This window comes from Pedobacter sp. NO84, from assembly GCF_059703915.1.
Genome location: NZ_AP046575.1, coordinates 4,036,789 through 4,094,459, shown reverse-complemented (window position 1 = coordinate 4,094,459; position 57,671 = coordinate 4,036,789). Strand labels below are relative to the sequence as shown.

The window sequence follows — 57,671 nt, the reverse complement described above, 5'->3', positions numbered from 1 at the left end:
GTAGAGACCAACAGTCTATTACGCAAAAGTTACAAGCTGAAAAAGAGCAGTTCCTTAAAAAAGAAGCTGAGGCCACTGAAAAGCAAATCATTAAAATCCAAACCGAAAAGCTTCAGGCTGAGCTTGCAGGCAAAAACAGGGAATTGGCTAATTCGGCGATGAGTTTGGTCTATAAAAATGAGCTTCTCCAAAAACTAAGTGAAGAGATGACCAAATTGAAGGATGAAAATGGTAAAAAGCTTTCTGAAGACCAACTTAGAAAAATCCAAAAAGTTATTGATGACGGGATGAATGATGAGCGGGACTGGAATTTATTTGAAAGCAGTTTCAATGAAGCGCATGAGAGTTTCTTTAAAAAGTTGAAATCCAACCATCCAGATCTTGTACCGAACGACCTTAAGTTATGTGCTTATCTACACATGAACATGAGCAGTAAAGAAATGGCATCACTGCTGAATATATCACTTAGGGGCGTAGAAATACGACGCTATCGTTTGCGTAAAAAGTTAGATGTTCCTCATGATAAAAACCTCGTAGAGTTTTTAATGGAACTTTAGCACTACATCATTACCACTCATAACCCTTTTTCTGAACTATTAAAACAACTCCAGCCCGGAAGGCTTGTAGTACTTGTAATTTTTATGTTATCCTATCATAAACCTCATTTTTGGGCCATATAACCATCTTCTTGATCATAATGAGAAAGTACATACATAGCCAATGATGTATTAATGTATAGGTAAATTAACTTGCAGATTCCGATATAAAACAGAAAATTAGAGTAATCAATTAAACAAATATGTGTAACAGTATGAAAAAAATCTTTACAAAATTTTCTGTTTTAACCTTCCTTTGTTTGCTTTTATTAAACGTTGCTTCGGCCCAAAATGTTACAGTTAAGGGTGTAGTTAAAGATGAAACCGGTTTGCCCGTACCATCCGTAAACGTAGTGATCAAGGGCACTCAGAATATGACTCAAACAGACGTAAGTGGAAATTATTCCATAAGTGTGCCAAGCTCTGGTACGTTAGTATTTACCTATGTTGGGTATTTAACTAAAGAAGTTGTTGTTAATGGGCAACAAACAATAAATGTTACATTAGTTCCGTCTTCTAGCGATTTACAACAGGTAGTTGTTGTTGGTTACGGAACTCAGAAAAAAAGAGATCTAACGGGATCAATCACAAGTGTTAGTGGTACTGATATTGAAAAAATCTCAGTTACCAATCCGATTGCAGCCTTACAAGGAAAGGTGCCGGGATTAACGGTTTCCAATACTGGGCAGCCGGGATCTAGTCCTACGGTACGTATCCGCGGTATCGCGAGTACAAAGGATGCCAATCCACTTTATGTGGTTGACGGCTTGTTGCAAGACAATATCGACTACCTAAATCCTTCCGATATCGAAACCATTGATTTACTACGGGATGCGTCGTCAACTGCGATTTATGGTTTAAGAGGCGCCAATGGTGTAATTGCAATTACTACAAAAGTTGCTGCAAGAGGTAAAACCCGAGTTAATTTTCAAACAACAACAGGTTTTCAGCGTGTAAATGATCTAATTGATGTTACCGATGCTGCTGGCTTCAAGAAACTTTACTCTGCTGCCCTGGCAAATGCTGGTGCTGCACCATTTGATTATACCAATTATACAGGTGATACCAATTGGCAAAAAGAGCTTCTTCGTGATGCCATCATCAATACCAACTCGCTCAATATTTCAAACAATAATGAAAAAAGCACAACATTGGTTAACATTGGTTACAATAATCAGGACGGGGTAATTAAATATAACAATTATAAAAAATTCATTGCTCGTCTAAACGAAGAAATCAATATTACAGACAAAATTAAAGTTGGGGCAAATTTAACCGGTTTCCATTGGAGACAGGAGCCTAGCGGCGCCTCCAATTCAGGTATTTATGCGGCTCCAATTGTTCCAATCAGGAGTCCTTCAGGTTTGTATTATACCATGCCTTCATTTCAACGTGCGCAGGTGGCTAATCCTGTGCTAATCGTTGATCAGGCTAATAATACCTCCCTTAACAGAGGTTATAGAATTAGTGGGTCTTTATTTGCTGAGATTAAATTCTTAAAAGACTTTACATTAAGGTCTACTGTGTACACAGATTTAGGTTTTAACAACGCGAGGAGCTATCAACCACTTCCTTATGCAGTAATAAATCTGGGCGAAGGAACAACCGCAACAAATACTTTTTTTGATAACACAGCAAGAACTACAGTAAGTCAAAATACCTTTGAAGGCCGTAAATATCAGCAAGACCATACGTTAAGCTACAACAAGGTAATAAAGGATCATAGCCTTACCGCACTCGTTGGTTTCACATCTGTATACCAATCGAGCACAAGCTTGAGTGGATCGAGAAGAGATACTACCTTGAACGTGCCGTTTGACCAAAACCTTTGGTATCTCAACGTAATCAACGCAAACAATCCAACCTTTAACGGTGGCGGTGGTAGCGAAGAGTCAAACGCAGGTGTGTTTGGACGGATCAGTTATAGCTTCAAAAATAAATACCTATTAAATGCCACTATCCGTAGAGATGGAAGCTCTAGGTTTGCTCCAGAAAACAGATGGGGTACATTCGGAAGTGTTGGTTTAGGATGGGTAGCGAGTGATGAAGATTTCTTTAGAGATAACATCAAGGGCATTGATTTCTTAAAGTTTCGTGCAGCTTGGGGAAGATTAGGGAACTCAAATGGAGTTGATCCAAATTTATATCAACAAACCCTATCGAGTGCTGCCACAGCAATTTTTGGAGATAACATCTACACTGCCGTTCAAAACTCGTATATTCCTGATCCCAACCTACACTTTGAAATTGTTCAAGGCTTTGATCTAGGTATGGACGTAAAAGCTTTAAGAAACCGCCTGAGCGTTGAACTTGGGTATTATAACAAAAGCACAGATGGTATTTTAACCAGTTTCACTTTACCAAATACCACACTTGCCTACTTTACCAATTTGGGTAAAATCACCAATAAAGGAGTTGAAACTTCAATTGGTTGGAATGATAAAATTGGAGATAACTTAACCTATAACGTAAATGCAAACTTCAGTTACAATAAAAATATTGTTAACTCATTAGGTAATGCAACCAATTTCCAAATTTTAGGAAATGGCGGAGTAAACGTTACGGAAACAGGTAGCTCTATTGGTTATTTCTATGGATATAAGCAAACTGGTATTTATCAATCAACAGCAGACCTGGATAGAATCCCTCACCTTTCTACTTCGTTACCAGGTGATATCTCGTATGCAGATATAAATGGTGATGGGATCATTAGTCCGCTCGACAGAACTTACTTGGGAACCCCTTTCCCTCCTTATGCTTACGGACTAAGTGTATCATTGGGATATAAAGGTTTTGATGCTACTATAGAAGGTCAGGGTTCTGCTGGAAACAAAATCTATGTTCAACGTCGTACAGCAAATTTTGCGGTATTAAATTACGAAAGCAATAGATTAAATGCATGGACTGGCCCCGGTACATCGAATGTTGAACCAATTATTGATTCTCGTGGAAACAACTTATTGTTTAGCACGTATTATTTAGAAGATGGCGACTACTTCCGTTTGCGTAATGTACAGTTAGGTTACACCTTTGGCGCTAATACATTAGGCAAAGTGGGCATTCAGAAACTAAGAGTGTTTGTAAGTGGGCAAAATGTTAAAACCTGGAGCAAAGTTAGTGGTTATACTCCTGAGCCTCAAATCGGAAATATTACGGGCAGTGGTGCCGATAACGGGCTTTATCCTGTTCCGTCAGTCTATTCTTTCGGTTTAAACGTAACTTTCTAAGCGAAATCATTTAATCAAATTAAAATGAAAATATTTAATAAAACACATAAGAATACCGGAATAGCGCTAATTGTACTAGCTATGGTATTCTCAACAGCTGGTTGCCATAAATTTTTGGACACAGAAAGACAGGGTCAGTACACGGCCGATGATTATCCGTATCCTACTGGATCTGGCCCTTATGATCAATTTTTATTCGGAGCTTACAATGATTTAAGAAACTATGATGTGCATTGCACAGGCTTCTTTTTATCTACCAGTGTGAGAAGCGACGATGCCGACAAAGGAAGTACAGCTACAGATGGTGGTGCTGATGCGATTAGCATGGATAACTTTCCAGTATTACCCAATAATGGGATAGTAAACGGAATGTGGAATGGTTACTTTGGTTTTATTACCAAATGTAATATCGCGTTAGACCAGATTGAGAACAATAAAGATATCGTGGCTACGGATGCGATAAAAATTCAATCGCAAGCAGAGGCAAGATTTTTGCGTGCTTATGCCTATTTTAATCTCGTACGTTTATTTGGCAGGGTTCCGTTAATTGATAAAATTCTTACGGTTGCCCAAGTTAATGTTCCTCAAAGTTCGCCAGCACAGATTTATGCGTTGATAGAAAGCGACCTTACCTTCGCAGCAGCAAATTTACCTTTAAGTTGGGACAAAAAATTTGTTGGTCGTGCTACAAAAGGTGCGGCAAATGGAATTCTTGCAAAAGTATACCTTACCCAACAAAAATGGGGACAAGCAATGACTGCGGCAAATGCAGTTATGACTTCTGGACAATACGACTTATCAACTACGTATGCTAATATCTTCGGAGAGTCTGGAGAAAACAGTAAAGAATCGGTTTTTGAAGCGCAAGCTACTGCAAGTGCTGCTGTACCTACTGCAAATGGCATCCAACTTTCTCAATTTACTGGTGTCAGGGATTCTGGCGATTGGAACTTAGGATTTGGCTGGAATGTTCCTAATAGCAATTTAGAAAACGCATACGAAGCAAACGATCCACGTAAGGCAAGAACTTTTTTATATAGAAGTACATCTACAACACAATATAAAACCGTGTATGGAGAAATTACAGCAACAACTTGGATAAATCCAATCTACAATCATAAAGCGTATAGCAATCCTGCTTTTAGATCATTATATAACAATAAGTCTAGCTATTGGATGAATGTCCGCTTATTGCGTTATGCTGATGTAGTGTTAATGTATGCTGAAGCTGCAAATGAAGTTGGAGGTAATACTACCGCTGCACTAGCTGCCTTAAATAGCGTTCGTGCCAGGGCTAGAGCAGGTGCGCCGGGAGGAACCTTGCCAGACATAACTACAACAGACCAAACCTTATTGCGCAATGCGATCAGACAGGAAAGAAGAATCGAATTAGCGATGGAATATGATCGTTTCTTTGACTTGGTAAGATGGGGCATTTCTCAGACAGCTTTATCTGCTGCTGGAAAACCTAATTTTAATGCTTCGAGAGATAATTTATTACCTATTCCTCAAACCCAAATAGATTTAAGTAAAGGTGTTTTAACACAAAATCCAGGCTATTAATCTTTAAAATAATAGAAAATGAAATTTTCAACTAAAAATACGATAGCATATATGTTGGGCCTGTGCCTAGCTGCAGTTGCTTTTTCATCTTGTGATAAGGATGATAATCCAAACGATTTACCTGAAGTAGATCCATCTTCATACCAGGGCAAGGTTGATGGTTTTAGCTCTTCTGATGAAGTTTACTCAAAAAATTTAGTTGCCTATTGGTCCTTTGATGGAACGAAAAATGAAACTAAAACCAATACAGCACCTACATCAGCTGTAAATGATTCGTTTATTAGTGGGGGGGTTAGAGGACAGGCATTAGGCCTAAATGCCGGTTATTTGTATTACGCTAAACAATTTGACGCATTTAAAACTAGTTCCTTTAAAAGTTTTACAGTAAGCGAATGGGTACAAATTTTGAACAATGGTTCAAAAAAAACAATGTTATTTCAAATAACTAGACCTGGGATCTTCGATGGCAGTTTTGATTTTATACTAGAAACAAATGCCAACCCGGCCACCAATACAGATTATATACAAATTCACCCGTATTTCACAGCTATTAGTGGCGGCCGTCAAGACAACATCAATAATTACGGCACTACTAATCTTTCCCCTAAAATTGGTGCAAATAAATGGGTTCATTTATTGATTACTTATGATGGTAGTTCTGGGATTTTTGATATTTGGGCAAATGCCATTAAAGTTGGTAATTATCCAAGTAGAGGAACTGGTACTAACCTGTTTAATTCATACGAACCTAGTGAGATAATAATTGGTGCTAACTACAACTTAATTCCTGGTAAAACAGTAAATACCGATACAAGCTTCGGTGCGATGACTGGCTCTATTGATGAAATAAGAATATTCAATACGGTACTTCCGCAAGCTTACATAAAGGCTTTATACAATTTAGGTTTAGCAGGCAAGTAAATATCCTTTTAGTAAAACACAGCATTGTTAACAGTGCTGTGTTTTTTCATAGTTAACCAATAGTTAATGAGATTTCAAGTGCCGATCAACCCGTTAAAAAATGTAATTTCTATTGCAGTTTGCGCTATTTTTCTGTTTTCAAATTGCAGCAAAAGTAAAACAGAAGAAATTCCTAATACCGATACTTCATTATATTTTACTGTAAACGGTGTTAACAATGGTACACTCAAGTATACTGGGTTAACCTTGAAACCTGTAATCAAGTTTACGTTTACTGAAGCTATAAATACGAGCACCGCAGCAAGTTCTTTATCGTTAACAGATGCCGGTGGTACCACGATTGCGATTACTACTACGTTTCAAGATGGCGATAAAACCATGCTGGTATCTCCACAAAGTGATTTTAAATCTTTTACCATTTATACGCTTTCGATTAATGGCAATCTAAAATCAGCTGGTGGAGGAAAATTGATTAATCCTGCAAGCCTTACTTTGGTTTCTGGATTAGATAACAGCGATAAGTTTACTCGGATTACAGACGATGAGCTATTAACCTTAGTGCAAAGGCAAACTTTTAAGTATTTTTGGGATTTTGGACATCCTACAAGTGGCTTGGCCAGAGAGCGTAATACATCAGGCGATGTTGTAACTACCGGGGGTTCTGGTTTCGGAGTAATGGCCATCGTTACTGGCATTAGCCGTAACTTTATTACCAGGGCCGAAGGTTTGGCCCGCATGCAAAAGATTGTTGATTTTCTTAAAACGAAAGTAACCAGATATCATGGTGCCTACCCTCATTGGCTTAATGGGGTAACTGGTGCAACCATACCTTTTAGCGCAAAAGACGATGGTGCAGATTTAGTTGAAACCTCCTATCTGATGCAGGGCCTCATCACCGCTAGGCAATATTTCACGGGATCAGACGCTGCCGAAACTGCATTAAGAAATGATATCAATGCTATTTACAACGGTGTAGAGTGGGCATGGTTCAGAAAAGATAATGGAAATGTTTTGTACTGGCATTGGAGTCCTAATTTTAATTGGGATATGAATTTACCATTGCAGGGCTGGAACGAAGCGTTAAATACCTATATCATGGCGGCAGCATCACCAACATCAAGTATTCCTAAAACTGTATACGATCAGGGTTGGGCAAGAAATGGTGCGATCAAAAACGGGAATACCTATTACGGTATAGTTTTGCCTTTGGGTAATCCTTATGGCGGACCATTATTTTTGGCCCATTATACGTTTTTAGGTGTAAACCCAATAGGGCTTGTAGATACCTATGCAAATTATGAAACACAAAATAAAGCACATACACTTATTAACTATAATTATTGTGTGGCTAATCCTTTAAAAAATGTAGGGTATAGCGCCGACTGTTGGGGTTTAACTGCGAGTGATTTACCTGTAGGTTACGGAGCAAGCTCACCATCAAATGATAAAGGGGTAATCGCTCCTACCGCAGCAATTTCATCATTCCCGTACACACCAACAGAATCTATGCAAGCGCTAAAATTCTTTTATTATAAATTAGGGGATAAAATTTTTAAGGAATACGGTTTTGTGGATGCTTTTAATCTAAATGATCCTTGGTTTGCAACCTCAACCTTAGCTATAGATCAAGGGCCAATTATCATCATGATTGAAAACCATCGCAGCAAGTTGCTGTGGAATTTATTTATGAGTGCTCCAGAAATTAAAACAGGCATGAGAAACTTAGGATTTTCAGGCCCTAATCTCTAAACTAATCTTCGCCCTGCGAAAAAAGAAAATTATTAATGAATTTACTATATACATTATCGCTATTATTAATGTTAAGCTGTAGCCAAGCTCAGCAAAAATCACCTGAGATTAAAAAAAATCTAAGTGATGAGCAATTGCTTACCCTCGTTCAAAAACAAACTTTTAATTATTTCTGGGACGGGGCAGAGCCGATTTCGGGCATGGCTAGGGAACGCTTTCATAGCGATAATGAGTATAAGCAGAACGATAAAGATGTGGTTGCCACGGGCGCTACAGGTTTCGGGGTAATGTCTATCCTTGTAGGCATAGAACGTAAATTTATTACCAGAAAACAGGGCTATGAACGCCTAAAAAAAGGCGTTGACTTCCTACAGCGTGCTGATCGTTTTCACGGAGCTTGGTCGCACTGGATCTATCCAACCGGAAAAGTTAAACCTTTTGGTAAGAATGATGATGGTGGAGATTTAGTAGAAACCTCCTATTTAATGCAAGGTCTCCTTTGCGTGCGTCAATATTTTAAAGATGGAAATCAGAAAGAAAAGGCATTGGCGGCTCAAATTGATCAACTTTGGAAAGAGGTAGATTTTGATTGGTACCGCAATGGCGGAAAAAATGTGCTGTACTGGCATTGGTCGCCAAATATTGCATGGAAGATGAATTTCCCTGTAACGGGTTACAATGAGTGTTTGATCATGTATATAATGGGAGCCTCATCTCCAACACATGGCATTCCGGCAGAGGTATACGATCAAGGATGGGCAAAAAGTGGAGGTATTAATACCGATATTACTGTTTATGGACATCAGATCAAATTAAAGCATAATGGTCAGAAAAATAATGTTGGACCATTATTTTGGGCACAATATTCGTATTTAGGTCTAGATCCAAGAGGTTTAAGGGATAAGTACGCGGATTATTGGCAAGAAAATACAAATCATACCTTAATTCATTATGACTATGCAATAGATAACCCTAAAAAATATAAAGGGTATGGGGCTAATTCGTGGGGCTTTACTTCAAGTTATTCAATTAAAGGATACGCAGGACACAGTCCTTCAGAAGATTTGGGTGTAATTTCTCCAACTGCGGCTTTGTCATCCTATCCCTACACCCCAAAATATTCGATGCAAATGATCAGACACTTGTATGAGGATCTAGGTGATAAGGTTTGGGGCGAGTATGGATTTTATGATGCCTACAGTGAAACCGAAAATTGGTTTCCAAAAAGATACCTGGGGATTGATCAAGGGCCAATCGTAGTGATGATAGAAAATGGCAGATCTGGTCTTTTATGGAACTTATTTATGAGTTGTCCAGAAGTTAAACAAGGCTTAAAAAAATTGGGATTTCAAAGCCCAAAAATATAATATAAATCACTATACTTCACTTACATAGAATGAAACGAATCTCTGTCCTATTTTTATTAGCCGCTCTCTTTAGTTCAACATTTGCACAGCAAAAGAAAATCGTAAATCCTGCGCAGCAGAAAATGAACACCTTCATTACCAATCTGATGTCGAAAATGACATTGGATGAAAAAATTGGCCAACTAAATTTACCTAGTTCAGGAGATATCACTACGGGCCAGGCCAACAGTTCTGATATCAGCAAAAAAATCAGGGCCGGTCAGGTTGGCGGCTTATTTAACATCAAGGGTGTAGAACAGATCAGAGCAGTTCAAGAGATTGCTGTTGAAAATAGTCGTTTGAAAATTCCATTGCTCTTTGGCATGGATGTAATACATGGCTATAATACCGTATTTCCAATTCCGTTGGGATTGAGCTGTAGCTGGGATATGGAAGCCATTAAAAAATCAGCCAGAATTGCAGCAATAGAGGCCAGTGCGAGCGGTATTAATTGGACATTTTCGCCTATGGTTGATATATCTAGGGATCCCCGATGGGGCCGTATTTCTGAAGGAAGCGGAGAAGACCCATACCTGGGTTCACAGATAGCCAAGGCTATGGTTACTGGCTATCAGGGTAAACTTCAAGCTAACAATGAAATATTAGCCTGTGTTAAACATTATGCCCTATATGGTGCCGCAGAAGCGGGAAGAGACTATAATCCAGCAGATATGAGCAGGATAAAAATGTATAATGAGTACCTTCCTCCATATAAAGCAGCTGTTGATGCAGGTGCTGCCAGCATAATGGCGTCATTTAACGAAGTTGAAGGGATACCTGCAACCGGAAGTAAATGGCTAATGACAGATGTATTGCGCAATCAATGGGGATTTAAGGGATTTGTAGTAACCGATTATACCGGAATTCCTGAGATGATAGAACATGGGATGGGCGATTTACAGGCCGTAACTGCTCTAGCCTTAAATGCAGGTATCGACATGGATATGGTGGGTGAAGGCTTTTTACTCACACTTAAAAAATCATTGACCGAAAAGAAAGTAACGGTAGCCCAAATTGATAATGCATGCCGCTTAATATTGGAGGCAAAATATAAACTTGGACTGTTTACAGATCCCTATAAATTTTGTGATCTATCAAGAGCAAAGAAGGAGGTGTTCACACCCGAAAATCGTGAGGTTGCCAGAGAAATCGCCGCCAAAAGCTTTGTGTTATTAAAAAACACTGGAAGTGTGCTTCCCCTAAAAAGAACAGGCACAATTGGATTAATTGGCCCGCTTGCAGATAATACGGCAAATATGTACGGCACCTGGAGCGTTGCTGCTCTATTTGATCAATCTGTAACCGTATTGCAAGGTTTAAAAAATGCTTTAGGTACTAATGCTAAAATATTAACAGCTCGCGGTTCTAATTTCTTGGCTGATTCTGTGATGGAACAGCGTTTTGTTAATGTTCATAACCCCACGTATAAAAGGGATTCGAGATCTGAAGCGGCGTTGGTTAAAGAAGCTTTAGAAGTTGCAAGAAAATCTGATGTAGTGGTTGTAGCAATGGGCGAAGGCTCTGAATTTTCTGGAGAAAGCAGTAGTGTTACCAACATTGAAATTCCTGAAACACAGAAAAATCTTCTAAAAGAGTTAGCCAAAACCGGTAAGCCTATTGTATTGGTATTGTTTACGGGTAGACCTTTGGCACTAAAGTGGGAGGAAGAAAACATCCCTGCAATCTTAAACGTATGGTTTCCAGGAAGCGAAGCGGGAAATGCCATAGCCGACGTACTTTTCGGAGCAGTAAACCCATCAGGAAAATTAAGCGTTACCTTTCCTCAAAATATAGGTCAAGTGCCGCTGTATTATGCACACAAAAATACTGGCCGTCCGTTACCAGAAGGAGCATGGTTTAAAAAATTTCGTTCTAATTATTTAGATGTGAGCAATGATCCCCTGTACCCCTTTGGTTATGGTTTAAGTTACACCACTTTTAATTATGGGGAAATCAAATTAAGCAGCAACCAATTAAAAACTGGGCAGCAGCTTACAGCTACAATAAGCATTACCAATACAGGCAAGGTTGTAGGTGAAGAAGTAGTACAGTTATATACCCGCGACTTAGTTGGCAGTATTACTAGGCCAGTTAAAGAACTCAAAGGATTTCAGAAAATCAGCCTTCAACCAGGCGAAACGAAATTAGTGAGCTTTACCATAAATGAAGAGATGCTAAAATTTTACAACAGCGAACTTAAGTTTATTGCCGAGCCCGGTGATTTTAGACTGTTTATTGGCGGTAATGTAAGAGATGTAAAAGAAACCAGTTTTAGACTTGTAAAATAAGCCATGAGAAAATTAACCGCGTTTTTGCTTTTTGCGTTAATTGCTTTTGAAGCAACTGCGCAGGACTTGTCATTATACAAGAAAGAATTTCTACTTGAAGGTGCTGATACGTTAAAGTATAGAATATTGTATCCCGAAAATTTTGATGCTACAAAAAAGTATCCAGTGGTTTTCTTTTTGCATGGCAGTGGAGAAAAGGGAAACGACAATGAGAAACAGTTAACTCATGGTGCAAAAATGTTCCTGGAAGATAGTTTTAGGAGCAATCATGCTGCAATTGTTATTTTTCCGCAGTGTTCTGAAAATGATTACTGGTCTAATGTTGAGATAGAAACTATAAACACAAAACGGTTTTTAAGCTTCATTAAGGGGGGAGCGCCTACTAAAGGTATGTCGCTTTTAATAAAACTAACTGATAAAATAGCAAAACAACCCTTTACTGATAGGAGCAAAATTTACGTGGGCGGATTATCCATGGGCGGAATGGGTACTTTTGAGATCTTACGGCGTAAACCTAATACTTTTGCAGCTGCCTTCGCCATTTGCGGGGGCGATAATATCGGAAACGTTAAAAAATACAAAAATGTTCCCTTATGGATTTTTCATGGGGGGATGGATGATGTGGTTAATCCACAATTATCGTATGCTATTTATAAAGAGTTAAAAAATTTAGGGCACGAACCAAAGTTTACCATTTACCCAAAGGCAAATCATAATAGTTGGGATTCTGCATTTGCAGAGCCCGGACTAATGGATTGGTTGTTTGGGAAACAAAAGTAATTGATAAGCAACTCGTTAATTGAAAGGCTACCTCGTAGGTTCTGTAGAACCTACGAGGTAGCCTTTCTACTTCTCAAAAGCTTCATAATTTAAAAGATACTGCACTCTTTCGGCATGGTACTTCTCGAAAAAATATTTCCCGCCAAACCACTCTAATATTTCATCCCTACTTAAATATGTGGGATTATTGGAAAGAATTTCACGATAGGAAGAATATTTATAATCTCTAAAATCACCAATAATTTGGTGCCTTTGTGGATTTGCGTGTATATAATAAATCAACTCACTAAAATATGCATCGCAGTCGACTATCTTTCTTTTAAATCTCTCAGCAAATAATTTTCCTGTGCGATTGTATTTTTTATTAAAAGCTTTAGCATATGCATTAAAAAGATTTGAAAAGCATTGCGAAACATTTATTTCCTTGCCGTTGATAGTCTTTTGCTTATCATCATCCCTTATTTTAATCAATAGATGGAAGTGATTACTCAATAAACAATAACAGTAAATATGGGTTGTTGGAAGAATGTGCTTTACTAATAAATGAAGAAAATAAAAATAGTCTGCCTCTTCCCTAAAAATCTGTTCTTTGTTGTTGCCGCGGTTATAGATATGGTAGTAATTACCTCTTTCTAATGGAGTGGTTTTCGTCATATCCAAAGCTAAATAAGACGCAATTAAATTTGATTAACAAAAAAACCCTTAAACGACCAAATTAACCCTTTAAAGAGTATTTTAACTGAAACACCTCGTAGGTTCTGTTAAACCTACGAGGTGTTTAAAGTGTTTAACGAGGTGGTTAATGTTAAAAAATTAGAATCTTCATTAAAATAAAAACTCGAAGCATTTACTCCGGGTTTTTATGTTATCCTTCGATAAGCTCAACACTGCCCAACTCAATTACTCTGCCATATTATGGTAAACCGCCTGCACATCATCATCTTCCTCTAATTTATCTATCAACTTTAAAACATCAGCAACTTGATCTTCGGATACGGGGTGGTGTGAGATTGCAATTCTTTCAAGTTTAGAGCTTTTCAATTCGATACCTTTCTCCTCTATTGCCTTTTGTAAAGAACCGAAGTTTTCGAAAGCACCCTGGGCTACTGCTATATCATTCCCCTCTTCGTCTGATTCAACATAGAGTTCTTCCAATCCTGCATCAATCAGCTCAAACTCTAATTCCTCCAGATCTAAATCATCACCAGGAACAAACCTAAAAATAGATTTACGGTTAAATACAAAATCCAATGAACCGGTTTTACCAAGTGTCCCGTTGGTTTTATTAAAGTAGCTACGCACGTTTGCCACAGTTCTATTGGTATTGTCAGTTGCTGTCTCAATCAAAACTGCAACTCCGTGAGGGGCATATCCTTCATAGACAATCTCTTCGTAATTGGCCATAGATTTATCAGAAGCGCGTTTTATGGCAGCTTCTACCCTATCTTTTGGCATATTAACTGCTTTTGCATTTTGCATCGCAGAACGAAGCCGGGAATTGGTTTCTGGATGTGGCCCCGCCTCCTTAACGGCCATTACAATATCTTTGCCAATACGCGTAAATTGAACCGCCATTTTGGCCCAACGTTTAAATTTTCTTTCTTTTCTAAATTCGAATGCTCTTCCCATTTTATGAGTTTTGAGTTGCGCGTTTGGCAGATAGCGTTCAGAACGCCACCTAACGCTTAACTTATTTCTTTAAATTATTCAACATATCTTCCGTCATCCTAGCCAGATTAAACTCTGGTTTCCATCCCCAATCTTTTTTTGAAAAGCTATCATCAATAGATCTTGGCCAACTATCGGCAATATCTTGTCGAGGATCGTTTTCAGTGTAAGTTAGCTTAAATTCTGGAATATGCTTCCTTATTTCAGCTGCTAGCACTTCGGGAGTGAAACTCACACCAGCAAAATTATAACTAGATCTGATTCCGATTTTCGCTGTAGGTGCGTCCATCAACTCTATGGTACCCCGAATGGCGTCATCCATATACATCATCGGCAACTCAGTTGTGGCCGACAAGAATGAGCCATAACTTCCCTTTTTTAAGGCCTCATGAAAAATATGGATCGCATAATCCGTTGTTCCACCTCCTGGCGCTGCTTTCCAACTAATTAAGCCCGGATACCGAATACTCCTTACATCAAGATTATATTTTTGATAGTAATATTCGCACCATCGCTCCCCTGCAAGCTTACTAATCCCATAAACGGTATTCGGATCCATAGTGCAGTATTGCGGCGTATTGTCTTTAGGCGAATTTGGCCCAAATACCGCTATAGAACTTGGCCAATAAACTTTTGCGGTTTTATAAACCAAAGCCAAATCCAACACGTTTAAAAGACCATTCATATTTAAATCCCAAGCTAGTTTAGGATTCTGCTCTCCAGTGGCAGATAATAAGGCAGCTAATAAATACACCTGAGTAGGTTTGTATTTCAAGAAAATCTCTTTTAAAATTTCTTTATCAAGCACATTCACAAATTCGAACGGACCAGCATTCTTAGTTTCATAATCGGGCCTACGAATATCACATGCAACCACATTATCGTTGTTATATGCTTTGCGCAAAGCCGTGACCAATTCCGTACCGATTTGCCCATTGGAACCCAAAACTAAAATTTTTTCGCTCATACTTTATGGATATGAACAAAGGTAAAAAAATCTATAAATCTGCGACGAGGTAAAACGTTTTATTAATGTAAACTAATTTTTACATTCGGCCCAATTGGCTCAAAGAGCTTAGTAATTGTACTTTGTACACACATTCAAAAAATAGCCCTCAATAAATTTCTCTACTGTTTCGTTATGTTGAGATATTTTATCTAATTTAATTGCTTCAAAACCTAACCAAATCATATGGACAGAAGAGAAGCCGTAAAAAGTGTAGCGTTTTTAATAGGTGGAGCCCTCTCGGCAACCACCCTTGCCACTTTGTTTGACAGCTGTAATGAACCAGGCAAAAACAGCGGGGATTTATTCACTGCAGATCAGGAGAAATTAGTTACGGAAGTGGCTGACATTATCATCCCAACTACCAAAAAATCTCCCGGTGCCAAGGCAGCCAATGTAGGGCCTTTTATTATCATGATGATTAAGGATTGTTACCCTGAAGAGGCTCAAAAAGCTTTCGTTAAGGGGCTCGAAGATCTAGAGACTCGATCTAAAAAAGGATACGATAACTCTTTTCTTAAAATGACAATAGCACAACGACAAGAGCTCCTTACCAAGATCAAAGACGAAACAGTAATAGCAATGAAGGCCGAAAAAGATAAAAGCGACGCCAATAAAGCGGGAGAAAAGGTGGTTAAGGACGACGAAAAGGCCATCAAGCCCGAAATCGAAAAACCAGGAAATCCATTAGCCGTTAAAGAAAAGCCGAAAACAGCTCCACAATTTTTTGCCATTGTTAGAGACCTAACGATTTTAGGTTTCTCTACTTCAGAAGTAGGTGCAACAAAAGCATTCGAATTTGTAGAAATACCAGGCAAATACGATGGAAACATGACTCTTAAGCCGGGTCAAAGAGTTTGGTCATAACCTTATTATCATTTTATAATGAACTTAAATATAAAAGCAACCGCTCAAAACACTTATGATGCCATTGTGATCGGATCTGGGATTAGTGGAGGTTGGGCAGCAAAAGAATTAACAGAAAAAGGACTAAAAGTTTTGATGCTCGAACGCGGGCGAAACATAGAACATATTGTAGATTATAAAACTGCCTCTCTCAAACCCTGGGAGTTTCAACACCGTGGTAAACTTACCGAAGAGCAGAAAAAAAGTCACCCCGTACAAAAAAGAGATTATCCCTACACAGAATTCAATGAGAGTTTTTGGGTTAATGATCTAGATTGTCCATATACCGAAGTAAAAAGATTCGATTGGTATCGTGGTTTTCACGTAGGTGGAAAATCGTTGATGTGGGGCCGTCAAAGTTATCGTTTAAGTGATCTTAACTTTGAGGAAAATGCTAAGGACGGGCATGGGGTTGATTGGCCAATTCGCTACAAAGATATCTCCCCTTGGTATGATTATGTGGAGAAATTTGTGGGCATTAGTGGCTCAGTAGAAAACTACCCTCATTTTCCAGACGGTCATTATTTACCGCCAATGGAGATGAACGTGGTCGAAAAATCAGTTAAAAAACGTATTGAAGAACGTTTTAAGGATAGATTAATGACCATTGGTCGGGTAGCCAACATTACGGTGCCACATGGTGGAAGAGGAAGTTGCCAATACAGGAACTTGTGTAGCCGCGGATGTCCTTTCGGCGCTTATTTTAGCACTCAATCTTCTACTTTACCTGCTGCGCAAGCCACTGGAAACTTAACCTTACGTCCCTTCTCGCTGGTAAATGAAATTATTTACGATGCAGCGACACAGAAGGCAAAAGGAGTAAGAATTATAGACTCAGAAACGCATGAGCACCTTGAATATTTTGCGAAGATAGTATTTGTTAATGGCTCAACTCTTGCCTCAACATTCTTGCTGTTAAATTCAACCTCGCCAGAACATCCTAATGGCCTCGGAAATGCAAGTGGCGAACTTGGCCATAACTTGATGGATCATCATTTCCGCTGTGGAGCCTCTGGCAAGGCCGAAGGTTTTGACGATAAATATACTTTTGGAAAAAGGGCAAATGGGATTTATATCCCTCGTTACCGAAATATTGGAAATGATAAACGTGATTATGTGCGTGGTTTTGGTTATCAGGGAAATGCAAATCGCTCTGGATGGCACGATGAAATTGCCGAACTTGCTTTTGGAGGAGATTTTAAAGACCTAATTACTACTCCAGGAAACTGGAATATAGGATTGGGAGGTTTCGGCGAAACATTACCTTTCCACAAAAACAAGGTGTCTATTGATAGAACCAAAAAAGATAAGTGGGGGCAGCCCGTGTTAGCCATTGATTGCGAATTTGGTGATAATGAAGCTAAAATGCGTAAGGATATGATGAACGACGCTGCCGAAATGTTAGAAGCTGCAGGCATCAAAGATATTAAAACCTATGATAATGGTTCTGAACCGGGTATGGCAATCCACGAAATGGGAACTGCCAGAATGGGTCTAGATCCTAAAACATCTGTGTTGAATAAGTGGAACCAGATGCATGAAGTGAAAAATGTATTTGTGACCGATGGTTCGTGTATGCCTTCTACCGCTGCGCAAAACCCATCACTAACCTATATGGCTTTAACAGCTAGAGCATGTGATTTTGCTGTTAGCGAACTTAAAAAAGGAAATATCTAGCGAAGAGCTTAGAGCAAAGAGCATAGAATTCACTCCCTGCTCCAAGCCCCATGCTATATGACATTTAAATATGAGTAAAATAAGAATGGGGATGATCGGTGGCGGTAGGCAGTCGTTTATTGGGGCTGTTCATCGCATGGCCGCAAACCTCGATGGCTTAATAGAATTGTGTTGTGGTGCTTTAAGCAGTAATGCCGAAAACGCTAAAGCATCAGGAAAGGACTTATTTCTTCCCGAAAATCGGGTTTATACCGATTATAAGGAAATGATTACAGCAGAAAGTAAGTTACCTGCCTCAGAACGAATGCACTTTGTAAGCATTGTTACCCCAAATAATGTACATTTCGAACCTGCTATGCTGGCATTGGAACATGGATTTCATGTAGTAATTGATAAGCCCATCACTTTTAGTTTAGCCGAAGCAAAAGCCTTAAGGCAAAAATCAGAAGAAACAGGCCTTATCATATGCCTAACCCATACCTATGCCGGATATCCTTTGGTTAAACAGGCCAAACAAATGGTAAAAGAGGGCGCCTTTGGCAAAATCAGAAAAGTTTGTGTAGAATACCCCCAAGGTTGGTTAAGCCTTCCAGCACCCGCTGATAATAAACAAGCCGCGTGGCGAGCAGATCCCTCAAAAAGTGGCATTAGTGGCTGCATGGCCGATGTGGGTACGCACGCAGCACACCTAGCGGAGTACATTTCTGGATTGCAGATCACCAAGATCTGTGCGGATCTAAATATAGTGGTAGAAGATAGGCTGTTGGATGATGATGGAAATGTGCTCCTTAAATTTAATAATGGAGCAAATGGAATTTTGTTTGCCTCACAAATAGCGGCCGGTGAAGAAAATGCCATTAAAATTTACGTTTATGGCGAAAAAGGAGGTTTAGAGTGGCATCAAATGGATCCAAACACCTTAACTGTGAAGTGGCTCGATCAGCCGATGCAGATATATAGGGCCGGAAACGGGTATCTTTCTAAGATCGCCAAACATAATACCAGAACCCCATCAGGCCATCCTGAAGGGTATTTAGAAGCATTTGCCAACATCTATAAGAATTTTGCACTAACCTTAATGGCCAAACACACTGGAGAAGAGCCAACTGCCGAAATGCTGGATTTTCCAGGTGCCGAAGAAGGAGTGAGGGGAATGGCCTTCATTGAGAATGTAGTAGCCTCTAGTAAATCCGATCAAAAATGGTTCGAATTTAAAGTTTAATTAACATGACCACAATACAGGGACCAGCGATATTTTTAGCACAATTTATTGGAGATGAAGCTCCGTTTAACTCACTTGATGGCATTTGCCAATGGGCGGCAAACCTAGGTTTTAAAGGCATTCAAGTACCAACGCTGGACAAACGTTTTATCGATCTTAAATTGGCAGCCGAAAGCAAAACCTATGCCGACGAGCTTACAGCGAAGGTGGCTTCTTATGGTCTGGTAATTACCGAACTATCTACACATTTACAAGGACAGTTGGTAGCAGTTAACCCTGCCTATGATTTGTTGTTTGATGCTTTTGCAGCCAAAGAAGTTAAAAACAATCCTAAAGCAAGAACCGAGTGGGCGGTACAGCAAATGCGCTATGCCGCTAAGGCATCTCAAAACTTAGGCTTAAATGCCCATGCCACATTTAGCGGCTCCCTCCTTTGGCACACGTTTCATCCATGGCCACAACGGCCCGAAGGTTTGGTTGAAGATGGGTTCAAGGAATTGGCCAAACGTTGGCTTCCTATACTCAATGAATTTGATAGTTGTGGAGTTGATGTATGTTACGAAATCCATCCCGGAGAAGATTTATTTGATGGCGAAACATACGAGATGTTTTTAGATAAGGTTGATCACCATTCGCGAGCTTGCATTTTGTACGATCCTTCACACTTTGTATTGCAGCAACTCGATTATATCCAGTACATCGATTTCTATCACGAAAGGATTAAAGCTTTCCACGTTAAGGATGCCGAATTTAACCCAACAGGTAAACAAGGTACTTTCGGTGGTTACCAAAGCTGGGCAAATAGAGCAGGGCGCTATCGCTCGCCAGGAGATGGACAAGTTGATTTTAAGCGAATATTTAGTAAATTGAGCCAATACGATTACAAAGGTTGGGCGGTAATGGAATGGGAATGTTGCATCAAGGATTCTGAAACAGGAGCCAAAGAAGGTGCCGCTTTTATTACAGACCATATTATCCCAGTAACAACCAAAGCATTTGATGATTTTGCCTCGGCAGGCGGAGACGCGAATTTTAACAAAACTATTTTAGGTATATAAATTTATACTGATAACTGCATAGCTGATCAAAGCTTGAATACCATAAAACAATAAATACAAATGAAACCATCGTGATTTACCCATCACAATAATAATTAATCACGATAGTCCCAAAGCAATGCGTTGGGAACTTCATCACAAATGAAAAGACAAATAATAAACAAATGAAAAAAACACTTTTACTTTTAAGCACAATTACATTCCTATTAGCTGCCTGTGGTGGCTCTAGCTCAGAAACAGAACAAAGCAGCAGTGCAACTACATCAGCACCTGCTCCAGAAAAACCAGCAATGGAGGCTGGAGAACTGCTAATCGTTAAGTCTGATTGTATAGGCTGCCATAAAAAAGAGGAGAAACTCATCGGTCCATCATACGTAGATGTTGCCGCAAAGTATCCTGCTAACGATGAAAATATTAGTCTTTTAGCAGGAAAAATCTTAACTGGAGGGAAAGGTGTTTGGGGACCAGTTCCAATGACACCACATAAAAAATTAACTGAAGACGAAGCGAAAACAATGGTAAAATATATCTTATCGCTAAAAAAATAACATTAAACTTAAAAACTAACCAATGGATAATGTGAAAAAAGAACTAGACGCAGCTGGAAGAAGGAATTTTCTGAAAACTACCGCAATTGCTGCGGCTGCATTTACAATTGTACCAAGACATGTTTTAGGCGGACAGGGATATTTGGCCCCAAGCGATCGCTTGGTAATTGCCAGTGTCGGGGTTGGAGGTAAAGGTAAAAGCGATGTGGCTGCCTTTGCCCAAAGTGGCAAAGCTGATATTGCGTACCTATGTGATGTTGATACCCGAAGAGCTGCAGATAGTGTTAAAGCTTTCCCTAAAGCTAAATTTTATAAAGATTGGCGAGAAATGTTTGAAAAAGAGAACAAAAGTTTCGATGCTGTATCCGTTTCAACACCCGATCATAACCATGCAATGATTGCCCTTGCAGCCATGAAGATGGGAAAACATGTGTACGTCCAAAAGCCGCTAACCCACGATATTTATGAGGCGCGTGCCCTAACCGCCGCCGCAAAGCAATATAAAGTAGTTACCCAAATGGGGAACCAAGGGGCTTCAAATGATGGTCCACGGATGATGAAAGAATGGTATGATGCGGGTCTAATTGGGGATGTACACACCATTTATGCATGGACAGATAGACCGGTATGGCCCCAAGGCATTCCATGGTCAGCTAACAAGGCTGATGTTCCTAAAGAACTGGATTGGGATTTATGGTTAGGCAGCGCACCCTACAAAGATTATGTAGAAAAATTAGTGCCATTTAACTGGCGTGGATGGTGGGATTACGGAACAGGTGCCCTAGGAGATATGGGCTGTCATTTACTAGAAACTCCATTTAGTGTGCTAAACCTAAAATATGCTACGGAAGTGCAGGCTAGCGTAGGTTCTGTTTACGTGGATGAGTTTAAACGTGGGTACTTCCCAGATAGCTGCCCTCCATCGAGTCATGTTACCCTGAAATTCCCAAAAACCAACAAAACCAAAGGCGATGTAACCGTACATTGGATGGATGGTGGTATACAACCAGAACGACCAATAGAATTAGGTGCCAACGAAACATTTGGTGATGGTGGTAATGGTACATTGTTTATCGGCACCAAAGGAAAGATGACTTCGGAAACCTATGGTAGAAACCCCCAACTTTTACCATTAAGTAAAACAAAGGACATTAAAGTAGCCCAAAAATTTGCCCGTGTTAAAGATCAGGAAAAAGGTCACTATGCACAATGGGTTGAAGGAGCCATTGCAGGTTATGGCAAAAATGAGATGAGTTCTCCTTTTGAAATTGCAGGCCCATTAACCGAAGCACTATTGATGGCAAATCTGGCCATTCGTGGAGCGGATATCCAGGTTAAAAATGAGCAGGGGAAAATATCTTACCCAGGTAGATATAAAAAATACCTTTGGGATAATGATAACATGAGAGTAACCAACTTTGACGAAGTAAACCAATATGTAAAAAGAGAGTACCGTAAAGGCTGGTCTCTGGGTGTATAATTGAACTAATTAGAATAATGAAACCATCATGATTATAAGGATCCCAAAGGAATAATTATAAATCATGATAGCTTCATCACCATTAAAAACAATAATAACTACGATGAAAACATATATTTTAACGGCATTTGCCGTCGTGGCAATGGGCTGCAGCGCCACAACCCAAACCACAAAGTCAACCGGTACCGTGAAACTTTTTGATGGGAAAACAACGAACGGCTGGCACAGCTATAATAAAACAAGCGTAGGATCGGCTTGGGAAGTAGCTGATGGAACACTGCACATGAATCCTAAGACTAAAGGGACTGATGGCGGAGGCGATTTAGTAACCGACAAAGAATATTCAAATTTTCATTTGAAATATGAATGGAAGGTAGCGCCAGGGGCGAATAGTGGATTGATCTTTTTTGTGCACGAAGATCCAAAATACAAACAAACCTATTTAACCGGACCCGAAATGCAGGTAATTGACAATGAAGGCCATAAAGATGGTAAAATTGAAAAACATCACGCAGGGGATTTGTACGATATGCTAAAAAGTACTTCAGAACCAGTTAAAGCCGTTGGCCAATGGAATAAAGCAGAAATCATTAGCGATAATGGCAAATTACAATTTATGCTAAATGGGGTTAAGATTGTAGAAACCACCATGTGGGATGATAATTGGAAAGCTTTGATTAAAGGGAGCAAATTTGCTACTTGGGAAGGTTTTGGCACCTACAAAACAGGTAAAATTGCACTACAAGACCACGGCGATGAAGTGTGGTTCAGGAATATTACGATAAAAGAACTTTAAAGGCAAAGGGCTGGGGGCAGAGGGTTTTACACGATGAGCCAACGCTCAGCGCCAAACGCCAAACTCATAACTTAATTAATATACAATGAACGCAACCATCCGAGTTAAACTATCCTTCATGATGTTCCTAGAATTCTTTATCTGGGGCGCATGGTTTGTAACAATGGGCACTTATCTGGCAAAGAATCTGTTATCAGATGGCGTACAAATAGGCTCAGCTTACAGCACCCAATCTCTAGGGGCTATTATTGCTCCATTTATTATTGGCCTAATCGCAGATCGCTTTTTCTCAGCGCAAAAAATTCTTGGCTTCTTGCATTTGGCAGGGGGTATTTTATTGTGGTTCGCTGCAACATCCCTAAACTTCGAGAGCTTCTTTCCCTTTATTTTAGGTTATATGATTGCTTATATGCCAACTCTGGCATTGGTTAATTCCATTTCCTTTAAACAGATGACAGACCCTAGTAAAGAATTCCCGACAATTAGAGTATTTGGCACTATCGGATGGATTATTGCGGGCATAGTAATCGGATTATTAAACTGGGAACAAGATGGTAACCTCATCTTAACTTTTAAAATGGCATCCATTGCCTCTATTATTTTAGGTTTATTTAGTTTTATGTTGCCGAATACGCCTCCCGCTAAAAAGGGTGAAAAAACTTCTTTTGGAGATATCATCGGATTGGATGCGATTGGATTATTAAAAAACAAATCTTACCTCCTATTTTTTATAGCCTCCGTTGCAATATGTATCCCTTTGGCTTTTTATTACAATTTTACCAATCAATTTTTAAACGAAGCTGGTGTAAAAGGGGCTGCAGGAATCCAATCATTTGGTCAGTTTTCTGAAACACTTTTTATGCTTGCAATGCCCCTGTTTTTCATCCGTCTGGGCGTTAAAAAAATGCTGGCAATAGGAATGATTGCATGGGTAGTTCGCTATTTATTATTTGCTTATGGTAATGCCGATACCAATTATTGGATGTTAATTGGAGGGATTGTTTTACATGGCATTTGTTACGACTTTTTCTTTGTTACTGGCCAAATATATACGGATAAATTAGCGGGAGAGCGCTTCAAAAGTGCCGCCCAAGGGTTTATTACTTTGGCAACATACGGCGTAGGGATGCTTGTAGGTTCAATCATTTCTGGTATGGTGGTTGATAAGTATATAATTACCGGCGGACATGATTGGCAAAGTATTTGGATTATTCCTGCTGCAATTGCTGGTTTAGTTGTGCTGTTATTTTTATTGTTCTTTAGGGATAATAATAAGAGTGCTGCTATAGAAAGTAAAGCTTAATAATAATTACAAAACAACATGAAATCAAGAAGAACTTTTCTCAAACAATCTGGTCTAATGGCTGCAAGCTTCGCTATACTACCATCACTAGCCTTTAAGACACCAAAAAAAGTTGTTGGCCTACAGTTGTATAGCTTGAGAGACATTATACATAAAGATGTGACCGGAATTATTGGAAAAGTAGCCGCTATTGGCTACAAAGAAGTAGAAACCTATGGCTATTCTGTAAATGATGGTTTCTGGGGGCTAGACGCAAAATCTTTCAATAGCTTACTCAAGCAAAATGGATTAATAGCCCCAAGCGGGCATTACGATATGAGCACATTCTTTGCCGGTAAAACCGATGCGCTAAAAAGTTATATCGAAGCCGCTAAAATTACGGGGGGCGAATATGTGATTATTCCCTGGCTGGATGCCGAAATACGAAAAACAGCAGATGATTTCAAAAAAATTGCCGATAAGCTAAATCAAGCTGGAGCAATGTGCAAAGAAGCAGGGCTGAAATTAGCTTACCATAACCACGATTTTGAATTCAAAAAATTCGGAGATACTACTGGATATGAAATTATGCTAAATAGAACTGATAAAAAACTGGTTGATTTTGAGCTAGACCTCTATTGGGCGGTGAGGTCTAAAGCGGATCCACTGTCACTTTTTAAAAAATATCCAGGTCGCTTTAAGTTATGGCATATCAAGGATATTGATAAAGATAACCCGGCAGTTAATGCAGAAATCGGCCAGGGGTCAATAGACTTTAAAACGATCTTTACGGAACAAAAAGCGGCAGGGGTAAAACATTATTTCGTAGAACACGAATTTAACTATAAGCCAGATGAACTGGGTTCTATCAAAACCAGTTTCGATTATGTGAAAAATCAATTGCTAGGCTAGTTCCTGAAATTATCAACAACTAATCCCACCCACTCCTTAATTAGGAATTCCCAGCTATTAAGGGCTATTGGACTAGGAATGATGAAATCCGACCAACCATATTCGGTTTTCCCCATATAATTGGTCGGATAATAAGTGAGCTTTTCTTTAAAATGTTTGCTGAAAATTAATCTTGCTCTTGGTATATGCCAAGCGCTGGTAATAATTAAAATTTTGGCCTTAGCATTTAACCCTTGGATCAGTTTAGCACTGTTCCGGGCATTTTCTATAGTATTTCTGCTATGGTTCTCAATAACAATCGCCGAGTCAGGAATTCCAATTTCACGAAGATATTGATATACCTGATCATCTTCTTTTACATCTGCACTAGCTAAATCCGAATTGTTGGTAATCAAAATATGGTCGATTATTCCCGTTTTATATAAGGATATGGCTTTAAATAATCGATCTGCCGACCAGTTAAATACGATTGAATGCGTCTTTTTATTTACGCCGGAGAACCCCCCGAGTACTATTCCATAATCATAATGTTTAAGTTGGGGATAATCCTCTTCGTAAGCATTGAGGATCTTACCAACTAAAAATGAATTAGAAAAAATAAATAATAGCGTAACTCCAATAATAACTAATCGTTTGCGTCTGAGATTATTTTTGCTAAACCACGCAAAAATAAAAATTACAAACACCCATACAATCGGCTTAATTAAAAACAACAATAACTTAGAAAGTAGAAAAACCATATTTATTTAAATTCCTTAACTAGAATTTAAAAATGGTTAGCTTATCGGATCTTCGGTATGCTGTACATGCGCCTCATGAATAAGGTCTTTAATATCCGATTTTCTTTTCTTCGGAGCAGTATGCGCAAAATGTGGCACTTCAGGTTGTTCAACAGATTCTTCGAGTTCTTTACCACCAAAAGCTCTATCCTTTAAGCTAGAGTATTTATCCTTAATTCCAGTACCCAACCCTTTTGCCTGATCGGCGATTCCCCTACGGATAGTTGAGCCTTTTTCTGGGGCAAATAATATACTAATTACCGCACCAACTGCTAAACCTGCTACTAATGCTACAGCTACTTGAGCATTATTGTTTGATTTCTGTGCAAAAACCTTTGCAATTAATTTACTGTATTTCATCTGTTTATTTTTTTGTTTGCAAAATGATTAAATGGACCTAACGCTATTTAAATACTATTTAAATCCGACGGTTGAGATCGCTTACTTTTAAAAATTAACAAATGCTTTATCAAAATTGTTTAAAGTATATTGTAAAATCAATTTAGTTTGGCCGCTAAAACACAGGTTTGTTTAAAGCTTTCGGTTTTACCGTTCAGGGCAAATGCATCAAACTTTACAATATAAATGCCAACCTTACTTTGCTTACCTGCGTCATTTAATCCGTCCCAACTAAAGTTTCCAGCCGTAGCTACAGTTGTGTTTCTCTGAAGCTTACGAACCAACACCCCTTTGTCGGTGTAAATATTAATACTTGCCAAATACCCGTTATTAGCAAATTGATACTCAATCTGCAGCAGATCTTCAAAACCGTCGCCATCTGGCGAAAATGTTTTACTATTTAAACGCATGCTATTTTTAACTATCGCTAGTTCCATCTGCGAATTTTGATAGGTTGGAGTAGCAAACCCAACAGCCATGGCAGCCGATTTAAAATTTCCATTTTCATTTGCAGGTCTATCAAATGAGGCACGCTCCAGGGCCACTCCATCAGCGCTTTGAAGAATAGCAATATGCATATTTTCGGAATAATCGAATCGCTCTAATAAGCCAGATGGGCCTAATAATATCACCGTACCCTTATCATTATTAAAGGCCGGTAAACTGCCCATCTGAATAAATTGATCAGCAAACCTTACCTCGTAATTTTGTCTTATTATTCCTGGATTGGTAGTTAGCACCCAATACGTTTTAGGAAACATATAAATAGACGTGCTGGATACATTTTTAATGTTGGCGGCATTCCCACTTCCATCCGCATTTGCCAATTGGAGTTCTTTCAAATCTATAATCTGATTGGAATTATTATAAATCTCTATAAAATCTACACCACCAGGTTTTGGATTTACCAAGACCTCACTAATCAACACATTTCCAGGTTTGAGCTGATATGGTCTTACATAAATAAATGAAACTTCACTAGGAATAGCGACTACATTTCCAGCTAAATCTTTTATCCCTTTAACGGTTAATTTATACTGCCCGCTTTGCAAAATACTCCCATAGCTTAACTTAAAAATATACGGCAATGCAGTAGCAGAAACAGATAAGGGATTGCCGATTTTGAGCAGGTCATAGTTCGCATTTTGAAGCGCCGAAGCAAGATCCAATCGCTCTGAAAAGGCAACTTCGAGGTGATAATCATCTATTATTTTTGCGCTCACCACTAGTGGAGAGGTTACATCAGGAGAGAGTTCTTGGACACTAAAATTATCAAAAATAAAGCCATCAGAACGTGTAGAAGTGTATTTACAGCTAACTCCAAACCAATCTGTGCTGATAAATGTGAGATCGGTAACCGTTCCTTCGAGGGTATAATTATTCCCACCCATGATATCGGTATAGAGCTCCCATCTTCCCTTCTCACTTCTAGTTATATGTACCTTGGCTATTAACATACTTACATCTGCTCGGCTCTTAGAAGGCCCGTCTATTATTTTGGTAATTAGCGTGCCATTTTGCCTGTACAGATCATAGCTATCCGTACTTCCACTCTCCCCTATCTGAAGAAAATAGCCATTTACCAGACCATCTAAATCGGCTACATCTGCAATTAGATAAATTCTGGCCTGATTTGTTGTTGAGGGATCAAAATTGAGTTGAATAGTAAAATCCCACTTTGTGTTTGTGGCTAAAATGTTGGGAGTAGACAACATAACTGTCTGACTATTAGAACTTATCTTAGATTGCAACTGCTTGGATGCGTTGATAGTGAATTGCGAAACATGGCCGCTCCAGCTTGGGTTTACACTAAAATTTCCGTCAGAAAAGTCGTCAGAAACTTGGCCGAATGTAAGTTTAACACTCAGCAACATTAAAAAAAGCAAAGTTTTTCTCATATTTGGTAGATATTAAGAATTAACTAAATATAATAAAAAACAGAAAAAGATGAAAGTCGCAGTAGTAGGTGCTACCGGATTGGTTGGCACCGTAATGTTAAAAGTATTGGAAGAAAGAAATTTCCCGCTAACCGAATTAATTCCCGTTGCTTCTGATAAGAGCGTGGGTAAGTTAATTACGTTTAAGGGTAAGCGGTTTCCAATTGTTAGCATGGATACTGCCATTGGGATGCGCCCAGATATTGCCTTGTTTTCTGCTGGCGGAAGTACGTCGCTCCAGCATGCCCCACGGTTTAAAGAAGCGGGCACCACTGTGATCGATAATTCTTCGGCATGGCGAATGGATCCGAACATTAAATTAGTGGTACCAGAGGTGAATGCCTATACCCTTTCTATTGATGATAAGATTATCGCTAACCCAAACTGTTCTACTATCCAAATGGTAGTGGCATTAAAACCATTGCATGATAAATACCGTATCAAACGCGTGGTCGTGTCTACTTATCAATCTGTTACCGGCACAGGGGTGAAAGCTGTAGACCAGATGATGAATGAACGTAAAGGCATTTATGATGGTGAGATGGCCTATCCCTACCAAATCGATCTTAATGTAATCCCGCAAATTGATGTATTTACAGACAATGGATACACCAAGGAGGAGATGAAAATGATTAATGAAACCCGTAAGATCATGGGCGACGATAAAATCCGTTTAACCGCAACAACAGTGCGTATACCAGTAATGGGCGGACACTCAGAATCAGTTAATATCGAGTTCGAAAATGAGTTCGACCTGGTTGAGGTAACTGCATTATTAACAAAAACCGAAGGGATCATCGTGGTTGATGATGTTGCCAACCTTAAATATCCAATGCCTAAAGATGCCCACGAAAAAGATGAGGTATTTGTTGGGAGGATCCGTAGAGACGAGTCAATGCCAAATACCTTAAATATGTGGATCGTAGCCGATAATTTGCGCAAAGGTGCAGCTACCAATGCCGTTCAGATTGCGGAGTATTTGGTTAAGAAAGAGTTGATATAGTTGAGCGCTAAGCGATAAGCGTTTAGCGATAGCTTAAAGCGATGCAAAAAAGCATCGCTTTTTTTTGATAAAAATTAGCAAAGACAAATGAAAATAATCAAGCTCAGTTTTCTTTTCAGTTTATTGATCTGCATCCAAGGATATGCCCAGTATCCGATAGCCAAATTAGAAGAAGCCTATCAGAACCTAGCATCAGATGAACAGGCAAAATATGCCCTAACTTCGCTCTGCGTATTAGATGCCCAAACCGGCAAGGTTATCTTTGCGAAAAATGAAAATATTGGTCTTGCTACAGCTTCAACCCTTAAAACTATAACCTCTGCTACAGCATTTAGTGTTTTGGGCAAGGATTTTAGGTATCAAACCACCTTAGCTTACAGCGGTAAGATAATGGATGGGACGTTGCAGGGCGATCTGATTATTGTAGGTTCGGGAGATCCTACGCTAGGCTCGTGGCGTTACGAACAAACCAAAGAAAATGTAATTTTAACGACTTGGGTTAGTGCCATTAAAGCAGCGGGAATTAAGAAAATTACTGGCTCTATAATTGGCGATGACAGCCTATGGGGTACGCAAACCATGCCCGAAGGTTGGATTTGGCAAGATATGGGGAATTATTATGGTGCGGGCAGTTCGTCATTGGCTTGGCGTGAAAACCAGTTTGATGTGCACTTAAAACCGGGTTCAAGCTTAGGAGCTGAAGTAAGAATGCTCGAAACCGTACCCGCCATGCCCTACTTAAAAATAATTAATGAACTTAAAACAGGTTCATCGGGCTCTGGAGATAACGCCTACGCTTACCTCCCTCCCTTTGGTGATCTTACCTATTTACGCGGCACCTGGGGCATGGGAATAGGCAAAGCAGGTATCTCATTGGCACTTCCAGATCCGGCCTATGATGCTGCCTATCGATTACAGGATACCCTGCTCCGATTAAACATTACCAGCACAAGCGCTACAACTGCACGACGATTAGGCCTAGAAGGGAAAACTGTTCCCGGAATAACACAAAAATTAAGCACTACAAGCTCACCAGATTTAAGCGAGATGGTATATTGGTTTAATAAAAAAAGTATTAATCTGTATGGAGAGCAATTATTAAGAACCATTGCCTGGAAACTGGACAAAACTCCAACAACAAGGAATGGAGCTGCTAGCGTAATTAATTTTTGGGCTGCCCGAGGGATTGATAAAAATGCGTTGAACATCTTAGATGGCAGCGGATTGTCGCCAGGTACCCGGGTAACCACACTGGCTATGGCTAATGTATTGTTCCAAGCACAAAAAGAAGATTGGTTTACAGCCTATTACAATTCATTTCCAGAAAACAATGGGATGAAATTAAAAAGCGGAAGTATTAACGATGTTTCGGCCTATGCTGGATATTACACCGCAGCAAATCGAAACAAATACATCGCGGTTATCAATGTTAACAACTACAATGGCTCTGGGATTAGTAAAAAACTATTTAGAGTTTTGGACGCCTTGAAGTAGTCCTTTCCACGGGATAAAAAAATTGTATATGCGCATCTATGGCCACAAACCACATAGACCCATAGAAGATATAGCGATGCAAACTCTAGTTTTAAAATAACTATGTGGCCTATGTTTCTATGTGGTATTAAATCAAGGGGATTAGATGTTTTGAAATCATATCCAAATTAGCTAATTTGCTAATTAGACATTTAGCTAATTACCCGAATGGATTTCGAACTCCGCCCTTTTCAACACAGCGACCTACACAGTTTAGTTAAACATGCCAATAATTATAATATTGCGAAAAATCTGAGCAATAAATTTCCGTTTCCCTACACTCAGGATCATGGTATCGCATTTATAAATTTGGCCTTATCGAGCACACCACAAGAAATTTTTGCGATTGCAGTGAATAATGAGGCTGTTGGATCCATTGGTGTACATCCACAACATGATTTCTATGCCAAAAATGCAGAAATGGGCTACTGGATCTCAGAAATTCTTTGGGGACAAGGGATTGTACCCGAAGCCATAAAATTAATGGTTGATTACGGGTTTAAAACCTTTGACATTACCCGCATTTATGCTCGTACGTTCGATACCAATATCAAATCTCAACGCGTTTTGGAAAAAGCAGGATTTACACTGGAGGCAGAACTAAAAGAAACCTTTTACAAAAACGGAACGGTTTACGATGAAATGATCTATGGGATCAGAAAAAATCAATATTAGACAAATGAAAAATTTAAACTTTAGATTAATTCTCAAAGCGGGGCTGATTGCAGGTACCCTAGATATCTTAGCTGCTTGCTTAAATTTTTATTTTAAGACAGGTAAAAGCATAGCCATCGTTTTTAAATACATTGCTCGCGCTGTGTTTGGCAAATCGGCTATGGGAGGTGGGGAAGAAATGGTAGTTGCCGGTATTCTTTTTCACTATGTGATCGCATTCATATTCACCGTTTTATTTGCACTCCTATTTAATAAACTATGGGCATGGTTTCAGCATACATTGCTCATTGCCATTATATATGGTGTGTTCATCTGGTTGGTCATGAATTTTTTAATCGTGCCCAACTCTCATGCATCGCAAATGCCTTTCTCATGGTTGGCCGGACTTACCAACTGCCTCATTCTAATTATTTGCATAGGTTATCCATTAACTTATATCTTCCGCAAAAACAAAGTCGCTATTTAACCTAAAATTGATAAATTGCGGTTTTAAATTTAATTCGCTTCCTATTCATGAGATATTTTATCCTTATCATTTCAGTTCTTTTCTTAAATCTTAACACTTTTGCGCAATCGATCGAAGAGAATACCGAAAATGTTAGCACTACAGAGATCATTAATACCGAAATTGCCATTATTCCAGAACCTGTTTCAGTAAGCAAACTACCGGGGCATTTTGTTTTACCCGCTAACATTGTAATTCATGCAAGTAAATCGCCAGCCTTAAAACAAACGATAGCTTTTTTACAGGAACGCTTATCTGTTCCTACTGGATATTACGTATCAACTACGAGCATTCCATCGGCCACTGCCACAATCAGATTAATTTTAAACGAAAAAACAGACGCCTACATTGGTACTGAAGGGTATCATGTTTCTGTAAACGCCAAACAAATTACCATTAGAGCAAATGAACCAGCAGGTTTATTTTACGGGGTACAAACGCTAATTCAGTTATTTCCCAAAGAAATTGAAAGCAAAGAAGTAATTAAAGGCGTACGATGGACAGCCCCATGCGCTGAGATTACCGATTATCCTCGTTTGGGATGGCGGGGATTAATGTTCGACGTAGCCCGACATTTCTTTACCAAACAGGAAGTAAAGCAATATATAGATGCCATGGTGCGCTATAAATACAACATCTTGCATCTGCATTTGGCCGACGACGAGGGTTGGAGGATAGAAATAAAAGGCCTTCCTAAATTAACTGAAATAGGAGCTTGGAATGTGAAACGTGTTGGTTCTTTTGGCGATTTTATTCCACCAACAGCCGATGAACCACGGAATTATGGAGGTTTCTATACCCAGGAAGATATTAAAGAACTTGTGGCCTATGCAAAAGATCGCTTTGTTAATATCATGCCAGAAATAGATGTTCCCGGCCATAGTTTAGCAGTAATTGCTTCTTATCCAGAACTTTCCTGCACCCCTGAAGCCATAAACTACAGGGTGCGCAGTGGCGAAAAAATTATGGATTGGAGCAAGGGAGCACCTCCTATTGGATTAGTGGATAATACCTTATGCCCAGCCAACGAAAAAGTATATGTTTTTTTAGACACAGTTATTACACAATTAGCACAATTATTTCCATTTGAATATATCCACATGGGTGGTGATGAAGTTTCGCATACCTTTTGGGAGAAGAACGATCAGATCAAGGAATTGATGAAACGGGAAGGACTAAAAACGATTCCCGAAGTTCAAGGCTATTTTGAGCGAAAAGTAGAGCAGATCGTACAGTCGAAAGGCAAAAAATTTATGGCTTGGGATGAAGTTTTAGAAGGCGGAGTTAGTGCTAGCGCCGCCGTTATGAGTTGGAGATCGATGAAATATGGAACGGAAGCCGCTAAGGCGAACCATGAAGTTGTGATGACCCCAACACAGTATGCATACATTGATTACATGCAGGCAGATGCCATCACCGAACCTAAAATCTATGCTAGCTTACGCTTAAGCAAAACCTACGAATTTGATCCAGTACCAGAAGGGGTAAATCCAATCTATATCAAAGGTGCACAGGCCAATTTATGGACCGAACAGGTGTATAACATCCGCCAAGCCGAATACATGACTTGGCCACGCGGTTTCGCAATGGCGGAAGCGGTATGGAGCCCTAAAGAGAAAAAGAACTGGACCAACTTTTTTGCCCGTACAGAACAACATTTTCAACGTTTGGATATTGCCGAAACCAAATATGCACCCAGCGTTTACGACCCTATTTTTACCGTAAAACGTTCGGCAGACCGGAACTTATTAATTACCCTCGCTACCGAAGTTGAAGGATTGGATATGTACTATAGTTTCGACAATTCGTTTCCAGATCGCTTTTATCCAAAATATACTGGCGCCCTTGTGCCACCTATTGATGCAAAATTTTTAAAAGTAATTACCTATAGGGGTAAAAACCCAATAGGTAGGATGATGAACATGCCAATAGAAGAACTTGAAAAACGCGCAGGTAAAAAGTAGAAGAACTACTCTTGTTTGATGAGTTTTTTTTGCGAATGAAACGAAATGCTATCATTTCTTCTATTCTTTATGCTCAAGTTTTTTGGTAGATTTAATTTTAATAACCTGTAAGGGAAGGATGCCTAACACAAAAATCACTCTCATGAAATTAAAACTTACGATAGTCTTTTTATTCTTCTGCTCTGTCACCGCCCTATTTGCTCAAAATACTAAGGTAAATCTTGTAAAAGAGCCAACATCAAAAAAGATTAATGTTTTTATAGGTGATAAGCTCTTTACCAGTTTTTTGTATCCTGATAGTCTCGAAAAACCATTTCTATATCCCGTATTTGCTCCGAAGCAGATTGATGTTACCAGAGGTTTCCCTTTAAACCCTAAACCAGGAGATCCCACTGATCATCCCCATCATATCGGGATCTGGTTCAACTTCGAAAATGTAAACGGACTTGATTTTTGGAATAATTCTTATGCCATTCCGAAAGAAAAAAAGAACCAGTACGGTTGGATCAAAACTGATAACATTCTAGAAATCCACGGTGGAGTTAAAGGGGTATTGGTTTACCATGCCAATTGGACCAATCAAGCGAATGAAACATTGCTTGAAGAAACAACAAGATTTGAATTTAGTACAATTGGCAATAACCGAATAATTGATCGTTTTACAACGTTGAAGGCCAAAATTACTACTACATTTGCCGATGCCAAAGATGGAATGCTGGGCATGCGGCTAGCCCACGAACTGCAAATCCCTACAGATAAAGACCAAAAATTTACCGACGATAAAGGAAACGTTACGCTGGTTAAGGGTGGAGATGACAAAATTCCAAATGGCAATTACCTTACTAGTGAAGGAAAAATAGGAGATGTGGCCTGGAGTACGCGTGCGGCATGGTGCCTAGCCTATGGAAAAATGGCCAACAGTATGGTAAGTGTGGCCATCATAGACCATCCAAAAAACGTAAACTACCCTACCTTTTGGCATGCCAGAGGCTACGGACTTTTTGCAGCAAATCCGCTAGGCGAAAAAATATTTACCCAAAATAAGAGCGAGAAAAACCTAAAGTTAAATCCTGGAGAGTCAGTTACCTTCAACTACCGGATTGTAGTAGCATCCCAAGACCAGCCGCTTTCTCCCTCGCAACTCAATACAATGGCAGATGCGTTCGCAAAAAAATAACATCAAAAACGGCACCTACGTTCTTTGTGCATTCCTTGTTCTTAAGTTCATCATCCAATATCTGGTTATAAATCCGGTTTATGATCTACAGCGAGACGAATATCTGCATTTAGACCAAGCGAAGCATCTGGCTTGGGGATATCACTCTGTGCCGCCCGTTACCTCTTGGATCTCATGGATAATTTTGCAATTGGGCAATGGCTATTTTTGGGTTAAATTTTTCCCTGCGCTATTTGGCGCCCTAACTATTTTAGTGGTTTGGAAAACGGTGGAAAGTTTAAAAGGGAATTTATACGCCTGTATTTTAAGCGCCCTTGCAATCGTTTTTTCTGCTTTTTTAAGAATAAACCTATTGTATCAGCCCAATTCATTAGATATTTTATGTTGGACACTATTATATTACACCCTCATTCGTTTTATCCAGACCCAACAGTATAAATGGCTCTATTTAATGGCCATTAGTTTTGCGCTTGGATTTTTAAACAAGTATAACATTGCATTCTGTTTAGTTGGCTTATTGCCTGCGCTTGTATTGAGCAAACAGCGAATCCTATTTGTAAAGCCTCAATTTTATCTTGCTATTGGTTTAGCAGCCCTATTAATTGCGCCTAATCTCATCTGGCAGTTTCAACATGGTTTTCCGGTAATTAAGCACATGAAAGAACTCACCGAAACACAATTGGTGCATGTAAACCGAATGGATTTTGTGAAAGACCAGGTATTATTCTTTTTAGGTTCGTTATTTATCATCTTTACTGGTTTTATCTCCTTATTTACCTATGCTCCGTTTAAACCCTATAGAATCCTGTTTTGGGGCTATGCATTTACCATCATTCTATTTATTTATTTAAGGGCAAAAGGATACTATGCAATTGGCCTATACCCTATATTTTTAGCATTTGGAGCTGTTTACCTAAGTCATTTATTACAATCGGGCTGGAAGTTTTATTTACGGTACCTGGCCATAGCCATAATCTTATTGCTATTTATCCCTGTACTTCAGATTGCCCTGCCCTTAAGAACGCCAGAAAAATATGCTGAGGCGGCAAGGTTGCACAAGCCATTTAGCGAGCATACCTGGGAAGATGGAAAGACCTACCCTATTTCACAGGATTTTGCCGACATGCTAGGATGGAAAGAATTAGCCCACAAAGTGGATTCTGTATATGCCAGCATAGCTGATAAAGAACATACTTTTATTTTGTGCGACAATTATGGTCAGGCCGGATCTATTAACTACTACACAAAAACAGGATTAATAGCGAATTCTTTTACAGATGATTACGTTAACTGGATAGAACTGAAAGCGCCAATCTATACGATAATCCGCATTAAAAATACCGAAGAGGGCCTTTCAAGAGAAAGGGCACTTTTTGAAAGTGTAACTTCCGTTGCTGAAATAGAGAGTACATATGCCAGAGAGAAAGGAACGGAGATCCTCCTTTTAACTGGGCCTAAAACCGATGTGAGGACACTTTTGGAGCAAGAGCTGAAGAAGCGAAGGGAGTAAAGCGGGTGGCGCTAAGCGGTTGGCGCAAAGCGTTAAGCGGTTGGCGATAGGCGATAAGGGTTGAGCGGCTGGCGATAAGTGTTGTGCAAAGCGATAGCATCCTTCCTAATACGCCTCGTCTCCCATCTCCCATCTTACATCTCACATCTTACATCTCACTCTCTATTGCAATTCCCATTTCTTCTTTGTACATTGTATAGAGCTTAAAAAAGGGGGTATATTATGAACGTTATCCAAAAAGTAGAGCACTGGGGCGATGCCCATCAAGTTAAGTGGTTAGCTATAGCTCGCATCGTATTGGGCTTAATCATTTTTAGTAAAGGCATTGCGCTGATCAGCGATACGGCCCATCAACAAGAACTTTTATTTGAAAACAGTGCATTCGGCTTTTCGGGCATGATGAGCAGTGTAGCCATTCATTTGGTAGCCTTTGCCCATTTGGTAGGCGGCATTTTAATTACCATTGGTCTGGTTACCCGTTTCGCTGTAGTTATCCAAATCCCCATTTTAATTTGTGCCATTATTTTTGTAAACCTTACTCATGGTTTCTCGGCACTCAACTCAGAACTATGGCTTTCATTAATTGTATTGTGCCTATTGGTGCTGTTCTGGATCATAGGTTCAGGAGCATTCTCGGTTGATCAACAGATTAAGAGAAAGTGATTCAGTTCTCGGTTGGCGGTTTTTTCCAAAGGGATGCCTCTGGCACAGTTGGCAGTTCTCAGTTTCTCAGTATACTTTAAGATGTGAAACTAGCGATTAGCAAATAATTTATCCCCATCAAATTCTATAATGGTGCACATACTTACATTGAGTACTTTCGCAATTTGTGAAAGGCGCTTTACCGTGATATCCACTTCATCGCGTTCAATTTTTCCATAGCTGGTGCAAGAAATCATCAATTCTCTAGCAACATGCTTACGTGGGTAGTTTCTTAACTCTCTTATTTTTTTGATTTTTTCTCCAATGTTGTCCATATTTTCACAGCTATAAATGTTACTACAACTTTTAAAATAGGATGATTTTAAAAAACAATGGGCAACCTAAACTATAGCTTTTCTGTTATAAAACCAACAATAAACACCCACGCTGATAATTTGTCAAGTTTCTGGAACAATTTGTCAACCTTTCGGCCTTGCCACTTTCTCCATTCCATATTAAATTAGCGGCAGGTATTTACTAGATGAGCTAATGAAATTGATACGTAGAGATTTCATTTTTTTCTGGCTTTATTTAAGCACAAATATTACCTTTCATTTTTAAAGATGATCATGAAAAAACTCTTCGGCATAATTCTGTTATTTATTGCTTCAAGCACGTTTGCACAAACCCAAAAAGACAACTATTTTAAGCTAACGCGTGCAAATTTTATAGAAAAAAACGCGCTATCTACCACTGCTTTTGTAGAAAAATATTTCCGTATCCCCGGCAATACAGGTTTTAATGCAAGTATCTTTTATGTTGAAGATCTCTTAAAAAAAGCGGGTTTTGTTAAAGAGAAAAAAAATGAATTTGAAGCACCATTAACCTATCGCATAGAAAAACGCCCAATGAAGGGCAAAACTTGGGAGCCGGTTAGTGCAAGGGTTGATATTATTGGAGAGACCCTACCCTTAATCTCCTTTACAACTAATCGAAATATGATCCCGATCAATTGCCCTTCAACAGTTGCGGGTGGCGTAACCGCCGAAGTTGTTTTTGTTGGAAAAGGCACAGCTACAGACTTAGAAGGAAAAGACCTAAAAGGTAAAATACTATTTGCCGAATCGGGCGCAAGTAGATTAGTTGGAGCTGCGATAAAAGCAGGAGCAATTGGTGTGATGGGCTATTCGATCCCTAAATATAACCAACCAGAAAAGTATCAAACCTCTATCTCTTTCGGAAGTATCCAACAAAATTCGAGCATTTGGGCCCTGTTTTTATCGTATTCAGTAAAAGAAAAGTTAAAGGCAGCATGTTTAAAAGGTGTGGTTAACTTACATGTAGATATTCAGACAAAGATCTATCAATCAGAAGAATTAACCTTGGTGGCAAACGTGAGGGGAAGTGTAAGCCCTAAAGAACGCTTTGTTTACAGCGCACACGTGCAAGAGCCAGGTGCAAATGATAATGCAACCGGGGTTGGTACCTTGGCGGAGATGGCGAGGGTTACCGCAAGTTTAGTAAAAAACGCTAAGTTAAAACCCCAACGGACCCTTACTTTTTTATGGGGCGATGAAATAGTTGGGACCAGAAGATATATTACCGAAGATAAAGAACGTGCAAAAGGAATTTTATGGGGAATGAGCCTGGATATGGTTGGCGAAGATACCCAAAAGACAGGTGGTAGTTTCTTGATCGAAAAAATGCCAGATCCATCTGCAATATGGACCCGCGGGGCAGATAAACACAGCGAATGGGGCGCGGGCGATGTAAAAGAAAGTGATATTATACCACATTACTATAACGATTTCATTTTCGATATTTGTAAGGAACAAGGAAGGTTTGCCAATTGGACGGTTAATTTTAACCCCTTTGAAGGAGGTAGCGACCATACCCCATTTATTGATAATAAAATTGCTGGTTTATTAATGTGGCATTTTACCGATGTATTTTATCATACTGATAATGATAGGATCGATAAAGTTTCTGCTACAACGATGAAAAACGTTGGTGTTAGTGCTTTAACTGCAGCCTATACCTTGGTTACGGCAAATGAGAATACGGCTAGTGCTACTGTTGCAGAATTAAAAGAAGACGCACTCACTCGGTTAAAAACGGAGTTCGAACTTAGCGCAAAAGCGATAACTGAGGGAAAATCCGCAGCAACAGAACGTCATATTATCGAAGTTTGGGGCAAATATTACGTAGATGCATTGGCCACAATTGGAAGTATGGCCGTTAAACCTCAAACTACAAGGGTCGGTTCTACCATCAAAGTAGCCACACTTCAATTGGAGAAAGTTACTCAGGGTTATTTGGACATGTTCAAGTAACCTTTTACTCAAGTAACAAAAGGCTGCCGCAAATAAGAACAACCTAACAGAACGCTGAACACCGGTTAAAAACGATTAACTAAAAAAGGCCTCCTTTATTAAAGGAAGCCTATACTTAAACAGAGATATTAATCAGAAAAATCTTATTTCTTTTTATCAGAAATGTATTTTTCTATTACCTTACGATCGTTTGACCCTGTAGCACGTTTAGCTCCCGTAACTTGCTGGATGCTTACTCCCATTTTTGTTGCTACATGAGAAAGTTCATAATCTTGTGATGAGTTTACTTTTTTTCTGTCGTTACTTGTTCCTTGCTTTGCCATTTTGTTTTTCTTTAAGTTGATGTATAATTGATTGATAGGTTTTACATGTTGTGTTCGGAAATTAGCTCACCAATTTGCAGCACTAGACCTTCATCCAGTTCATCCATAGTTTTCCACTCCACGCCCATTTCACCTGGCTCTGGGTAAATAACGCCTAACTTTTCCTCTCCCTCTAAAATTCTAAATGTTCCGTTATCTTGTGGATCAATCGTATAGGTACTTTCTAAGAGTTGTATATCGAACTGTTGCATATGCTGATTTTTTGCTATAAACATGTGATTTGAGCTATTGTTTTCTTAATTATAAAGTTTTTGCTCATCCGTATAATAACTGATTCTTCCACCAATTTTTTCATTCTTGATCTTTGCTCCTGAAGGGCTTTTCTCAATTTTAGATCCGTGTACCATCATAAAATCCCGAAGTTCGCCCCGTAGTTCATCCTTGTTTTCTTCGGCTATTTCTTTAATAGCCTTTTTTAAAACATGACCCAAACTTTTATAAAGTTGCTTTACTGATTCTTCGGGTATCGCATTTGCGATTGAAAAGGGGGAAATTCTGGCGTGCCAAAGGATTTCATCCGAATAAGAATTTCCAATTCCCCGAATGAGGTGCTGATCCATGAGCAAGGTTTTTATTGTTGTTCTTTTTTTGGCCAGCAAAGCTGAAAAATAGGCAAATTCCATATCCAGTGCATCTGGAACTGTTGATTTCTCAGGATTTAAAGTTGGTGTGGCCATTTTTTGCATATCAGCTACTGCAAAACCACTGCCTCCTTTAAAACGAAATCCTAAAATTTCAAAACGAGGTGCCGGATTTTCCTCCTCAAGAAGGATAAGTTCACCGCGTAACATCAGGTGCATGCCCAACACCTGCTCGCCTGAAAAATGAAACTGTAATGTTTTCCCTACTCTACATACTTTTTCGAGCTTTTGGCCCTCCAAAGAAGATTTTAGTAGCTTTTCGCTTACGTTTAATTTTTTTGCAACGGTTACTTTTAGCGCAGTTAAAGTTTTTTTTGCAAATCTTTTGTTTAATATTTCAGCGTATACGGTTAAATCTGGTAACTCTGCCATAGCTAAACGCTTAAGTATTTTTTAATTTCCTTAACTGAATTTCCATTAAGCACAATCGCAGCCTGTAAATCTTCCACGCTAATTTGGAGCTGATCTGCCCAATACTCAAGATCGTTAGGATCATCAGCATTAATTTCACGATGCTCACTTTCATCTACAAAAGGTTCTAGCGTATCAGAATCATCTTCAATCTCATAGCGACCCTTTATTTCATCAGGATCGGGTATATTTTCCCCGAAGCCGAAGTTTTCTTTGTTTTCTTCTATCATTTCCCTTGCTTTAGCAAGGTGAAAACATCAGAACACCTAAAAAGTTTATACTTATTAACTTGTAATAAAAAATCCCAAAAGTTATAGTGGACTGGCTAAACGACGCGCAACAATACAACAATCACTCCCAAAGGGAGCCGCTTGGGCCAATACAACAAGTTCACTTGATGTTATTCAGCGCTGTCTCCAGTGTTTCTGCGTCTAGATCAAAAGAGTTGACAATTAAGTGGGCTCGATTATAAAAAGGCTCTCTTTCGGTTAATTTTTTCTCGATGAATGTCAGTAACTGCTCATCATCCATGTTGGCTATTAATGGTCGTTTTTGCCTATTGTGCAACCTAGAAACCAATGCTTGAGGCTCCATATGTAGATAAACAGTTTTCCCATTGGCATTCATCCATTCCATGTTATCGAAAAAGCAGGGCAAGCCACCGCCCGTCGCGATTACACAGGTAGGTGGATAGGGATAGGTTTTCAGGGTTTCGCTTTCTAGCTTTCTAAATCCATCTTCCCCGTGTTCGGCAAAGTATTCGGCTATTGTTTTATGCTGTTGTTCTACAATAATCGCGTCCAAATCAACTACATCGCAGTTTAACCGAGCGGCTAACTGCTTTGCTTTGGTGCTTTTTCCACAACCCATAAAACCGATCAAGAAAATCCTCATAATTCGCCTTCTCTTTTTAACATAATGTAATCGGTTATCGGAGGATTTATTGATCCAGCTTTTAAAAGTGCAGCGATTTGCCCCCGATGATAGGTAGAATGATTAAAAACGTGCAATAAAATATCTTTAACTACGCCTACAAATTGATTTCCTTTGGTATTTGTATAGGTAATTTCTCTATCCATCTCCACAGTGTCTAGTATTTTCTCCAATAACTCAAAATTGAGAGCTGAGATTTTGGCATACGCACTAGGATGGTGATTTTCCCAAACTTCATAAAGAGGGTTTTCACCTAAGATACGACATGCCCAAGCGTGTTGGGCATTTAAGAGGTGACTAAATAAAAAAATTGCCTTTTCAGGAATAGGGGAATCTTGCATGAAAATGGTTATCATTTTCCCGTCGGCAAGCTGCGTATATTTCATGAATGATTTCAACATATCATGCTAATTTAACTCGAGGGTCTACCCAGGCGTACAATAAGTCGACTAGGATGTTAACCACAACAAACACAAAAGCAATAAATAAAATTGATCCCATTACTACTGGAAAATCAGCCATCTCCAATGCAGTAACAGTAGTTCTTCCTAATCCATTATAGCCAAAAATATACTCTACAAAAAAAGATCCGGCCAATAAGGACGCAAACCAACCAGATATTGCGGTAATTACGGGATTTAAGGCGTTTCTAAGCGCATGGCGATAAATAATAGCATATCTACTCAGTCCCTTTGCTTTTGCGGTACGAATAAAATCTTGCGCCAATACATCAAGCATGGCACTGCGGGTTAACTGTACGATAATGGCCAATGGCCTTAAACCTAAAGTAATCATAGGAAGCCATAAGTTTTTCCAAGTGATAATTTCACCTTTAAAAGGATCGTAACTATAGAGGCTACCACTCATATTTAAACCCGTATAGTCCGATAATAAGAATCCGAACAGCCATGCAATAATGATTCCTGCAAAAAAGGAAGGAGCTGAAATACCCAATATCGCAAAAGCATTGGCAGCATTATCAATCCATGTACCTTGTTTAACTGCCGAGATTACCCCTAATAAAACACCAATAATGGTTGCGAATATCATCGCCGTTAGGGCAAGGACAAAGGTATTGGGTACAGTTTCAGACAAGATTTTTGTTACGTCCCTCTTGGTCTGATACGATCTGCGCAGATAAGGGATTTTAATAGCGATCACATCCCCCCCTACTTTAAATAGCTTTTGATAATGGTATTTTTCTTGGTTTTCTGTAGAATTGGGGTGGATGCTGATGGGAGACAAATCATTAATGTACAGAAAAAACTGTACAGGTTTCGAACGATCAAGACCAAACTCCTTGCGTACCGCTTCTAATGATTGTACATCTGATCGCTGGCCCATGGTCATTCTGGCTGGATCCCCGGGTAAAATATTAAACAGCACAAACACTACGAGAATAACTCCGCCCATTACTGCTATGCCATAAAGTAGTTTTCTGATCGCGTAGGCTCCCATTCTATTTAGAAAAATATTTTTCAGATAATTGATCAAAAGAAGGCAAGTTATTAAAATGCCACTTATCGATAATCACCCCATTCTTTAATAATAACAAGCCTGGATTTGCCCTTACCATACTTTTTAGGGGTACTGGATCTGCATAAAAAACTTCTGCAAAAAGCTTCATCTTTTTACTAAACGCATCCGCATCCTGCGCCGAATTTGAGGTTAATAAGACCGTTCTGATATTAAATTGCTCGGTAGCGTTTAATGCCAATGCATTCATCTGACTAACTCCTTTTTCACTGGTCTTATTCAGGTCGTACGCAACAACAATCAGGTTGTAGTAGGGATTTTCAATTAATTCCTTCGTATAATTGGTTCCAGCAGCATCGGAGATGATCAGGTCTTTAATTTTTACATCATATCCTTTTTTGATCAACTTTCTATCTGGAGTTCCTATAACTTCCCAATCTTCGTTCTTCCAGATTTCCAATTTCATATAATCCTTATCACTCATCACTTTTGTCTCACCGGTTTTTTTATTCTTCAACTGGTACATGATCAAGTATTCGTCTTGTGCTGCCCCGGCGGGGATTTTCATCGATTCAGGAATGTTAGCTCCAACTTTATAAGGGAGAAAATCTAAAATCGGCAAAAAATTATAGGTAAATAAACCAAACAATAGAGACGCAGAAACAACTGCAATAAGAAGCGCTTTCTGAATGGTTGGATTAGCGGTAATCGGTTGGATATTTTTTCGATAGATAAAAAGGTAAATGATCATTACCAAGAGAATCAAGTCCTTGCTAAAGGATTGCCAAGGGGTAAGTGGGATCGCATCGCCAAAACACCCACATGAAGTAACTACCTTAAAAGCGGCGGATACAAAAGTTAAAAAAGTAAAGAAAATAATGAGTGCCAATAAACCTTTAGCAACCTGGTTTCGCCAAAAGCCAAAGAGTAAAAGTGCACCGAGCACAATTTCGAGCACACACAAAAGAATAGCAATCCCAGTAGCCCAATTACTTAAGAAATCAAGATGAAAAACCTCAAAATACTCTTGTAATTTATAACCAAATCCCAAGGGGTCATTCGCTTTTATTAAACCCGAAAAAATGAACAGGATCCCAACAAAACACCTCGAAAAATTTAATGCCACTTTTTGCATCGAAACTAGTTTTGATTATTTTCCAACTTAATAAGTGCGAAAACCGCATAATTTAACATATCCTGATAATTTGCTTTAACACCTTCTGACGCCAATGTTTGTCCTAAATTATCCTCAATTTGCTTCACCCTAAATATTTTCATCAAGATCAAGTCTGTTAAGGAGCTGATACGCATGTCTCTCCAAGCCTCTCCGTAATCATGGTTTTTCGCAAACATCAGCTCCTTTGTTTCATTAACGCGTTTATCGAAAAGATTCTCAACTACATCAACTTCCATTTCGTTCGGATCATTTTCGGTTAATTCCAACTGTAGCATAGCGATAATGCAATAGTTAACAATACCGATATATTCTGAGGTAATGTCCTCATCTACTTTCGCAATCTTTTTTTCTTCAAGCGTACGGATTCGTTGTGCCTTGATAAATAGTTGATCGGTTATGGATGACGCTCTTAGGATTCTCCAAGCCGTTCCATAATCCTTGGTTTTCTTCATAAAAAGCGATTTGCATGTCGCTATAACGGTATCATACTCTTGAGATGTGTTTGCTGCCAAAACAATTAAAATATTTAGTTTAAAGCTATTTTAATACCTATTTTTGTATTAAATGATGGCTAAAGATACATTTTTAAACCGAAAAGTAACACTTAATAGCAAAGGCAAACTGATAGATTTAAGCAAGCCTTCCGTTATGGCCATACTCAACATTACGCCAGATTCGTTCTATGCTAAAAGCAGAGCTGATAGTATTGAAGATGCGCTAAAAAAGACGGCCTTATTTTTAGCGGAAGGAGCAAAATTTATAGATCTTGGTGCATATTCATCTAGACCTGGTGCAACGGATATTAGACCTGATGAAGAATTAAATAGGTTGATACCGGTAGTTACTGCCCTTTCGAAAGAGTTTCCAGAGGCCATACTTTCTATCGATACCTTTAGGGCCAAAGTTGCCGAGGAAGCCGTTGCGGCTGGCGGACACCTCATTAATGATATTTCTGCGGGAGCGTTGGATAAAGGGATGTTTGATACCGTAGCTAAACTCCAGGTACCTTATCTTATCATGCACATGAAAGGTACTCCCCAAACCATGCAGCAAAATGCCATTTATACGAATATCTTGACCGAAGTTTCGACCTATTTCTCTGTGAAAATTGCAGAACTAAAAAAGAGGGGGGTTGAAGATTTACTAATAGATCCAGGTTTCGGATTTGCAAAAACCATTTCACAAAACTATGAACTCTTACAACAATTAGAAAGTTTAAATTCCTTTGGGCTACCCATAGTTGTTGGTTTTTCAAGAAAGTCTATGGTTACAAAAGTCTTAAACAACAAAGCGGATCAAGCCTTAAACGGTACCAGTGTTCTAAATACCACTTCTTTACTAAAAGGAGCATCAATTTTAAGAGTTCACGATGTGAAAGAAGCAATTGAATGTATTGAACTATTAGAAAAAATAAAAAATCCTTAAAAAACCAATCGTTTTAACTTTTGATACCGTTCATTTTCAATTAATTCCAAGAAACCGAGCTATTTCTCCTTAGATTACCAGTTAATTTTGCGAATTTAACTGCAATTGCACGCTGTTAGTTGATTTAACGGCTTAAATTAATTAACTTAGGCACAATGAAGGGCCTTGATTTTGATTTTCTTAAAATTACCTGGGTTGATGGATTAGATATTCTATTAGTAGCGCTATTTATCTATTACGTTTACAGTTTGATCAGACATACGTTAGCAGTAAATCTACTGTTGGGCATGTTCATTATTTTAGTGCTTTACCATTTAATTAAAGCTGTTCATCTAAATTTATTACCAAACTTAATTAGTAAATCGGTAGATGATAAATTTATCAGCATAGGTATCATTGCGCTAATCATTATTTTCCAGCCCGAGATAAGGCGCTTCTTGCTCCATATCGGAAAAAGCACCTACTTACAAAAAAATAAAGCATGGTGGGGATTTTTGTTTGGAAGTAAGGATTCTGAACGCGATAATCTGATCAGGATCAAACCGATCATTGATGCCTGCAAGAGCATGAAGAAAACCAGAACCGGGGCGTTGATCGTTTTTGTTAAATTTTACGACGACGAACTGTTTACCAACAGCTGTGAACTGATCGATTCGAAAATTTCAAAACGTTTATTAGAAAGTATCTTCCAAAAGTATAGTCCTTTGCACGATGGAGCTGTGGTTATTGCCGAAAACAAGATCAAAAGTGCCAGTTGTATTTTACCCCTTACTGATAATGACAAATTGCCACCACAGTTTGGCCTTCGTCATAGGGCAGGCATCGGAGTATCCGAAACTGCGGATGCGGTTGCCGTAATCATATCTGAGGAAACCGGAGAAATCGCCTACGCTAAACAGGGCAGGGTGAGAATGAATGTTTCTTTTGGAGAGTTGGAGAAATTACTCAATAAAGATTTTCAATAGGGATTTCACAGATTAGCGGGAGATTACACAGATTGAAGACGATTTCACAGATTGGGGAAAAAAAACCCACGCTATTTTGTATAGCGTGGATTAAAATTATCCTTTTACTCCTATTAAATCGGTGCAATCACCTCCAAATCGCTGTAATCATCTTCAAATCGGTGTAATCCCTTTTTAAATCGGTGTAATCATCTAACAATATTGTTCGAAAGCACCAATCAAGCTATCCGCAATCATTTGCGCCGGACGGCCTTCAATCTGATGACGTTCTATCATATGCACCAATTTGCCATCTTTAAATAATGCCATTGCGGGCGAAGATGGGGGAAATGGCATCATATAAGCACGGGCTCTATCCACTGCATCTTTTTCCATACCAGCAAAAACGGTAACAAGTCTCTCTGGGTGTTTGCTATTAGACGCGGCAATTTTTGCTGCCGGACGGGCATTTGCTGCTGCGCAACCGCAAACAGAGTTAACTACCACAAATACGGTCCCTTCACTTTTAATGGCGCTATCAACAGCTTCCGCTGATTTCAATTCTTCAAAACCAACATTGGTTAACTCCGCACGCATTGGTTCAACTAAATATTCTGGATACATCTCTTGTTTAAATTTAAAATTAATCTTTTGTTCGGCGTCTTGTACAGCCATAGGGCTGAGATAAACTCATCGCCAAACGCTTTTCGTTCTGCAAAGATAACAAATTATGAAGCGCTATATTTTACTGCGAACTAAAAATAACAATCTGCTGACGCACAGCGCATAAAAAAGCAAGCCATGTGTACAGCTTGCTTTTAAATTACTTATTTTATTTCCTACTGCATTCCTCTTAGCATTTCCTGAAGTTTATGAGGATCGCTCAACATTCCAGTTCCGAACATCACGATGATAAAGATGAAGTACAAAAGGGACAGAATGTTTAAAACCAAGCCGATTATGGCACACACCCTACCGGCATTTAAATTTTTGTAAGAACTTAAGGTATATACGGCAGGATTTGCGGCATAAAGGGCCCTATCCTTATTACTCAATACTAATGCGATAATCGCAGGTATCAATCCTAATACACCATAGCAACAACATAATACAATGGATAGTATACCTAATACCAGAACGGCAGTGGCATTTGGCAAAGCATGTTGCATCCCAAACATACCTCCATTTGAGGGAGGAAAAGGGGGTTGATTTGTTGGCGGTGGGGTTACCGGTTGTGTTTCTTGTGGATCAAGTTCTTCAGACATAGCGTTAAATTAATTTGTGGTTAACTATTTTATAAATGTAATTGACTACGATAATAAATGTGACAGCAATATAAAGCAATTTTATAAAAAAAGCGCCGTTTTTAAAATCAAATTTCAAATGCAATAGCGTAACTATAAACAAGCCCAATAAAGGTATTGTAGCAGGATATAATCGCAATGAATTAGAAAAATCGCCCTGCACAAGCGCTAAAAATGAACGTTGAAGCCCACATCCCGGACAATCAATACCCGTGAATTTTTTAATTGGGCAAGCCAACAAATGGTTTTTCAACCACGCTATTACACCGTTGTTCTCTTTTAACGAAAATAGAATTGAGAGGAGATTCATGTTTCGTTAAAACTAATAAAATAAACAGGGAGTACAAATTTTAAATCTTGTTTTTAAAGGGAGATTTTCATTCTAATCTTCAGTAAACCTGAACTGTTTCTTGATGGCAGCTTTGTGATGCTGGTTAATTAGTACGCTTAACTCTTTAAAATCAAAGTCGTGGTTAGTGCCGCAATCTAACATATGGAAATATACTGAAGGCTTTAAGCTCTCAAAATACTCTACAAGATTACTGCTCCAAATTAACTGGCAATCTCCTGTTATTCTTTGTGTAATGTCTGCTATCCCTGGTTTAAGATAGATGTTGCGCACATGGTTCGATTCTATATTTCCTTGCGGGTACATTAAAAAAATAGTGCCAGGAACATCCAATAAGGAAGCGGCATAATCAAGGCTTTCGTTAACCGTATATGTGCCGGGGGCGATAGAAAAACAGCCTAACCTGGTTAACCATTTATGTTGTGCCAATTGCTTCTCGAGCACCATAATATAAAAACCATTTATAGCTGGCTCCTGTTCGCATAGCGATTTTAAGCAAAGATATCCCGCCCAAAACCCGTCCCAAAAACTAAAATGATTGCACATCAAAATGTACGAGTGGCCCTTTAAGATCTTCACTTCATGGATCTTCATTTTGTTAAAGCGCCATCTAAAAAGCCACGTCAAGAACTTGCCAAACAAGAGTAAATACCTAAACCGAACCGGATTTGCCTTAATTATCATAAATAAGATCGTACATTTTTGCTGGTAAATTTGGGTTCACCATATCATGATCGGCATCCAATATCGTTTTTTTTACATGCTTAAGCCTTGAGATCATGTCATCGGCCAGGCTTGGGGGATACATATGATCCCGCTGGCCGAACATAAAATGACACTTCACTTCGCTGTTGTTTAATGCGGTTATCAGCTCTGCTTGGTTAACCTGAAGGTGGCGTAAGTAGGTTACATTGGCATAAAAAGCAAAGCGTAGATCGGGCGTAGCCATTTCTAAAGTCAATATTCGGTGACTTTTCTCGTCAATTATCCTTAATTTTTTACACAATTTAAGCACTACTTTAATCCCCTTTTCGCTTAAAATAAGTTTTCTGAATGCGAAGTTTGCCATCACATTTCTCGACATGACTTGAAACGGGGGAAAAATCCTTAAAAAAGATGGGGCCAACACAAAGAGGTTATCAATGCGACCCGATTTCTTTTCGGCCAGTACAGTAGCATAATGGGTACCCAAAGAATAACTGATGACACAAAATCGATCGATGCCTTCATGCCTACAGAAATCTTCCATCAATTCGGAAAATTCTGATTTGGAAATCCCCTTTTTGATGTGCTTGATGGACTGGTCCCGTAGCTTGGTTTCCTTATGGAAAAAGAGGTCGAAGCTATAAAATGTATATTCATCTTCAAATTTCTCTTTTAATATCGAAAATTGCTTACCATGCATCCCATAGCCATGAAAGCACAGCATGGCTTTTGGGCCATTACCAAAACGGTAATAGTGTAAATTAACCAACGAATGGTTAAAAAAATGTGCTGTCATGAGACGCGTTAACAGTTTATTTAGATGATTTAAAGTTAGGAGAAATTTTAAAAAAACAAAATGGGAAATAGTTGATAGAAGTCATTGGTGAATCGGCATGATGCCTATATTCATCCGATGACTGGAATCAAGCCAAAGGATGCTGCTCCTATCCCTAACGCGTTTTCGCGCCAAAGATCGTCTTTGCGAGGACTGTTCTTCACAATTCGAAGCTCGCAAGAAGTGCCTATGGTAAATCTCCTTGCCGGTTTAGTAGTTTGAAGTGCGCATCACCTGCGCTAGTCTTTAATGGTGTAATTTCTATATTATCATTTTATGAGTTTAAAGCACGACTACGCTGCGCTTAAGACTTCGTTAGTTAGGTGAGTTATAAACCACTTTTATTAGCAGTATTGGGAGGATACATTTGCCACTGTATAAAATAAAATACCACCAGCATTAACATTAATATATTTATCTCTATCCCAGTTGAAGTATTTTCTATAAAAGTAATGGCAAGGGAAAGATCAAAGTTTCCGATATATGCCCCAAAATGAAAGTCCATTTCCCCAGCTTTCTTTGTGGCATAAACGATAATCTCTAAGCCTTCATTTAATTTATATTGAAAATTATCTATAGACACGCGAAAAACTTGGATAAAACATATCAACAAGTTGACTAAAATATGCTGTTTTGATATTTCATTTAATCTCCTCAGGATAATTACATTATTTACAATAGTCAAAATCAAAAGAAACCCCAGTATACTTAATATTAGTAACGCATCTATACTTGACAGGTCGCTCTTAAAAAATAGCGCAAAAAAACTAAGTATATTAACTACTCCGCAAATCAGAAGATATATACTAGCAATAATATTTAACTTTTTCATTAATTCTTGATTGGTTGTTTTACTTACCTTCTCATATTAAACCTACAAAATCCTGTCCATAAAATAAGACCCAAACAAAAGCTGGTTTGCACTCTGCACCCAATCCATGATCCATGAACTATTAACCAATAACCATCCACCCTATTTATCATTTTAATCTCCAATTCCCGCTCCTTTTTTGTTATTGATATCCTAATGCCGTAACTTTGCATTAAATTAAAACAATAAATTATGTCATCAGTAGAGACAACGTACATTCCTTACAAAGTTAAGGACATTTCACTGGCAGATTGGGGCCGTAAAGAGATCGGATTAGCAGAGGCAGAGATGCCTGGCTTGATGAGCTTGAGAAAAGAATTCGGACCATCTAAACCACTTGCGGGAGCCCGTATTGCAGGCTGCTTGCACATGACCATCCAAACCGCCGTTTTGATAGAAACATTGGTTGAATTAGGTGCAGAAGTTACCTGGTCATCATGTAACATTTTTTCAACACAAGATCACGCTGCTGCTGCTATTGCTGCTGCTGGCATTCAGGTTTATGCTTGGAAAGGCTTAAATGAAGCTGACTTCGATTGGTGTATTGAGCAAACCTTGCATTTTGGCGAAGATCGTAAACCATTAAACATGATTTTAGATGATGGTGGCGATCTTACAAATATGGTGTTCGACAGATTTCCTGAATTGATTGCTGAGATCAAAGGTCTTTCTGAAGAAACTACCACCGGAGTACACCGTTTGTACGAAAGAATGAAAAATGGAACATTGCATTTACCTGCAATCAATGTAAATGATTCGGTTACTAAATCTAAATTTGATAACAAATACGGATGTAGAGAATCATTGGTTGATGCGATCCGTCGTGCCACAGACGTAATGATGGCCGGCAAAGTAGCTGTTGTTTGTGGCTATGGCGATGTAGGTAAAGGTTCGGCCGAATCATTAAGTTCTCAAGGTGTGCGCGTAATTGTAACCGAAATTGATCCAATTTGTGCTTTACAAGCTGCAATGGAAGGCTATGAGGTTAAAAAATTAGCTACCGCAATTAAGGAAGCGGATATCGTGGTAACTACTACAGGTAACTGTGATATCGTTCGCGAACAACATTTCAGAGCATTAAAGGATAAAGCTATCGTTTGTAACATTGGCCACTTCGATAACGAAATTGATATGGCTTGGTTAAATGGAGCTTATGGCGATACCAAAGTTGAAATTAAACCACAAGTTGATAAATATACCATCGACGGTAAAGACGTAATTGTATTGGCCGAAGGTCGTTTGGTAAACTTAGGTTGCGCCACTGGTCACCCAAGTTTTGTAATGAGTAACTCGTTTACCAACCAAACCTTGGCGCAATTAGAATTGTGGACTAACCCAGGTAAATACGAAAACAAAGTTTATGTGTTGCCAAAACACTTAGATGAAAAAGTAGCTCGTTTACACCTTGAAAAAATTGGTGTAGAATTGGATGTTTTAGATCAATACCAAGCTGATTATATCGGTGTACCGGTTGAAGGTCCATTTAAGGCGGATACTTATAGATACTAGTTGGAGTTGGGAGCTTGGAGTTGAGAGTTGCTTCTAACTCAAAACTCTTAACTCAAAACTCAAAAAAGGGATATGCGCAAGTATATCCCTTTTTTTCGTTTGTTCGTCTGTTCGTCCGGATTTGAAATCCGGAGGCTCGATGGATTTGAAATCCCCAATAAATTTTACAAAGCAATTATTTCCTTTTAACCCATAATACGCTAAATTTGGGCAACAATTAACTTAATATGAAAAAATTAATCTTCGCTCTCCTATTTAGCATAACAGGGCTTATTGCCAATGCACAAATAACCGCTCCAGCAACAACGCAGCTTAAAAGCAAGGTAGTTGAAATCGCCTGTGGCGAATGCCAATTCAAAATGACTGGCAAAAGTTGCGACCTGGCCATAAGAGTAGATGGGGTTTCTTATTTCGTAGATGGAAAATCAGTAGACGATTTTGGAGATGCTCATGCTAAACATGGCTTTTGTAATGCCATTAGCAAAGCTGAAGTAACTGGAGAAATTGTAGATAACCGTTTTAAGGCAAAAACAATTAAATTATTGCCTGCAAAGAAAAAAGCATAGGGAGTCAATCTCACGTCTCATATCTCACATCTCATGTCTACGATGACAAAATTATCGGTTAACATTAACAAAATTGCCACCCTACGCAACAGTCGCGGAGGCAATAATCCCGATTTAGTTAAAGTTGCACTAGATTGTGTGCGTTTTGGAGCACAAGGTATAACGGTTCACCCCCGGCCAGACGAACGCCATATCCGTTATCAGGATACATTTGATCTTAAAGCCGTAATTGCTACCGAATTTAATATCGAAGGTAACTGTAAAGAGCAAAAATTTATCGACTTGGTGTTGGCCAACAAGCCTGCGCAAGTAACTTTGGTGCCTGATATTCTTGGTCAAATTACCTCAAATCACGGTTGGGATACCATAAAAGAGCAAGATTACCTAAAAGAAATGGTCGGTCTTTTTAAGGCTAGCGGTATCCGCGTCTCTATTTTTGTAGATCCCGATCTAAAAATGGTGGAAGGTGCGTTAGCCACAGGTACCGATCGTATTGAATTATATACCGAAGCTTATGCAAGCGGTTATCATCAAAACAAAGAAAAAGCGATAGAGCCATACATCGCCGCAGCTAAAAAAGCAAATGAGCTTGGATTAGGCATCAACGCAGGTCACGACCTTGATTTGCACAACCTTAACTATTTTGCGCAACAGATTCCAAACCTGCTTGAAGTTTCTATCGGCCATGCCCTAATTAGTGATGCCCTATATTTAGGCCTTGAAAATACGATACAGCTTTACCTTAAAAAGTTGAGCATGGAGCGAGGAGCGTAGAGCCTAGGTTCGCTTTGCGCCATGCCCCAGGCCCCAAGCCCTACATTAAATTTGCTTTTCACCTAAATCCCAAATATCTTTAAGAAAAACTAATCCTTATGAGAAAGCAATTGTTAATCTTTTTAGCACTTATTGTTATCGCTTTTAGCGGATGTAAAGACGTAGCTAAAATAAATGCCGATGAGGCTGGCGGAGTAATTACCGAATATTTGCAGGCCAATCCAGAATACAAAATTGCCCGCTTCAATTTTGGAGAAATGAAATTTAACAGTGACAGCGAAATGAAAGAGCTAGAAAAATATCGCCAGTTGGCAAACGATGGCTATGTTTCCTTAACGCTGCAGGAAGCAAAGAAGAAATTTCTTTCAAAGGATAGCAGTTATACCTACCTCATTAAACTAACCGAAAAAGCGAGCAACCTCGTATTAAAACAAGAGGAAGACAGGGCCAACGTTAAAGTGGTGATCTACGAACTTGCAAGCGAAAAACCCGTGAACTTTAACCAGGTAAATGATAACAATGCCAAAGTTACCGTTACACTCAAGAAAATAAATACACCTTTTGCCCCTTTCCAAAAAAGCCAAGATGCTAATAGCGATTTCATTACCAAAACCTATCGTTTAAAATTGAATAAGGAAGAAGGATGGAAGGTTGTTAAATAGTATTGAGTATAGCGTAGTGCGTAATGAGACAAGGACTAGGTTCTTTTCAACAATTTTAATTCAATTTTAGTACAGGTCCCAGTGCACTGAGATAACGATCTTCTTTTTATCTGAATTTCTAAATAATTTATATGAAATATATGCGCTGCGTTATCCTCATCCAGTCCCAATACGCTATACGCTCTACGCAATACTATATCCTTAACTTTTTACTTTAAGATAGCTTCCAAATCCTTAACTTTGCGGCAACTTATTATTTATACCGCATGAGTTTAAATATTCATTATCAAGAAGATTTTCAAGACCGCCATATTGCCCCAAATACTGAGGATACTGCGGCAATGCTCAAGACCGTTGGTGTTAGTACCATCGACGAGTTGATTGAACAGACTGTTCCCCAAAAAATTAGGTTAAAACAACCTTTAAATTTGCCAAGGGCAAAGTCTGAGATCGAATATTTAACGGGCTTAAAGCAAACCGCTTCACTAAATAAGGTTTTCAAGTCTTATATCGGCCAAGGGTATTATGATACCTTAACCCCCGGCGTGATTTTACGAAATGTAATGGAAAACCCGGGATGGTATACCCAATACACTCCTTATCAGGCAGAAATTGCACAGGGCCGCTTACAGGCATTATTGAACTTCCAAACCATGGTTATTGATTTAACAGGGATGGAAATAGCTAACGCATCTTTATTGGATGAAGGCACCGCTGCTGCTGAGGCGATGTTTATGCAGTTTAGCCTTCGTAAAAACCAACAGGCTGCTAAATACTTTGTTTCTGAACTTGTATTTGCACAAACCATAGACATCTTAAAAACCCGCGCTAATCCTTACGGCATAGAACTGGTTATTGGCAATCACGAAGAATTTGTTGCCACAGCAGATTTCTTTGGCGCTATTGTTCAATATCCGGCTGGGAATGGAGAAGTTTATAACTACACGGGCTTCGCTGCTACACTTCACGATCAGAATATCAAATTAACGGTTGTTGCCGACCTTTTGAGTTTAACACTGCTAACTCCCCCTGGAGAATGGGGAGCGGATGTAGTAGTGGGCACCTCGCAACGTTTTGGTGTTCCAATGGGATTTGGCGGACCACATGCAGCATTTTTTGCCACAAAAGACGAATATAAACGAGCTATTCCAGGTCGAATTATTGGCGTAACCAAAGACAGCAACAACAACTATGCGTTACGCATGGCCCTACAAACCCGCGAACAGCATATCCGTAGGGATAAGGCAACATCCAATATCTGTACGGCTCAAGCATTATTGGCAATTATGGCCGGATTTTATGCGGTTTACCATGGTCCAACAGGATTGAAACTAATTGCCGAACGCACCCATGGGTTAGCGGTTTCCCTTGCAAAATCTTTGGCCCAAATTGGTTATTCGGTTTCAAGCAAGGTCTATTTTGATACCATCGAAATTAACTTAGGTGATTTAACAGATTCTATCCATAAAGAGTGTTTAGACAACAACATCAATCTTAGTTATAATGCAAGTAAAGTAAGCATTGCGCTTGATGAAACTACAGCCTACGAAGATTTAAAATTATTGATCCGCATTTTCTCAAAAGTTAAAGGAATTGCTTCAGATAATTTAACAATTGTAGAAGAGGTTGAAACCACTATTCCTGCCAATTTACAACGTTCCTCTACCTATTTAACCCATCCGATCTTTAATTCGCATCATTCTGAACACGAAATGTTGCGCTATATAAAATCGTTAGAAGCAAAAGATCTTTCCTTATGCCATTCGATGATTGCTTTAGGTTCATGCACCATGAAGTTAAACGCAACGAGTGAAATGATCCCGGTAACGTGGCCAGAGTTTGGAAAAGTACATCCATTTGCTCCAGCAGACCAAGTTTTGGGCTATTATACCGTATTTAATGAACTGGACAAATGGTTAAGTGAAATTACCGGTTTCGCTGCCATGAGTTTACAACCAAATGCTGGGGCGCAGGGAGAATATGCAGGTTTAATGGTAATCAGGGCCTATCATCAAGATCGCGGTGATCATCATCGTAATATTGCCCTTATTCCTGCTTCTGCACACGGTACTAATCCTGCTTCTGCGGCAATGGCCGGAATGAAAATTATTGTGGTCAAATCCCTCGAGAATGGAAATATTGATGTTGAAGATCTTAGGGCAAAGGCAGAGGAACATGCTGCAAACCTATCCTGTTTAATGGTAACCTATCCATCAACACATGGTGTTTTTGAAGAAAGTATCATAGATATCTGCAACATCATCCACCACAATGGCGGGCAGGTATATATGGATGGTGCAAACATGAATGCACAGGTTGGCTTAACTAGCCCTGCATCTATTGGGGCTGATGTTTGCCATTTAAATTTGCACAAAACTTTTTGTATCCCACATGGTGGAGGTGGCCCTGGCATGGGCCCGATTGGGGTTGCAGCTCATTTGGTTGAGTATTTACCTGGCCATGTGGTAGTTGATATCAATAAAGAAAAATCTATACACGCAGTATCGTCTGCACCCTGGGGCTCCGCCTCCATCCTTATTATTTCCCATGCCTATATTGCTATGATGGGAGCTGAGGGTTTAACCGATGCAACAAAATATGCCATTTTAAATGCCAACTATATGAAAGCGCGTTTAGAGCAGCACTTTCCAGTCTTGTATGCTGGGAGCGAAGGAAGATGCGCACACGAAATGATTTTGGATTGCCGTGGGTTTAAAAACTTTGGTATTGAAGTGGTTGATATTGCGAAGCGCTTGATGGATTACGGTTTTCATGCGCCAACGGTATCTTTCCCAGTGGCGGGAACATTGATGGTAGAGCCAACAGAAAGTGAGCCTAAACACGAACTTGATCGTTTTTGTGACGCGTTGATCGCCATTAGAAATGAAATTGCTGCTGTAGAAAAAGGAGAGCTCGATAAAATAGATAATCCGTTGAAAAATGCACCTCATACTTCTGCAATAGTTACAGCAAATGAGTGGGAACATGCGTACAGCAGACAAACTGCGGCCTTCCCATTACCCTATGTTGCTGCTTTTAAATTTTGGCCGTCGGTTGGAAGAGTAAATGATAGCTTGGGCGACCGTTCTTTAATTTGTGCTTGTCCGCCATTAGAAAGCTACATGGAAGAAGAAGTGGAAGCTTAACTTCGTAAGTTTAAAAAA

The 57,671-nt window shown here is 39.1% G+C and carries 55 protein-coding genes (1 of these 55 running past the window's edge); 33 read left to right on the top strand and 22 right to left on the bottom strand.

Annotated features, from left to right (window positions below; genetic code table 11):
* From AC6H0V_RS18160 to AC6H0V_RS18125, 8 genes are all read left to right on the top strand, one after another.
* Positions 1-557, top strand: partial view of a ligand-binding sensor domain-containing protein gene (locus tag AC6H0V_RS18160; RefSeq protein WP_497561622.1) — the 3' end only. The gene continues 2,341 nt to the left of window position 1, outside the view; the window shows 557 of its 2,898 coding nt (coding positions 2,342-2,898); its start codon lies off the left edge, out of view; the stop codon is at positions 555-557.
* 254 nt (positions 558-811) lie between these two features.
* Positions 812-3,823 carry a SusC/RagA family TonB-linked outer membrane protein gene (locus AC6H0V_RS18155; protein ID WP_497561621.1) on the top strand — a complete coding sequence of 1,004 codons (3,012 nt, stop codon included), beginning with the start codon at positions 812-814 and terminating at the stop codon, positions 3,821-3,823.
* 24 nt (positions 3,824-3,847) lie between these two features.
* Positions 3,848-5,386: a RagB/SusD family nutrient uptake outer membrane protein gene (locus tag AC6H0V_RS18150; RefSeq protein ID WP_497561620.1), complete on the top strand. Its 1,539-nt coding sequence runs from the start codon at positions 3,848-3,850 to the stop codon at positions 5,384-5,386.
* 18 nt (positions 5,387-5,404) lie between these two features.
* Positions 5,405-6,307: a LamG-like jellyroll fold domain-containing protein gene (locus tag AC6H0V_RS18145; protein WP_497561619.1), complete on the top strand. Its 903-nt coding sequence runs from the start codon at positions 5,405-5,407 to the stop codon at positions 6,305-6,307.
* Positions 6,308-6,373: 66 nt separating this feature from the next.
* Positions 6,374-8,056, top strand: coding sequence for a glucoamylase family protein (locus tag AC6H0V_RS18140; protein ID WP_497561618.1), 1,683 nt, complete (start codon positions 6,374-6,376; stop codon positions 8,054-8,056).
* A 35-nt stretch (positions 8,057-8,091) separates the two neighbouring features.
* Positions 8,092-9,423 carry a glucoamylase family protein gene (locus AC6H0V_RS18135; RefSeq protein WP_497561617.1) on the top strand — a complete coding sequence of 444 codons (1,332 nt, stop codon included), beginning with the start codon at positions 8,092-8,094 and terminating at the stop codon, positions 9,421-9,423.
* 29 nt (positions 9,424-9,452) lie between these two features.
* Positions 9,453-11,750, top strand: coding sequence for a beta-glucosidase BglX (gene bglX, locus AC6H0V_RS18130; RefSeq protein WP_497561616.1), 2,298 nt, complete (start codon positions 9,453-9,455; stop codon positions 11,748-11,750).
* A 3-nt stretch (positions 11,751-11,753) separates the two neighbouring features.
* On the top strand, positions 11,754-12,530 hold the full coding sequence (locus AC6H0V_RS18125; RefSeq protein ID WP_497561615.1) for a carboxylesterase family protein: 777 nt from the start codon (positions 11,754-11,756) through the stop codon (positions 12,528-12,530).
* Between the two features lie 66 nt (positions 12,531-12,596).
* On the opposite strand, the gene AC6H0V_RS18120 is transcribed toward AC6H0V_RS18125, so the two are convergent.
* The 3 genes from AC6H0V_RS18120 to AC6H0V_RS18110 form a co-directional block, all read right to left on the bottom strand.
* Complete coding sequence (locus tag AC6H0V_RS18120) at positions 12,597-13,184, bottom strand: transposase (protein WP_497561614.1); 588 nt, start codon at positions 13,182-13,184, stop codon at positions 12,597-12,599.
* A gap of 246 nt (positions 13,185-13,430) precedes the next feature.
* Positions 13,431-14,159: a YebC/PmpR family DNA-binding transcriptional regulator gene (locus AC6H0V_RS18115; protein ID WP_497561613.1), complete on the bottom strand. Its 729-nt coding sequence runs from the start codon at positions 14,157-14,159 to the stop codon at positions 13,431-13,433.
* 61 nt (positions 14,160-14,220) lie between these two features.
* Positions 14,221-15,165, bottom strand: a complete 945-nt coding sequence (locus AC6H0V_RS18110; RefSeq protein WP_497561612.1) for an NAD-dependent epimerase/dehydratase family protein — start codon at positions 15,163-15,165, stop codon at positions 14,221-14,223.
* Between the two features lie 225 nt (positions 15,166-15,390).
* Between AC6H0V_RS18110 and AC6H0V_RS18105 the strand changes: the two genes are divergently transcribed.
* From AC6H0V_RS18105 to AC6H0V_RS18065, 9 genes are all read left to right on the top strand, one after another.
* Positions 15,391-16,071 (top strand): gluconate 2-dehydrogenase subunit 3 family protein, encoded by a 681-nt coding sequence (locus tag AC6H0V_RS18105; RefSeq protein ID WP_497561611.1) that lies wholly within the window; start codon positions 15,391-15,393, stop codon positions 16,069-16,071.
* 18 nt (positions 16,072-16,089) lie between these two features.
* Complete coding sequence (locus tag AC6H0V_RS18100) at positions 16,090-17,787, top strand: GMC oxidoreductase (RefSeq protein ID WP_497561610.1); 1,698 nt, start codon at positions 16,090-16,092, stop codon at positions 17,785-17,787.
* 70 nt (positions 17,788-17,857) lie between these two features.
* Positions 17,858-19,009 (top strand): Gfo/Idh/MocA family protein, encoded by a 1,152-nt coding sequence (locus tag AC6H0V_RS18095; protein ID WP_497561609.1) that lies wholly within the window; start codon positions 17,858-17,860, stop codon positions 19,007-19,009.
* Between the two features lie 5 nt (positions 19,010-19,014).
* The gene (locus tag AC6H0V_RS18090) at positions 19,015-20,067 is read left to right on the top strand and encodes a sugar phosphate isomerase/epimerase family protein (RefSeq protein ID WP_497561608.1); all 1,053 of its coding nucleotides are present in this window, start codon (positions 19,015-19,017) and stop codon (positions 20,065-20,067) included.
* Between the two features lie 164 nt (positions 20,068-20,231).
* Positions 20,232-20,615 (top strand): c-type cytochrome, encoded by a 384-nt coding sequence (locus AC6H0V_RS18085; RefSeq protein WP_497561607.1) that lies wholly within the window; start codon positions 20,232-20,234, stop codon positions 20,613-20,615.
* Between the two features lie 22 nt (positions 20,616-20,637).
* Entirely contained in the window at positions 20,638-22,095 is a 1,458-nt protein-coding gene (locus tag AC6H0V_RS18080) for a Gfo/Idh/MocA family protein (protein ID WP_497561606.1), read from the top strand.
* Between the two features lie 103 nt (positions 22,096-22,198).
* The gene (locus AC6H0V_RS18075) at positions 22,199-22,891 is read left to right on the top strand and encodes a 3-keto-disaccharide hydrolase (protein WP_497561605.1); all 693 of its coding nucleotides are present in this window, start codon (positions 22,199-22,201) and stop codon (positions 22,889-22,891) included.
* Between the two features lie 85 nt (positions 22,892-22,976).
* A complete protein-coding gene (locus AC6H0V_RS18070) occupies positions 22,977-24,194 on the top strand; it encodes a nucleoside permease (protein ID WP_497561604.1) in 1,218 nt (405 codons plus the stop codon).
* Between the two features lie 18 nt (positions 24,195-24,212).
* A complete protein-coding gene (locus AC6H0V_RS18065) occupies positions 24,213-25,085 on the top strand; it encodes a sugar phosphate isomerase/epimerase family protein (RefSeq protein WP_497561603.1) in 873 nt (290 codons plus the stop codon).
* On the opposite strand, the gene AC6H0V_RS18060 is transcribed toward AC6H0V_RS18065, so the two are convergent.
* From AC6H0V_RS18060 to AC6H0V_RS18050, 3 genes are all read right to left on the bottom strand, one after another.
* Positions 25,082-25,825, bottom strand: coding sequence for a YdcF family protein (locus tag AC6H0V_RS18060; RefSeq protein WP_497561602.1), 744 nt, complete (start codon positions 25,823-25,825; stop codon positions 25,082-25,084). The genes AC6H0V_RS18065 and AC6H0V_RS18060 overlap by 4 nt on opposite strands.
* A 36-nt stretch (positions 25,826-25,861) precedes the next feature.
* Positions 25,862-26,224 carry a YtxH domain-containing protein gene (locus AC6H0V_RS18055; RefSeq protein WP_497561601.1) on the bottom strand — a complete coding sequence of 121 codons (363 nt, stop codon included), beginning with the start codon at positions 26,222-26,224 and terminating at the stop codon, positions 25,862-25,864.
* 137 nt (positions 26,225-26,361) lie between these two features.
* Complete coding sequence (locus AC6H0V_RS18050) at positions 26,362-28,161, bottom strand: lamin tail domain-containing protein (protein ID WP_497561600.1); 1,800 nt, start codon at positions 28,159-28,161, stop codon at positions 26,362-26,364.
* A 49-nt stretch (positions 28,162-28,210) separates the two neighbouring features.
* Here AC6H0V_RS18050 and AC6H0V_RS18045 point away from each other — a divergent pair, with 49 nt between their 5' ends.
* The 8 genes from AC6H0V_RS18045 to AC6H0V_RS18010 all read left to right on the top strand — a co-directional run bounded on the left by AC6H0V_RS18045 (position 28,211) and on the right by AC6H0V_RS18010 (position 37,230).
* Positions 28,211-29,203: an aspartate-semialdehyde dehydrogenase gene (locus AC6H0V_RS18045; RefSeq protein ID WP_497561599.1), complete on the top strand. Its 993-nt coding sequence runs from the start codon at positions 28,211-28,213 to the stop codon at positions 29,201-29,203.
* 87 nt (positions 29,204-29,290) lie between these two features.
* Complete coding sequence (gene dacB / locus AC6H0V_RS18040) at positions 29,291-30,697, top strand: D-alanyl-D-alanine carboxypeptidase/D-alanyl-D-alanine endopeptidase (RefSeq protein ID WP_497561598.1); 1,407 nt, start codon at positions 29,291-29,293, stop codon at positions 30,695-30,697.
* A gap of 207 nt (positions 30,698-30,904) precedes the next feature.
* Positions 30,905-31,411, top strand: a complete 507-nt coding sequence (locus AC6H0V_RS18035) for a GNAT family N-acetyltransferase (protein WP_497561597.1) — start codon at positions 30,905-30,907, stop codon at positions 31,409-31,411.
* Positions 31,412-31,415: 4 nt separating this feature from the next.
* A complete protein-coding gene (locus tag AC6H0V_RS18030) occupies positions 31,416-31,877 on the top strand; it encodes a hypothetical protein (protein WP_497561596.1) in 462 nt (153 codons plus the stop codon).
* Positions 31,878-31,924: 47 nt separating this feature from the next.
* On the top strand, positions 31,925-33,880 hold the full coding sequence (locus tag AC6H0V_RS18025; RefSeq protein WP_497561595.1) for a beta-N-acetylhexosaminidase: 1,956 nt from the start codon (positions 31,925-31,927) through the stop codon (positions 33,878-33,880).
* Positions 33,881-34,022: 142 nt separating this feature from the next.
* Positions 34,023-35,057 carry a DUF6807 domain-containing protein gene (locus AC6H0V_RS18020; RefSeq protein ID WP_497561594.1) on the top strand — a complete coding sequence of 345 codons (1,035 nt, stop codon included), beginning with the start codon at positions 34,023-34,025 and terminating at the stop codon, positions 35,055-35,057.
* Positions 35,038-36,567, top strand: a complete 1,530-nt coding sequence (locus AC6H0V_RS18015) for a glycosyltransferase family 39 protein (protein WP_497561593.1) — start codon at positions 35,038-35,040, stop codon at positions 36,565-36,567. Before AC6H0V_RS18020 ends, AC6H0V_RS18015 begins: the two co-directional genes overlap by 20 nt.
* 222 nt (positions 36,568-36,789) lie before the next feature.
* A complete protein-coding gene (locus tag AC6H0V_RS18010; protein ID WP_497561592.1) occupies positions 36,790-37,230 on the top strand; it encodes a DoxX family protein in 441 nt (146 codons plus the stop codon).
* An 89-nt stretch (positions 37,231-37,319) separates the two neighbouring features.
* Here AC6H0V_RS18010 and AC6H0V_RS18005 read toward each other — a convergent pair whose 3' ends face one another.
* Positions 37,320-37,544 carry a helix-turn-helix domain-containing protein gene (locus AC6H0V_RS18005; RefSeq protein ID WP_497561591.1) on the bottom strand — a complete coding sequence of 75 codons (225 nt, stop codon included), beginning with the start codon at positions 37,542-37,544 and terminating at the stop codon, positions 37,320-37,322.
* A gap of 294 nt (positions 37,545-37,838) precedes the next feature.
* On the opposite strand from AC6H0V_RS18005, the gene AC6H0V_RS18000 reads away from it, so the two are divergent.
* Positions 37,839-39,542: a M28 family peptidase gene (locus AC6H0V_RS18000; RefSeq protein ID WP_497561590.1), complete on the top strand. Its 1,704-nt coding sequence runs from the start codon at positions 37,839-37,841 to the stop codon at positions 39,540-39,542.
* Between the two features lie 143 nt (positions 39,543-39,685).
* Here AC6H0V_RS18000 and AC6H0V_RS17995 read toward each other — a convergent pair whose 3' ends face one another.
* The 9 genes from AC6H0V_RS17995 to AC6H0V_RS17955 form a co-directional block, all read right to left on the bottom strand.
* A complete protein-coding gene (locus AC6H0V_RS17995; RefSeq protein ID WP_497561589.1) occupies positions 39,686-39,865 on the bottom strand; it encodes a DUF3606 domain-containing protein in 180 nt (59 codons plus the stop codon).
* Positions 39,866-39,906: 41 nt separating this feature from the next.
* Positions 39,907-40,116 (bottom strand): hypothetical protein, encoded by a 210-nt coding sequence (locus AC6H0V_RS17990; RefSeq protein WP_497561588.1) that lies wholly within the window; start codon positions 40,114-40,116, stop codon positions 39,907-39,909.
* Between the two features lie 45 nt (positions 40,117-40,161).
* Positions 40,162-40,938: a DNA-formamidopyrimidine glycosylase family protein gene (locus AC6H0V_RS17985; protein ID WP_497561587.1), complete on the bottom strand. Its 777-nt coding sequence runs from the start codon at positions 40,936-40,938 to the stop codon at positions 40,162-40,164.
* 2 nt (positions 40,939-40,940) lie between these two features.
* Complete coding sequence (locus tag AC6H0V_RS17980) at positions 40,941-41,207, bottom strand: DUF3606 domain-containing protein (RefSeq protein ID WP_497561586.1); 267 nt, start codon at positions 41,205-41,207, stop codon at positions 40,941-40,943.
* Between the two features lie 160 nt (positions 41,208-41,367).
* On the bottom strand, positions 41,368-41,871 hold the full coding sequence (locus AC6H0V_RS17975) for a shikimate kinase (protein ID WP_497561585.1): 504 nt from the start codon (positions 41,869-41,871) through the stop codon (positions 41,368-41,370).
* A complete protein-coding gene (locus AC6H0V_RS17970) occupies positions 41,868-42,311 on the bottom strand; it encodes a DinB family protein (protein ID WP_497561584.1) in 444 nt (147 codons plus the stop codon). The genes AC6H0V_RS17975 and AC6H0V_RS17970 overlap by 4 nt, the downstream gene beginning before the upstream one ends.
* Position 42,312: 1 nt before the next feature.
* A complete protein-coding gene (locus AC6H0V_RS17965) occupies positions 42,313-43,368 on the bottom strand; it encodes an ABC transporter permease (protein WP_497561583.1) in 1,056 nt (351 codons plus the stop codon).
* Position 43,369: 1 nt separating this feature from the next.
* Positions 43,370-44,521, bottom strand: a complete 1,152-nt coding sequence (locus AC6H0V_RS17960) for a BT_3928 family protein (protein ID WP_497561582.1) — start codon at positions 44,519-44,521, stop codon at positions 43,370-43,372.
* A 5-nt stretch (positions 44,522-44,526) separates the two neighbouring features.
* On the bottom strand, positions 44,527-45,015 hold the full coding sequence (locus AC6H0V_RS17955) for a DUF1599 domain-containing protein (RefSeq protein WP_497561581.1): 489 nt from the start codon (positions 45,013-45,015) through the stop codon (positions 44,527-44,529).
* Between the two features lie 112 nt (positions 45,016-45,127).
* Here AC6H0V_RS17955 and folP point away from each other — a divergent pair, with 112 nt between their 5' ends.
* Both folP and cdaA read left to right on the top strand, forming a co-directional pair.
* Positions 45,128-45,988, top strand: a complete 861-nt coding sequence (gene folP, locus AC6H0V_RS17950; protein WP_497561580.1) for a dihydropteroate synthase — start codon at positions 45,128-45,130, stop codon at positions 45,986-45,988.
* 155 nt (positions 45,989-46,143) lie between these two features.
* Positions 46,144-46,953 carry a diadenylate cyclase CdaA gene (gene cdaA / locus AC6H0V_RS17945; protein ID WP_497561579.1) on the top strand — a complete coding sequence of 270 codons (810 nt, stop codon included), beginning with the start codon at positions 46,144-46,146 and terminating at the stop codon, positions 46,951-46,953.
* A 192-nt stretch (positions 46,954-47,145) separates the two neighbouring features.
* Here cdaA and AC6H0V_RS17940 read toward each other — a convergent pair whose 3' ends face one another.
* The 6 genes from AC6H0V_RS17940 to AC6H0V_RS17915 all read right to left on the bottom strand — a co-directional run bounded on the left by AC6H0V_RS17940 (position 47,146) and on the right by AC6H0V_RS17915 (position 50,957).
* Complete coding sequence (locus tag AC6H0V_RS17940; protein ID WP_497563395.1) at positions 47,146-47,556, bottom strand: BrxA/BrxB family bacilliredoxin; 411 nt, start codon at positions 47,554-47,556, stop codon at positions 47,146-47,148.
* A gap of 215 nt (positions 47,557-47,771) precedes the next feature.
* Positions 47,772-48,197, bottom strand: coding sequence for a CCC motif membrane protein (locus AC6H0V_RS17935; protein ID WP_497561578.1), 426 nt, complete (start codon positions 48,195-48,197; stop codon positions 47,772-47,774).
* Between the two features lie 4 nt (positions 48,198-48,201).
* Positions 48,202-48,546: a DUF2752 domain-containing protein gene (locus AC6H0V_RS17930; protein WP_497561577.1), complete on the bottom strand. Its 345-nt coding sequence runs from the start codon at positions 48,544-48,546 to the stop codon at positions 48,202-48,204.
* A gap of 72 nt (positions 48,547-48,618) precedes the next feature.
* Complete coding sequence (locus AC6H0V_RS17925; RefSeq protein WP_497561576.1) at positions 48,619-49,179, bottom strand: lysophospholipid acyltransferase family protein; 561 nt, start codon at positions 49,177-49,179, stop codon at positions 48,619-48,621.
* Positions 49,180-49,258: 79 nt separating this feature from the next.
* Positions 49,259-50,086, bottom strand: coding sequence for an alpha/beta fold hydrolase (locus AC6H0V_RS17920; protein ID WP_497561575.1), 828 nt, complete (start codon positions 50,084-50,086; stop codon positions 49,259-49,261).
* Positions 50,087-50,453: 367 nt separating this feature from the next.
* Complete coding sequence (locus tag AC6H0V_RS17915) at positions 50,454-50,957, bottom strand: hypothetical protein (RefSeq protein ID WP_497561574.1); 504 nt, start codon at positions 50,955-50,957, stop codon at positions 50,454-50,456.
* Between the two features lie 231 nt (positions 50,958-51,188).
* Here AC6H0V_RS17915 and ahcY point away from each other — a divergent pair, with 231 nt between their 5' ends.
* The 5 genes from ahcY (at position 51,189) to gcvP (ending at position 57,653) form a co-directional block, all read left to right on the top strand.
* Positions 51,189-52,505, top strand: a complete 1,317-nt coding sequence (gene ahcY, locus AC6H0V_RS17910) for an adenosylhomocysteinase (protein WP_497561573.1) — start codon at positions 51,189-51,191, stop codon at positions 52,503-52,505.
* A gap of 227 nt (positions 52,506-52,732) precedes the next feature.
* Positions 52,733-53,071 carry a DUF6370 family protein gene (locus tag AC6H0V_RS17905; RefSeq protein WP_497561572.1) on the top strand — a complete coding sequence of 113 codons (339 nt, stop codon included), beginning with the start codon at positions 52,733-52,735 and terminating at the stop codon, positions 53,069-53,071.
* 42 nt (positions 53,072-53,113) lie between these two features.
* Entirely contained in the window at positions 53,114-53,845 is a 732-nt protein-coding gene (locus tag AC6H0V_RS17900) for a pyridoxine 5'-phosphate synthase (RefSeq protein WP_497563394.1), read from the top strand.
* Positions 53,846-53,943: 98 nt separating this feature from the next.
* A complete protein-coding gene (locus AC6H0V_RS17895) occupies positions 53,944-54,507 on the top strand; it encodes a hypothetical protein (RefSeq protein ID WP_497561571.1) in 564 nt (187 codons plus the stop codon).
* 266 nt (positions 54,508-54,773) lie between these two features.
* Entirely contained in the window at positions 54,774-57,653 is a 2,880-nt protein-coding gene (gcvP, locus tag AC6H0V_RS17890; protein ID WP_497561570.1) for an aminomethyl-transferring glycine dehydrogenase, read from the top strand.
* Positions 57,654-57,671 lie beyond the last annotated feature (18 nt).

Coding starts and splice junctions, on each gene's coding strand:
- AC6H0V_RS18155 (WP_497561621.1), top strand. CDS start 812: ATGAAAAAAATCTTTACAAAATTTTCTGTTTTAACCTTCCTTTGTTTG.
- AC6H0V_RS18150 (WP_497561620.1), top strand. CDS start 3,848: ATGAAAATATTTAATAAAACACATAAGAATACCGGAATAGCGCTAATT.
- AC6H0V_RS18145 (WP_497561619.1), top strand. CDS start 5,405: ATGAAATTTTCAACTAAAAATACGATAGCATATATGTTGGGCCTGTGC.
- AC6H0V_RS18140 (WP_497561618.1), top strand. CDS start 6,374: ATGAGATTTCAAGTGCCGATCAACCCGTTAAAAAATGTAATTTCTATT.
- AC6H0V_RS18135 (WP_497561617.1), top strand. CDS start 8,092: ATGAATTTACTATATACATTATCGCTATTATTAATGTTAAGCTGTAGC.
- bglX (WP_497561616.1), top strand. CDS start 9,453: ATGAAACGAATCTCTGTCCTATTTTTATTAGCCGCTCTCTTTAGTTCA.
- AC6H0V_RS18125 (WP_497561615.1), top strand. CDS start 11,754: ATGAGAAAATTAACCGCGTTTTTGCTTTTTGCGTTAATTGCTTTTGAA.
- AC6H0V_RS18120 (WP_497561614.1), bottom strand. CDS start 13,184: ATGACGAAAACCACTCCATTAGAAAGAGGTAATTACTACCATATCTAT.
- AC6H0V_RS18115 (WP_497561613.1), bottom strand. CDS start 14,159: ATGGGAAGAGCATTCGAATTTAGAAAAGAAAGAAAATTTAAACGTTGG.
- AC6H0V_RS18110 (WP_497561612.1), bottom strand. CDS start 15,165: ATGAGCGAAAAAATTTTAGTTTTGGGTTCCAATGGGCAAATCGGTACG.
- AC6H0V_RS18105 (WP_497561611.1), top strand. CDS start 15,391: ATGGACAGAAGAGAAGCCGTAAAAAGTGTAGCGTTTTTAATAGGTGGA.
- AC6H0V_RS18100 (WP_497561610.1), top strand. CDS start 16,090: ATGAACTTAAATATAAAAGCAACCGCTCAAAACACTTATGATGCCATT.
- AC6H0V_RS18095 (WP_497561609.1), top strand. CDS start 17,858: ATGAGTAAAATAAGAATGGGGATGATCGGTGGCGGTAGGCAGTCGTTT.
- AC6H0V_RS18090 (WP_497561608.1), top strand. CDS start 19,015: ATGACCACAATACAGGGACCAGCGATATTTTTAGCACAATTTATTGGA.
- AC6H0V_RS18085 (WP_497561607.1), top strand. CDS start 20,232: ATGAAAAAAACACTTTTACTTTTAAGCACAATTACATTCCTATTAGCT.
- AC6H0V_RS18080 (WP_497561606.1), top strand. CDS start 20,638: ATGGATAATGTGAAAAAAGAACTAGACGCAGCTGGAAGAAGGAATTTT.
- AC6H0V_RS18075 (WP_497561605.1), top strand. CDS start 22,199: ATGAAAACATATATTTTAACGGCATTTGCCGTCGTGGCAATGGGCTGC.
- AC6H0V_RS18070 (WP_497561604.1), top strand. CDS start 22,977: ATGAACGCAACCATCCGAGTTAAACTATCCTTCATGATGTTCCTAGAA.
- AC6H0V_RS18065 (WP_497561603.1), top strand. CDS start 24,213: ATGAAATCAAGAAGAACTTTTCTCAAACAATCTGGTCTAATGGCTGCA.
- AC6H0V_RS18060 (WP_497561602.1), bottom strand. CDS start 25,825: ATGGTTTTTCTACTTTCTAAGTTATTGTTGTTTTTAATTAAGCCGATT.
- AC6H0V_RS18055 (WP_497561601.1), bottom strand. CDS start 26,224: ATGAAATACAGTAAATTAATTGCAAAGGTTTTTGCACAGAAATCAAAC.
- AC6H0V_RS18050 (WP_497561600.1), bottom strand. CDS start 28,161: ATGAGAAAAACTTTGCTTTTTTTAATGTTGCTGAGTGTTAAACTTACA.
- AC6H0V_RS18045 (WP_497561599.1), top strand. CDS start 28,211: ATGAAAGTCGCAGTAGTAGGTGCTACCGGATTGGTTGGCACCGTAATG.
- dacB (WP_497561598.1), top strand. CDS start 29,291: ATGAAAATAATCAAGCTCAGTTTTCTTTTCAGTTTATTGATCTGCATC.
- AC6H0V_RS18035 (WP_497561597.1), top strand. CDS start 30,905: ATGGATTTCGAACTCCGCCCTTTTCAACACAGCGACCTACACAGTTTA.
- AC6H0V_RS18030 (WP_497561596.1), top strand. CDS start 31,416: ATGAAAAATTTAAACTTTAGATTAATTCTCAAAGCGGGGCTGATTGCA.
- AC6H0V_RS18025 (WP_497561595.1), top strand. CDS start 31,925: ATGAGATATTTTATCCTTATCATTTCAGTTCTTTTCTTAAATCTTAAC.
- AC6H0V_RS18020 (WP_497561594.1), top strand. CDS start 34,023: ATGAAATTAAAACTTACGATAGTCTTTTTATTCTTCTGCTCTGTCACC.
- AC6H0V_RS18015 (WP_497561593.1), top strand. CDS start 35,038: ATGCGTTCGCAAAAAAATAACATCAAAAACGGCACCTACGTTCTTTGT.
- AC6H0V_RS18010 (WP_497561592.1), top strand. CDS start 36,790: ATGAACGTTATCCAAAAAGTAGAGCACTGGGGCGATGCCCATCAAGTT.
- AC6H0V_RS18005 (WP_497561591.1), bottom strand. CDS start 37,544: ATGGACAACATTGGAGAAAAAATCAAAAAAATAAGAGAGTTAAGAAAC.
- AC6H0V_RS18000 (WP_497561590.1), top strand. CDS start 37,839: ATGAAAAAACTCTTCGGCATAATTCTGTTATTTATTGCTTCAAGCACG.
- AC6H0V_RS17995 (WP_497561589.1), bottom strand. CDS start 39,865: ATGGCAAAGCAAGGAACAAGTAACGACAGAAAAAAAGTAAACTCATCA.
- AC6H0V_RS17990 (WP_497561588.1), bottom strand. CDS start 40,116: ATGCAACAGTTCGATATACAACTCTTAGAAAGTACCTATACGATTGAT.
- AC6H0V_RS17985 (WP_497561587.1), bottom strand. CDS start 40,938: ATGGCAGAGTTACCAGATTTAACCGTATACGCTGAAATATTAAACAAA.
- AC6H0V_RS17980 (WP_497561586.1), bottom strand. CDS start 41,207: ATGATAGAAGAAAACAAAGAAAACTTCGGCTTCGGGGAAAATATACCC.
- AC6H0V_RS17975 (WP_497561585.1), bottom strand. CDS start 41,871: ATGAGGATTTTCTTGATCGGTTTTATGGGTTGTGGAAAAAGCACCAAA.
- AC6H0V_RS17970 (WP_497561584.1), bottom strand. CDS start 42,311: ATGTTGAAATCATTCATGAAATATACGCAGCTTGCCGACGGGAAAATG.
- AC6H0V_RS17965 (WP_497561583.1), bottom strand. CDS start 43,368: ATGGGAGCCTACGCGATCAGAAAACTACTTTATGGCATAGCAGTAATG.
- AC6H0V_RS17960 (WP_497561582.1), bottom strand. CDS start 44,521: ATGCAAAAAGTGGCATTAAATTTTTCGAGGTGTTTTGTTGGGATCCTG.
- AC6H0V_RS17955 (WP_497561581.1), bottom strand. CDS start 45,015: ATGAAGAAAACCAAGGATTATGGAACGGCTTGGAGAATCCTAAGAGCG.
- folP (WP_497561580.1), top strand. CDS start 45,128: ATGATGGCTAAAGATACATTTTTAAACCGAAAAGTAACACTTAATAGC.
- cdaA (WP_497561579.1), top strand. CDS start 46,144: ATGAAGGGCCTTGATTTTGATTTTCTTAAAATTACCTGGGTTGATGGA.
- AC6H0V_RS17940 (WP_497563395.1), bottom strand. CDS start 47,556: ATGTATCCAGAATATTTAGTTGAACCAATGCGTGCGGAGTTAACCAAT.
- AC6H0V_RS17935 (WP_497561578.1), bottom strand. CDS start 48,197: ATGTCTGAAGAACTTGATCCACAAGAAACACAACCGGTAACCCCACCG.
- AC6H0V_RS17930 (WP_497561577.1), bottom strand. CDS start 48,546: ATGAATCTCCTCTCAATTCTATTTTCGTTAAAAGAGAACAACGGTGTA.
- AC6H0V_RS17925 (WP_497561576.1), bottom strand. CDS start 49,179: ATGAAGATCCATGAAGTGAAGATCTTAAAGGGCCACTCGTACATTTTG.
- AC6H0V_RS17920 (WP_497561575.1), bottom strand. CDS start 50,086: ATGACAGCACATTTTTTTAACCATTCGTTGGTTAATTTACACTATTAC.
- AC6H0V_RS17915 (WP_497561574.1), bottom strand. CDS start 50,957: ATGAAAAAGTTAAATATTATTGCTAGTATATATCTTCTGATTTGCGGA.
- ahcY (WP_497561573.1), top strand. CDS start 51,189: ATGTCATCAGTAGAGACAACGTACATTCCTTACAAAGTTAAGGACATT.
- AC6H0V_RS17905 (WP_497561572.1), top strand. CDS start 52,733: ATGAAAAAATTAATCTTCGCTCTCCTATTTAGCATAACAGGGCTTATT.
- AC6H0V_RS17900 (WP_497563394.1), top strand. CDS start 53,114: ATGACAAAATTATCGGTTAACATTAACAAAATTGCCACCCTACGCAAC.
- AC6H0V_RS17895 (WP_497561571.1), top strand. CDS start 53,944: ATGAGAAAGCAATTGTTAATCTTTTTAGCACTTATTGTTATCGCTTTT.
- gcvP (WP_497561570.1), top strand. CDS start 54,774: ATGAGTTTAAATATTCATTATCAAGAAGATTTTCAAGACCGCCATATT.